We start from the raw sequence: 43,199 nt of genomic DNA, 5'->3' as shown, positions 1-43,199 counted from the left end.
TCGTACAGCCCGGTGGCCGCGAGCGGGGAAAGCTTGCCGATCGGCTTCGCCGGGGACGGGGCTGGGCCGTTCTTGGGTGAGGTGGAGGCGGGGTTGCCCGGGGCCAGCTTGGCGGCGGGCTTCGCGCTGATGGCCGGGTTCGGGGAGGTTTTGGGGCTCGGCGTCGGCGACGAGGCAGCGCCGGAATTGACAACCGTGGCTGGGTTGGTGGGCGCACTCGGCGTTGAAGCGGGCTTGGCGGGCGGCTTCGAGGTGGAATCCGCGGCTGGGTCCGCGGCCGGATGCGCAGCCCGGTTCGGGCTGGGGTTGCCAGCAGCGTTCGGGCTGGTGCCGGTTCCAGTAGCGGGGTTCGGGCCCGGCTTCGGACTCTGACTGTCGGCTGGGTTCGTGCTCGGGTCGCGTCCCGTGGCGGGCTTCGGAGCCTCACTGTCGGCCGGGTTCGGGTCGGCAGTTCGAGCCGGAACGGTGTCTGGGTCCGGATTGGCGGCGGGGTGCGAGTCCGGGCTGGCGGCCGGATCCGGATTGGCCGGGTTCGGGCTGGCTTTGGTGTCTGTGGCCGGCTTCGGAGCGGTGTTCGTGATCGGATCGGTGGGGTGGTGGGGATTCCCGGTCGTCGGGCCGGGGGAGGCGTGTTCCGGGGTGACCGGTATGTGGTTCGGGTCGTTGACGGTCGTCTTCGGGGCGGGGCTCGGGGTCGAATCGATGCCTTTGACGCTGGCTGACGTCGGCGGCGGTACCGGCTTGGGCTGCGGGGTGGTGGCCGGGTCGGCGGAAGCCGGGGAGTCCGGCTTTGTGCTCGGGTTCGGGCTGGTGCTGGGGTTGGCCGAGCCAGTGGTGGTGGCGGTCGAACCCGGGGCACGGACGGAGTCGGCGGAGGGGTTCGCCGCAGTGATGTTCGGGTTGGGGGAATCGGTCCCGTTCGGGCCATGCGCCGGCGTGGGGGAAGCGGTGCCGTTCAAGCCGGGCGACGGGTTCGGGGAAGTGGTGATGCTCGGGCTGGGCGACGGGGTTTGGGAAGTGGTGATGCTCGGGCTGGGCGACGGGGTTTGGGAAGTGGTGATGCTCGGGCTGGGCGACGGGGTTTGGGAAGCGGTGATCCTCGGGCTGGGCGACGGGTTCGGGGAAGGAGTGCCGTTCGAACCATGCGCCGGGGTTGACGGAGCGTTGGTCGCGGGGGCCGGGTTGGTGCGGTCAGGCGAGTTGGGGGCGGTCTCCGGCCCGGAGCGAGTCGTCGGGTTGGAGGAGACGTTCGCCTGGCTCGGGTCAGTGGCGGAGTGCGGGGCCGCGGTCTGGAGACCGCCGAAGCCGGGGAGGCCGGTGTCGTGCTGCGGGGTCGGCGAGTCGCTGCCGCTGGTCGCGGGCGGTGAGACGGTGCGGCCGCCAGATGGGGCATGGCCATTCGTGCTGGCGGGCGGGTTTCCGGTTGTGGACGAGCCCGGAGTCGGTGGTGGGGTCGCGTCTCGAGACCCGGCGTGGTCGGGTGCGGCCGGTGGCGGGGTCGGGGACCCGGTCTTGACTGAGTCCGATGTGGACGGAGGCGGGGCGGCGTGGTGGTCGGTGCCGTTCGCGCCATGGTTGGTCGAGGCGGAGGTCGAACCAAGGGGCGGGTTGGCGCCGGTACTGGGAGACGGGGCGGTGTTGCTTCCCGGATTCGGATGGGGGCTCGCGCCTGGGTTCGTGTTCTGGTTTCCGACGGTCGTGCCGGGGACGATGCTCGGGTTGCTGTTCGGGCTGAGGCTCTGGACGCCCGACGGGCCGGTGGTGCGACCGCCCTGGTTTTCGACGCCGGGATTGGTGCCAGGAGGTGTCGTGCTGTGGTTCATGCCGCCGGGCGAGGTGGTGTCCCCGGTGGGGTTGTTGCCGGGTGAGGTGGTGTCTCCGGTGGGGTTGTTGCCGGGCGTGGCGGTAGGCCCGGTGGAGTTGCTGCCAGGCGAGGCGGTGTCTCCGGTGGGGTTGCTGCTGGGCGAGTGGGGGCTTTGAGCGGAGTTCCCAGCCAGGCCGTTCGTGGGGGCGTTGCTCGTCGTGTTCGGGGTGTTCGCGGGGTTGGAAGTTGAGGTGCCCGTGGGGTTGTGGTTGCCGTCCGGGTTAGGGCTGCTCGATGAGGTCGAGTTGTCCGTGGTGCTGTGGCCTAGGGAGGTGGCGTTGCCGGTTGGCTGCGAGCCGCTGGGGGAGTTGGAGCTGGTTGCCGCGTCCGGGTTGTGGCTGCTCGTAGACGTCGAGTTGGCGCTGTTGGGGGCCGGCGAGTTGTTTGCGGAGCCGGAATCGCTCGCCGAAGGTGAGTTGGCTGCGGAGTTCGGGTCGCCGGTAGATGTGCCGCCGCTCGTCGAATGCGAACCGGTCGCGGAGTCGGGGCCGCCAGTGGAGTTGGTGCTTCCGGCATGCCCGGTGCCGCTGGTCGCGTTGGGACCGCTCGTGGGGTTCGGTCCGGCGGCCGAATTGTGATCGCCGGTCGAGTGGGAGCCGGTCGCGGAGTTTGAGGTGCTGCCGCCCGTCGCGTTGCTGGCGGAGTTCGGGCCGCTGGTCGAGGGCGAGTTGCCGATGGAGCTGTTCGACGGGGCCTGGTTGTTGCCCGCCGAGTGGGAGTTGTTCTGGCCGTCGCCGTGTGCGGCGTTGTTGCCAGCGCCGCCGGAGGTGTTGGAACCGCCGGGAGCGGTGCCGCCGGTGCCGTTGGTGCTGTGTGAACTGCCGGGAGCGACGCCGCCCGGGCTGCTGGTGCTGTGCGAACCGCCGGGACCGACACCGCCGGGGCCGCTGGAGGTGTTGGAGCCGCCGGGACCGACACCGCCGGGGCTGCTGGTGCTGTGTGGACCACCGGGACTCACGCCACCAGGCCCACTGGAGCCGTCCGAACCGCCAGGACCAACACCACCGCGACTACCGGAGCCGGAGGAATCTCCAGGTCCACCCGGATGACCGGAGCCACCAGGCGCACTCGGCCCGTTGACCGGGTCCACCTTGATGTTCCCGGTCCCGCTCTCCCCGCCAGGGTCGTTCGGTCCCTTCCCCTGCCCTCCGTCACCGCCGCCGGTGAGTTTGTTGTGCAGGTTCTCTCCGGCGTGGTGGGCGCCGTGGGTGGCGGCGCCGGTCAGGCCGCCGTTGAGGGCGCCCCAGCCCAGGCTATCCAGGTCTCCGCCGAACAGGCCCGCGCCCGCCAGGCCGACAACCACCTCGGTCGCCGCTTCAACTCCGGCCGCGCCGAAGACGTTGTGGCCCCATTTGCCGAGACCGCTGTGCGCGCCGGCGGCGAACGCTCCGCCGATCCCGCCCAGTGCGGCGTTCTGGCCGATCTGTTTCCAGTCGAAGCCGTCCCGGTTTCCCTGCGCGATCTGGATGAACTCGGCCAGCATCTCCTCGGCCGCTTCTTCCGCGGCTTCCTGCGCGGCCTCTCGCGCGACCCTCGACAGCAAACTCATCAAACGCGACATCAGCGAGCGTTCGATTTGCATCACCGCGGTCCGCCCGGCTGCCCAGATTCCCGGGATCAACGGGGCGGTGAACGGGTTCGTCATCGCCCAGATCAAGTCCGCGGCGGTGACCGCGATGGAAATGAGGATGCCGTATTTCGCGTTCTCGACATTCAACGCGTATTCGCGCAGAGCCGCGGCTTGCTGCTGGGCCCGGTAGGAGAAACCGGCCCCCATGGTGCTGAGTTTGTTGGCGTAGTCGGCGAAATTGGTCGCCACGTCGCCGCCTACATTGGCGACGACTTGTTCCGCCAGTTGGCTGAACCCGGTGCCCGCGGCGGAAATCTCCTGCGCGACCTGGTCCCATTCGGCAGCCAGTTCGCGTGCTTTGTCCTCGTCGCCCTGCGGCCAGGCGTCACCCGCGATGATGTAGAACACCCAGTTCAGGCTGGGGTCCACCATGAGGCTCATCGCGGGTTCACCTCCTCAACGGGCGCGGAAAGTCAGGATTCTGCCGGGGGGATCGGCGGCTCGGCGGGGACCGACTTGGCCAGCCACACCTCCCTCGGCCGCGTCCGAGCGGTGACTTCGCCCTCGGGCGTCTCCTCCTTGTCCTCGACCGCGTGAACCGGTTTTTCCGACCGGACGAAGACTCTCGACTCGGTCGGTTGCAGCGGGGTCGCCGCGGGGTGCCCGACCGTCAGATGCCGCACGCGCTCGCCAGGCTCCGCCGGCACGCGGTCCGCGATCCGGGCCCGGACCTGCTTGGCCGGAGCCCAGCCGCCGCCGTCCTCGGCTTCCGGCTCTTTGCGCAGCAGCTTGCCCTGGATCCGCACCCCGCGCTGGTACTCGGTCGGAGGTGCGTCGGAGGAGCCGCCGGGGTCGGCCTTGCGGACCTTGTCGTGCAGGTCGGTGAAGTTCTTGAACAGGGAGTTCGCCCCGTCGTAGGCGCCCTGGTCGGCCTCGCGGAACGACGTGGCCATGTCGCCGATCGCGTCGCGGGTCGCTTCCACCGCCAGTGCCCAGGCGTTGATGCCGTTGTAGATCTCGGCCGCCGACTGGATGTTCGTCGCGGAGAATTGATTCCCGTTCTTGTCGTTCCCGGCCGCGTCCCTGATCCGGCTGGGGTTCGCCAGGCTCTGCACCCGCTGGGCGAGCGTGCGCAGTTCGGCGCTCTTGCCGTCGAATCCGTCGCGGCCGCCGTCCAGCCCGTCGGCGTCGACGAAAAACTGGTCTGTCACGGCAGGTTCCCTTCGTCGAATCCCGGCACTCGCGCCGAGAACAGAGCGTTGACATCCACTTTTCCGCTCATCAGGTCCTGCGCGGAAATCCCCGGCGGCAGCATGGGAGCCATCATTTCCGCGGCCGCGGCGACGGATTTCTGCCGGGCGGCGGAGACGGTTTGCACGATCACCGAGGCCAGCTCCGCGGGGGCCATGCGTTTATAAGCGCTGGTGGGGAAGGAAAGTTCGGTCAGCTCACCGGTGCGGCCGACGGTCGCGGTCACCTCGCGGCGGGCGGAAGTGACCGTGCTGGTGGCGGTTTCGACGTCCTGGCGGGCTTGGTCGAAATGGTCGCGCTGGTGCTGGTAGGCCGCCATCGCGTCCTCGAGCATCTTTTCGTAGTGCGAACTCATCGGTCTCCTCCCGGGGTCAGCCGACCGAGGCCAGGCCGGGCCCGAGGGCCATGGCGCCGGTGTCGGGCGGGCGGATGCCGCGCAGGTCGGCGGCGGCGAGCGTGCGGGACGCGGCGGCGGCCGACAGCGTGCGGGCGAGTTCGTGCGCGGCGTACGCGGTGTGGTCGGACGCGGCGGACAGTTCGTGGGCGAGCGCGTCGCGGACGTCGTCGGGAACCTCGTGGCCGCGCCGGACCAGCAACCGTACGGCGATCTCGGCAAGCTCGTCCACTGTGTACTCGCCGAGTTGCCAGCCGTACGGGAAGGCGTCGCGCAAGGTGGGCAGCTGGGCGAGCAGTTCGCCGACGCGGTCGCTTTCGCCGGTGAACACCACGACCGGATCGGCGGGTCGGCGGGCGATCATTTCGGACAGTGCTTCCAAGGCTTCGATGCCGGGCGTGTGGGGCGAGGTGTCCCAGTCGCCGTCCAGGTCGACCACCAGGGTGCCGCCGGACGCGTCCTCCACCGCGGCTCGGACCAGGTGCTCGGCTTGGCCGGGCCATTGCGGCGACAGTTCTTCGGCGAGGTTGCGGTGAACCAGCTGCCCCATCGGGGCCATGCCGAATTCGGAGAGGATTTGTGCGTACAGTTTCGCGTACTCCGACCGCCCGGTGCCGCGTTTTCCGCTGATCACCAGGTTCGCCTGGTGGCCGAGTGGTTGGCGTTCGTGGGTGAGCCTGCCGAGTTTGAGCAGCAGCCGTTCGGCGTTCTCCCGCACCGCTTTCTGGCCGACCAAACCGCTGAGGCGCTTCCACCCCGCGCTGGTCTTGACCGCGGCGGCCGGATCGGCGGTGACCGAAACCGCCGACTTCGCCGCGGAAGGCAACTGCGCCAGTTCGGCCTGAAGATCGTCGGCGGTGAGGCGGTTCAGCTCGATGTCTTTGGACGGCGGATTCAGCGCGAGGCGCGAGGCCTGGTTGTTCACCATCGCCTCGAACAGCTTGCGCGCGACACGACCGTTGCCGAACGTCGAGTTCTTCGGCACCCGCTCGAAATACTCGCGCAGCGCGGCCAGCGCGTCGTCGGTCATTTCGTAGTAGTGCTTGCGCGTGAGGCCGGTCGTGATGGTGACCAGTTCGTCGACGCTGTAGTTCGGGAATTCGATGGTGCGGGTGAACCGCGACGCGAGGCCGGGGTTCGACTGCAGGAACTGCTCCATCTGCTCGGAATAGCCCGCGACGATCACCACCAGCGAATCGCGCTGGTCCTCCATGATCTTCATCAGCGCGTCGATGGCTTCCTGCCCGAAGTCCGGGCCGGAACCGCCGGTCGGCGCGCTCAGCGTGTACGCCTCGTCGATGAACAGCACCCCGCCGATGGCCTTCTCGACGACCTCGGTCGTCTTGATCGCGGTGGACCCGATGTACTGGCCGACCAGGTCCTGCCGGGCCACCTCGATCATGTGCCCCTTCGACAGGATGCCGAGTTCGGCGAGCACCGTGCCGTACAGCCGGGCGACGGTCGTCTTGCCGGTGCCGGGCGGGCCCGCGAACACCAGATGCCGCGACATCGGCGGCATCGGCAGCCCCATCCGCTCGCGCATCTGCGACATCTTGATCAGGTTGATCAGGCTGGTGACTTCCTTCTTCACCCCGGCCAGCCCGACCAGCGCTTCCAAATCTCCCAGCGGGCCTTCGAGCACCTCTCCGGCGGCCTCGCTCACGCTCTGCTCGGGGGTCGCGAAGTCGCTCGGCGGGCCGGCGGGCACCGGCGCGGCGGGCCGGGCGGAATCGGTGCTCAGGTTGGCCACGTCCGCGTGCTCGCCGCTCACGGGTTCGCCCGAGACGTCGTTGACCACGCAATCGCGAACGCTGACCGGCTCGGTGGTTTCCACGTGGAAGCCGTCCTCGCCCGCACCGAGGATTTCGCATTCGGTGAACGACGCCTGAGCGGAGACGTACACGCCGTTCCCTCGGGCATTGCGCACCCGGCAGCGGGAAGCGGTCAGCGCCGAGCCCGCGGCGACTGTGATTCCGTCCACTGTGGAATCGATGATCTCGCAGTCCTGCAGGGAGATTTCCGCCGTTCCGGAAACGTGCAGTCCTCCGCCGCGCACCTGCACCGACTTCGCTGATGAGGGCGCGCTGGCGGCAAATGAGACTGCCTTGTCCGCCGTCGAATCAACCCGGAGGTCGGTCGCGGTCAACCGGGCGTCCTCGGTGACCTGCACGCCGATTTCCCGGCCGGTGTCGATGGAGGCGTCCGCGAGGTCCAAGGTGGACTGTCCGGAGAGGACGATCCCGGCACCGCTGTCCGGCGTCATCCGCAGCCCGCCGACGGTCACGGAGGATTCCCCGCCGACCGACATCGCGGTGTGCGTCGAACCCCGCACGGTCGCGCGCTCGAACCGCGGTCGCGCCTGGTCGTCGACCAGGATTGTGACCGGCGAGCCGTCGAAGGTGCAGTCCACGAACTGCGGCGCGGCGGTTCCGGTGGCCTGCACCGCGTTCGCGCCCGCCCCGACGAACACGCACTCGCGCAGCAGCGGCTCGGCGGACGCGGCGATGTGCGCGGCCTGCATCGGCGCCGAACGGAACTGCGACGACGCCACGGAAACCCGGCCGTTGCTGGTCACGTACAGGTCGACGTTCGCGCTGTCCCGCACAGTCAGCCCGGTGATCGTCGCGCGACCCTGCTGTTCCACGACCATCGCAGGTTTCTGCGCGCCGACGATCTCGCACTGCTCGACGATCGCGCCCGCTTCGCCGTTGACGCACACCCCGTTGCCCGCAGCGCCCTGCACCGTGCAGCGGCGCAGCACGACCGAACCGGTCTCGGCCACCACAACGCCGGACGACGCGGCATCGACGATCTCAGTGTCCTCAATGGCCGATTGCACCGGCGAGGCGATCACGACCCCGGCACCGCCGGTGCTGGTCACCGTGCAGCCCCGCAGCGCGAGCGAACCCTCCAGCCGGGCCAGCAGGGTCGCCCACGATGTCCCGGACAACCGGCAGCTGTCGAGCGCCGCCTCGCCGCGGACGACGTCCACAGTGACCAGCTGGTCGTCGGCACCGGTCAGGACGAACCCGCTGAGCTGCACCGCCTCGGCGTTCGCGACGAGCACGCTTCCGGTGTTCGCCACGATTTCCACGGTGCCCGCGCCCTGTTCGGCCACCAGCGACACCATGCGGTCCACCACGAGGTTTTCCTCGTACCGGCCCGGGTGCACGCTGATCGTCGCCCCCGGCTGCGCCTGCGCCAGCGCCGCGCCGATGGTGCCGAAGGCGCCCGCCCGGTCGCCGCCGACCACGAGCAGCTGTCGGTTCATCGTCTCCGCCTCTCCCTGCTCACGCCAGGCCCGGGAGCGCCCCGAACCGCTCCGCGGCCTGCTCGTCCATCACGGTCCGGACCAGGTCCTCGCCCGCTTCCGCCCACGTCTGCACCGTCTGCCGGAGCGAGTTCATGGCCAGCTCGTCGAGCGACGCCCGGTCGTTCGCGACCCGGCCGGTCTCGTCGATCTCGCTCGCGGTCAGCTCGCGCAGCAGCACCGCGCCGCGCGCGCCCGCGGCCGGTTCGCGAGTCTCCAGCACCTTGAAACTGGTCCCCGGCACGAACAGCACCCGGTTCTCGACGCCGCCCTCGCTCGGTTCCAGCAATTTGGTGCGCCGTCCGGTGATCGACCACACCAGCACGTCGGTGTCGCCGTCCACAGTGGACGACGGTTGCGTCAGCGCGTTGAGGAAACCCCATTCGGTCAGCACTTTCCGCCCGTCCAGCAGCGGCCACGCGGACGGCGGCAGCTCGGTGGCGAACGTCGCCGGACCGCGGTGCGAGGGCAGGCGGCTCAACCCGGCCACGACGCACCGGGCGACCGGAACGTGCGGGCCGTTCGCGCCCCGCCGCAGTCCCGCGTCGATGGTCGAGCCCTTGGGGGACAGGTAAAGCTGCACGGCCACCGCGTCGGTCAGCACCTCGGCCGAGGACGAGGTCGACAGCACGCCCTGGAATCCCGGGTGCTCGGACAGGATTCGCGCGACGGTGTTCGACATCAGGCCGTATTCCGCGCCGAGCGATTTGCGCAGCCACTGGCGTTCCTTGTCGACGCCGCGTTTGGGCAGCAGCGCGGTCGATTCCGCACCGGGGGTTTCCTGGAAACGCAGCTCTGCCGGTGGTTTCGGCGCGGGCTCCGGCTTGTCCGAAGTGGACACTGGTTCCGGCTTCTCCGCAGGACCGGACACCGTCGGCAGCTTTTCCGGAGCCGGGATCGCGGGCTTGGCGACCGGCGGTTCGACCGGTTTGGCCGGGGTGACGTCGGCCGGAGCGAGGTGCGTGAGCGGCTTCGCTGCGGGAGGCGCGGCGGAGACCTTCGCCGGGGGAACGGCCGCCCTGGTTTCGGCGGGAGCGGCGGCTGCCCCGGGGAGGTCGGCCGGGGCGGGAACTTCAGCGGGTGCGGCCGGAGGTTCCGGCTTCGCAGGCGTGGCGACCGGGCTGGGAGCAGCGATCGCCCCCGGAACCTCCGTCGGCGCGGCGATGCCCAACGCCGCCGGAGCCGCGGGCCGATACGCCGCCGGCGGAACAGGCGAGGCCACGACCGGCACCGGATGCCCGGACTCGATCGCGTCCAACGCCCGAGCCGCCACCCGCGGCCGGGCACGTTCCGCCAGCAGCGCGGCAGCGGGCAGCACCCGGCTCATCCGGCGCGTCTGCTCGTCCAGCCGCGCCAGCAGATCCTCCGCCAGCAACCGCATCCGCGACGCCGACCCCTCGTCAGCGGCGTCAAAGGTGAGGTTGTGCACCGCGGCGTCGAGAGTGATCTCGCGGACCGCGGCCGACGAAGGACCGTCCTGCGGCGGACGCACCAGCAGGCCCGACTGCACGACCTCGACCACCGCATCCGGCGAGTACCAGTAGACCGCGGGGGCTACCTGGTCGAGCCCGTGGATCGGCGGGCGGTGCGAAAGCAGTTCCGGCAATGGCGTTTCGTCGGCCGAGCGCGGTTCATAGCCGAGTTCGGTGGTGAACGGACGCCAGCCGAGCTGTCCGTCGTACAACACCGTCCGGAGAGTCGGCAGCTGCGGCGAACCGACCGGCACGCCCGCGTAGAACGCGACCGGCTTGCCGAGCAGGTCCGCCAGCGCCTGGCCGATCGTGGCCTCGCCGGGCACCGCCATCGGGCCGTAGTGCACGAACCGAGCCTTGGCCCGCACCTTCTCCGGAAGCTGCACCCACAGCCGGGCCGCGTCGTCCAGCGCGAGCGGCGGGCAGCCGGGGCAGCCGAGCACGATCGTCATGGTGTCGTGCTGCGCGGGCATCCGGGAGATCAGCGCCCTGCGGTGGTGGCGCTGGGGAGCGTCGAAGCCGACCGGACGGACCCACAGCCCGCCCGGCAGCGGCTCCGCGACGCCGCGCGAACTCGTCGGGGTGAGCTCGGCGGCGATCCCGGAATCCCAAGCCGGGCGCGGGAACCGTTTCGCCTCCCAGGACGGCGGGCGGCCCGGCCGGAAGCGGACCCAGCCGCCGCCGCGTCCGGCGTGGACGAACAACGCGCCGCCCGCGCTCGGGATCACCGAACCGTCCGGCGCGAGCACCGGGCGGTTGATCCGCTCGGCCAGCCACTGCCCGGCCAGCGCGGTCGTCTCGCGCGAGCGCCCGCCGATCACCAGCCGCACCCCGCGCCGGCGCCGCGGCAGCGCCTTGGCCACCGATTCCCACATCGAGATCGGCGAATCCACCGGCAGGTCGACGACCACCAGGTCGTGCTCGGGATCGGCCGCGACGCCGAGCGCGAGCGACTGAGCCTGCACGGTCATGCCCTCCGCGAGGTGCACCACCAGCGCGTTGCCCACGGTCTTCTTCTCCAAAGCGCCGTCGCCGCGCCGGATCAGCGAGAGTTCCATGGCTGCCCTCCTTCCGCTCAGGCCCGGCGTCCGACGGCGGGCGCCGCCCCGCCGGTGTGGTGCGCGATCAGCCCGTACACGAAGAACCCGACCGCGATCAGCAGGCCGAGGACGAGCCCGACCAGCAGGCCGACCCAGGCCCGCCGGGCGGGCACGTCGAGGTGGCTCGCGTCGCCGAGCACCAGTGCCGAGGTCATCCGCCCGATCAGGAACGAGTACGCCTCGACGTGGTCCTTCTGCGTCTGCACCAGGTCACCTCTCCTTCGCTCATGCGGTGAGCCCGACGGCCCACGCGTAGACGCCGAACAGCTGCAGCAGGATCGGGATGATCGCCACCGCGCTCAGCGTTTCCAGCCAGTTCGCCAGATGTCCCCAGATCGGCAGCAGCCGCCGCGGCGGCGGGCGCAGCATCGCCAGCAGGAGCAGGAAGAACACCAGGCACAGCCCGGCGAGGCAGGCGCCCCGCCACGGCGTGGGCAGCGGCTGGATCAGCGCCAGCGCGAGCAGCACCAGGCCGATCGCGCCGGCGACGGCGAGCGGAACCCGCTGCCACACGCCGAGCAGCGCCCGAGAACGCATCAGCACCGCCGCGGACACCAGCCCGCCGAGGATCGACGGGAACAGCCCGTGGCCGACCAGGAACGGGAAGCAGCCGACGAACACCGCGGTGGCGGCGAGGCAGGCGATGGTGAGGTAGCCGTCGGCGTACCCGGTCTGGTGCACCATCTGCGCGGCCGGCATCGGCTCGATGTCGTACTGCAGTTCGCCGGCCGACCGCGGCAGCTGCGGACCGCGGATGCGGGCGAACCGGATGCCGATCCGCGGCGCGAACACCATCAGCCCGACCAGCACGAAGGACACCAGTCCGGCGGCCTGTTCGGCGGTGAACCCGGCGCCGAGGTGCAGCCACAGCGAGATCGCCCCGGCCAGCCCGGTCGCGACCACCGCGCCGAACGGCACGAACGGAATGGCGTGCGACCACGCGGCCCGGCCGCCGAGCACCAGGCCGCCGGCCAGCGCGAAGGCCAGGCAGCCGGTCAAGATCGGGGTGCCCTGGAGGTCGAACGCCGGAGCGAGCCCGGCGACCGCGACCGCGCCCGCCAGGAACGCGAACCCGCAGCCGCCGAGTCCGAGCAACGTCAGCAGGGCCTTGTCGTCGGAACGCACCCCGGTCGCCACGGCCGCGACGACCAGCCCGAGCGACACCACGCCGCCGCCGATCGCGGTCAGCCCGGCCGAACCCGGGTAGAGCAGCACCCGGGCGAGGACGACGAGGGAGAAGATCGCGAACCCGAGGAACAGGCCGCGGTTGAACTCCGGGCGCCAGCGGCCGGGACGGCGGCTCACCGCGGTGGCCATGCCGTCCGCGATGTCGTCGAAATCCAGTTCCGGCAGCGGATCCGCGCGAGGGCGCAGGTGGAATTCCTCGCCCTCCTTCCAGTCCAGCGACTCCGGCGTGCCCGACGCGTCGAGCGGCTCCTCGCCGAGCCGCTGCAGCACCCAGGCCTCGCCGAGGTCCTCGCGGCCGCCGGTGTGCTCCAGCAGCACCGGAAGCAGGCTGGTCAGCGGGACGGACATCGGCACCGCCAGGTCCGCCCGGCCCTGCGGCCCGTACACGGTGATCCGGCACAGCTCGCCGGTCGACGCGGTCATCGCACGCCCCTTTCGGTCATCGCGAGCGGCGACCAGCCCTCGCCGGTCCGCTCTTCTTCCGCGATCGCGGTCTGCACGAGCTTCACGCCGCGGCGGGTGACGAGCTGCGCGCGTCCGGCGGGCAGCTGCCGCGGAGCCGCCTCGCCGAGGAATTTGCCCTCCTCCTTGGGGTAGGAGAACACCACGCCCGGGCTGCCGAGCTCCCAGATCCGGCGGACCACCGAATCGCTCAGCGCGCGCATCGCACCGGAGGTGCTGCGGCTGAGGATCAGGTGGAACCCGATGTAGGAACCCTGCGACAGCAACGACAGCAGCGGTTCCAGCGGCGAGCCCATGCCGCTGGTCAGCAGCTGGTAGTCGTCGACCACGAAGAACAGCCGCGGGCCGGTCCACCAGTCGCGGCGTTTGAGGCGGTCCGCGGTGATGGTCTGGTCCGGCACCCGCGGGGTGAGCGACACGCTGGCCTGCTGCGCCAGTTCCTGCAGTGCCTCGGTCGTCGTCGCGTAGCCGACGCGGTACGCCTCGGGCACCTCGGCGTCCAGCTGGCGGCTCGGGTCGGCGAGCACGATCTTCGCCTCGCTCGGCGAGTAGCGCGTCAGCACCGAACGCAGGACCACCCGCAGCAGGTTGGTCTTGCCCGTTTCGTTGTCCCCGAAGGCCAGCAGGTGCGGGGTGGCCGCGAAGTCGTGCCACACCGGCAGCAGCCGCTGCTCGTCCTGGCCGAGGGCGATCCGCAGGTCGCCGTCCGGCGCGGGCAGCTGGGCCATCGGCAGTTTCGCGGGCAGCAGCCGCACCGCCGGGGCCGGTGCGCCCGGCCAGAACAGGTGCACCTCTTCGGCGACCGCCTTGGCCGCCGCCGCGAGGTCGTCGGTGTTCCCGCTGCCGTCCATCCGCGGCAGGCCGGCGAGGAAGTGCAGGCCGTCCGGGGTCAGGCCGCGGCCCGGCTGGTTCGGCACCGTTTTCGCTTTGCGCGAGCCGATTTCCGACTCCATCGGATCGCCGAGGCGGAGCTCGAACCGCGTCTGCAGCAGGTCGCGCAGATACGGCCGGATCTCCGACCAGCGGGTCGCGCCGATCACCACGTGCACCCCGAAGGACAGCCCGCGCGAGGCCAGCTCGCCGATCTTCTGTTCCAGGTCGCCGTAGTCGTTCTTGAGGCTGTACCAGCCGTCGACCACCAGGAACACGTCGCCGAACGGATCCTCGATCTGGCCGCTGCGGCGCAACGCGCGGTAGGCGTCCATGGATTCGATGCCGTGCTCGGAGAACAGCGTTTCGCGGCCTTCCATGACCTGCGAGATTTCCTCGATGGTCCGCACGACGCGGTCGCGCTCGAGCCGGGTCGCGACCGAACCGACGTGCGGCAGCCCGGACAGCGACATGATCCCGCCGCCGCCGAAGTCCAGCCCGTAGAACTGGACCTCCTTCGGGGTGTGCGTCATCGCCAGCGCCAGGACGAGCGTGCGCAGCAGGGTCGACTTGCCGGTCTTCGGCCCGCCGACCACCGCGACGTGCCCGGCCGCCGACGACAGGTCCGCCGTCAGCAGCTCGCGGACCTGCTCGAACGGCCGGTCGATCATGCCCATCGGCACCCGGAGCTTGCCCCAGTGCGCCGGATCCTGCACCGACATCCCGCGCACCGGATCCGGCGTCACGCTCGGCAGCAGCGAGTCCAGGCTCGGCGATTCGGCCAGCGGCGGCAGCCACACCTGGCGCGCCGCCGGACCCGCGCCGGCCAGCCGGTCGATGAACGCGTCGGCGAGCGTCGGGCCGCCCGGCACGGCGGCTTCCAGGGCGTCCACATCGGACTGTTTCTCGGCCGGTTCCGGTTCGTCGTCGCGGATGATCAGCTTGGCCGGCCGGGCCTCGGTGCGGAAGGGGACGACCTCCCGGCTGGCGCGCGCCGCCGTCATCGCGGAGTTCTCGCCGTTGCCCGCGGGGACCGGACCGGAAACGTAAGCGGCCTTGAACCGCACCAGGTTCGTCGTGTCGATCTTCAGGTAGCCGTTGCCCGGCTCCGGCGGCAGCTCGTAGGCGCTGCCCGCGCCGATCACGCTGCGGGACTCCATCGAGGAGAAGGTGCGCAGCGCGATCCGGTACGACAGATGGCCTTCGACGCGGTGGATGCGGCCCTCGTCCAGCCGCTGCGAGGCCAGCAGGAGGTGCACGCCGAGGCTGCGGCCCAGCCGTCCGACGGAGACGAACAGCTCCATGAACTCCGGCTTGGCGCTCAGCAGTTCGGAGAACTCGTCCACGACCAGGAACAGCGTCGGCATCGGGGCCAGCTGCTCGCCGGCCGCGCGCGCCTTTTCGTATTCGTACAGCGACGGGTAGCCGCTGGCGCGCAGTTGTTCCTGCCGCCGCACCATTTCGCCGTTGAGGGAGTCCTGCATGCGGTCGACCAGCGGCAGTTCGTCGGCGAGGTTGGTGATCGTCGCCGAGGTGTGCGGCAGCCGGTCCATGCCGAGGAACGTCGCGCCGCCCTTGAAGTCGACGAGCACGAAGTTGAGGATCTCCGACGAATGCGTCGCCGCCAGGCCGAGCACGAGCGTGCGCAGCAGCTCCGATTTGCCCGAACCGGTCGCGCCGATCAGCATCCCGTGCGGGCCCATGCCGCCCTGCGCCGATTCCTTCAGGTCCAGCTCGACGATCTCGCCGTCCTCGGTCACGCCGATCGGCACCGACATCCGGGCCCGCTGCGCCGTCCGCGGCCGCCACTGGGCCGGGATGTCGAAGGTGTGCACGTCCTTGATGCCCAGCAGCGCGGTCAGCCCGAAGTCGCTTTCCAGCGGCTGGTCGGCGATTTCCAGGGTGCCGCTGGTCCGTTTCGGCGCGAGCAGCCGCGCGAGCCCCTCGACCTGGGTCACCGAAAGCTCGTCCCGGGTCGCCGAACCGACTCCGCTGCCGGCCGGGAACTCGACCAGATCGTCCTTCGTGGTCAGTCGCAGCACCTTGGGACCGCCGGGGAGCGCGCCGGTCACGTCGAGCAGCACCACGTTGCGCAGGCCCGCGCCGACCAGCCGCGAGGACTCCGGGATCGTCGCCAGATGCGCCACGATCACCACGAACGGCTCGGTCGTCGTCGGCCCGACGGTCTTGTCGTGGTCGTCGCGATCGGCCACGTCCGGGCCGAGGAGGTCCATCAGCTCGTCGTGGTCGGCGGCGAGCAGCCGCAGCGGGCCCGCCGCGTCGCGCAGGGTCGGATGGTTGTTGTGCGGCAACCACTTCACCCAGTCCCACTGCGCCTGCGCGGCTTCGGTGGTGAGCACCGCGAGCCGCAGCTCGTCCGGCGAATGGAAGGCGACCAGCTGCGCGAGCATCGCCCGGACCAGCGCGACCGCCGCGTCCGGGTCGCCGTCGAACTCGACGCTCGTGAAGCTTCGCAGCCCCACCGCGGTCGGGATCCCGGACAGCGTGCGGTAGGTCTCGGTGAACCGGCGCAGCGAGATCGCCGACAGCGGTTCGAGGTCCTCGATCGGCTTGGTCACCGGCGGCACCAGCTCGAGCGCCGACTGCTGCGTGCCCAGCCCGATCCGCACCCGCGCGAAGTCCTCGTGGCTGATCCGGCGCTCCCACAACCGCGGGCCCATCGCGAGCGACCACAGCGAATCCGGGGCCGGGTTGTTCCAGGCCACCGCGAGCCGCTGCTCCTCGGCGGTCGACCGGGCCCGCTCGCGGACCTGGCCGATGTAGCGCAGGTAATCCCGCCGCTCGGCCTGCATCTTGCGCTTGCGCTCGGCGGCGGCGCGGGACAGCTGCCCGAGGCTCATCGCGATCATCGACACGCCCATGCCGCCGCCGATCACGTAGGTGAACGGCGAGCTGCCCGCGACTCCCGAGAACGCCAGCACCATCACCAGCGACCCGATGGCCATCGGCAGCATCATCAGCAGCGAGTTGAAATCGCGTGCCGCCGGTTCCGCCATGACTGGCGGTTCCTGCAGTTCCTCTTGCCCCTCGGGCATTTCCGGACCCGCCGCGCGCGGGCCCCGCTTCACGGTTTCCGTGCTCATTCGAGGACCCCCGGGACAGTGCGGCGAGCGGGCTTGCCCCAGGCCGAATCGTCCTGCCGGAGCAGGTCGGCCATCGTGCGTTCCTCTTCTTCCTCGGTCTCTTCTTCGGCGGTGTCCTCCTCGGGCTCCAGCGGTTCCGGAGCGTCGCCGCAGGTAGGCAGCTCGTCGGGAACGATCTCGGCCGGGCCGCCTCGAACCCGCTGGTAGGTGCCGAACGCGGGGGTCTCGTCGGGTCGCCACGGTTCGTCGCTGCGCTGGACGAAATCGGTGGTGATTTCCTGGGCCCGGTCGTCTGCGGGGGCGGTGACCGGCAGAAGGGCGGGCAGGAAGTCGGCGGTGCCGACGTCCCAGGCTGAGGTGTCCTCGGTGTCGACGGGTTGCACTACGGGAATCCTTAAGAGGTCGGTCTCCTCGGGGCTCGCAGCGGTGCCCCAGCCGGTGTTCGCCGGAGTGGACCGCGGTTCGGTGCCGTCCGGGCGGTCGTCGGCACGCTTGGGCGGCACGAGGGAGTCCACAGTGGACGACCAGGGGGCGGGGTCGGCCGGTGGAGTTTCGCCTTGTGCGCTGGGGTTTCCGACGCCGATGGGGGTGTTCGGTGCCCAGGGTTGCTGGATGTTGCCGAGCAACCCCGCCGAGTCGGGCCGTTCGGCGGTGGGTGTGGTCGTCCCGCCGCCGGTGCCACCCGGCGGGACCATCGGCATGCCGGGTCCTTGCGCCACGGAACCGTTGCCTTGCGCGGGGGTCCAGCTGGCCGGTGTGCTCGGGGAAGTTTCTTCCCGCGCGCTGGGGTCCCCGACGCCGATTGGCGGGTTGATCCCGTCGTTCGGTCCTTCCGCCTGCTGGTTCTTGGCCCAGTCGATTGCGATGCTCGGGGGTGTTTCGCCTTGGGCGATGGGGTTTCCGACACCGATGGGAGTGTTCGGTGCCCAGGGTTGCTGGATGTTGCCGAGCAGTCCTGCGGAGTCGGGCCGTTCGGCGGCGGGTGTGGTTGTCCCGCCGCCGGTGCCACCCGGCGGGACCATCGGCATGCCCGGGCCTTGAGTCCCCTTCGCCGAAGGCGCCCAGTCCGCTGATTCGCTCGGCGGCGTCTCACCGGACGCGCTCGGGTCGCCGATGCCACCCGGCAGGTCGGCCGTCCACGGCTCCTGCACGTTGCCGAGAAGTCCAGCCGAATCCGGTCGTTCCGCGGCGGGTGTGTTGAGTCCGCTGCCGCCGCCCATGCCGCCTGGCGGGACCATGGGTGGTGTTCCCGAGGCCGGGAGTTGCTGCTCGTGGTTGCCGATGGGTTCGGGCTGTTTGGGCAGGTTGCTTTCGTCGAGGCCCTTCACGCCTGGCCCGGCCGGTTCGCCTCCTGGAGCGTTAACCGCTGCTGGTGGCGGTGCCCATTCGGCGGAGTGGAGCGGTGGTGTGTCGCCGTGCGAGTCGGGGTTGCCGATGCCGTCCGGAGGATTGGTGATCCACGGCTTTTTGATGTTGCCGAGCAGCCCCGAGGAGTCGGGTCGTTCGGCAGCTGGTGTGTTGAGTCCGCTGCCACCGCCCATGCCGCCTGGCGGGACCATCGGCGGTGTTCCCGAGCCCGGGAGCTGTGGTTGTTCATGGTTGCTGATGGGCTCCGGGAGTTTGGGCAGGGTGCTTTCGTCGAGGCCTTTCACCCCCGGGCCGCTCGGTTCTCCGCCGCCTGGAGCGTTGACCGTTGCTGGCGGCGGTGCCCATTCGGCGGAGTGCAGCGGTGGCGTGTCGCCGTGCGAGTCGGGGTTGCCGATGCCGTCCGGTGGGTTGCTGATCCACGGTTTCTTGATATTGCCGAGCAGTCCGGAGGAGTCGGGTCGTTCGGCAGCTGGTGTGTTGAGTCCGCTGCCGCCGCCCATGCCGCCGGGCGGGACCATGGGCGGGGTCCCGGCACCTGGGATCTGCTGTTGTTCGTGGTTGCCGACGGGGTCCGGCAGTTTCGGCAGATCGCTCTCGCCGAGGCCCTTGATCGCGCCCGGACCGCTGTCTCCGGGGCTGCCCACACCGTCGCCGGTCCCGCCGCTCGCGCCGGGCGGGGGAGCCCACTTGGCGGAGTGCAGCGGCGGTGTGTCGCCCTGTGCGTCGGGGTTGCCGATGCCGTCCGGCGGGTTGCTGATCCACGGCTCTTTGATGTTGCCGAGCAGCCCGGAGGAGTCCGGTCGTTCGGCGGACGGCGTGTTCAGTCCACCGCCGCCGCCCATGCCGCCTGGCGGCATCATCGGGATGCCGCTGCCGCCGGGCGTCTGGTTGCCCGGCGGGGTGTTCAGGCCCGGTGGCAGATGCGCCGGGTTGAGCGCGTTGTTCGCCAGGTGGCCGCCGGAATCGCCCGGAGGCGGCGGAATCGAAGGCGGGTTCACGTGCCCGCCCGAACTGCCCGGCGGGGCCGGGATGGAAGGCGGGTTGACGTGCCCTGATCCGCCCGAGCCGCCCGGCGGGGCCGGGATCGACGGCGGGTCGACGTGCCCGGACCCGCCCAGGTTGTTGCCCACGGCTCCGGGCGGAGGCGGGATCGACGGCGACTTGAGGTTGTTCCCTCCCGCCGAATCACCGGGAGGCGGGGAGACCTTCGGCGACTTGACGTTGCCGTCCCCGCCTGCGCTGTCGCCCGGCGGCGGAGGAATAACCGGCGGCGGAACCTGCGAGCCCGGCGGCTTCTGCAGGTTCGGCGATTTCACGGTGTTCCCTCCGACCCCGTTGGGCGGCGGCGGAATGGACGCAGGAGGCGGCGTGCCGTTGCCTCCGGGACCGTTGACGTCACCCGGTGGCGGTTGCACGACGGCGTTCTTCAACGGCGGCGGCACGTTGTTGCCGCCAGGACCGTTGACGTCACCCGGAGGCGGCGGAAGCACCGCCTTGTTCACCGGCGGCGGCGTGCCATTGCCGCCGCCATCGCCACCTCCGCCCGGAGGCGGGGACACAGGCGGCGGATTCGGCGCAGGCGGCGGCTGCGTCACCGGGGGCGGCGGCGGAGCCGTCGGCGGCGGAGGGGGAGGCGTCACCGGCGGAGGAGGCGGCGGTGTGGGCGGCGGCGGAGGCGGCGGTGGTGGTGGAGGAGGCGGGGGAACGTTGCCGTCCCCGCCGCCGGGCGTCGGAGGCGGGGTCGTCTGGCCCGAGTTGACGTGCACGGTGTTGTACTTCTGCGCGAGCTGGCCGGCCACCTTGCGCATGTCGTTGGTCATCATCTCGACGGCTTCGGGGAACTGCGAGATGTACGCGCGCCCGTCGCTGAGATGGTATTTGCTGCCCTGGGCGAGAACCTGGCTGGCGTAATAGCTGTCGATGTAGCGGATCGTGTCCTGCGCCCATTTGAGGTACGCCGCGGAATTGACGAGGTTGTTCGGCACGTTGTTGGCCCCGCCGCCGTCTCCGATCCGGTCCGCCAGATCGGAGAACTTGTTGGCCAGCGCGGTCATCATGTCCTTGAACTTCGTCGCGGCGTCGCCCTTCCACGGACCGTCGGGTCCGGCGAGGGCGGCGGTCTGGTCCTGAATGGACTGAGCGACCATCGCGAGGTTCTGCTGCGTCTCCTGAAACACCCCGGCCGCGTCCTGAAGCGACTGCCAGTTGACGTTGCCGTAGGCCTTGTCAAGGTTGTCCTGGCCGCCCGACAGCGAACCGCCGCCGAGGATCGCCGCTTCGATCTGCTTCCACGTCAGGCCGTCGAAATCCTTCGACGGGTCACCAGTGGTGTTCTGGTTGCCGGACTGCGTGGTGTCCGGCCAGACCCCGTTGTCATCCGAGGTGAACCCGTGGGTGTTGTTGTCGTCCGACATCTTCCCTCGATCGCTTGGAAACCGGAAAGACCGCCGCCCGTCCGGTCAGGGTTTCTGACCGGCGCCGGTGATGTGGCCGCTGACTGTGTTGAAGTACTGGTTGTAGTCGTCGGCCGACATCTTGTTGACCTCGTCGGCGTTGTCGTACGCCTTGGAGGCCTTGGTCACCGCGTCCGCCACCTCGTCGAGCGCCTTGCAGAGGTCGTGGATCGCGGTGCGGGTGGCGTCCCGCAGCTGGTTCGTGCCCTGGATCGGCGTGGCGATCTTGCTCTGCGCCGTGAGGAACACGCCCGGTTTGAGCTGGATCCCGTCGAGCTTCGCCGGAAGATCCTTCAGCGGCCCGTCCGCGAGCGTCTGCATGTTCTTCGCGAACGTGCGCATCGCCTCGGTGTTGACCGCCGTGACGCCCTTGCCCGGATGCTCGGCGCCGCCCGGCACCGGCGGCGGCTTGCCGACGTCGCCCGGCGGGATCCACTCGTTGTTCACGTCCGGCGGGGCCTGGTCGCCGGGACTGTGGAACTTGCCGTCCGACGAGGTCTGCTGATGCTTGTTCGACGTGTCGTTGTTCATCCCGTAATTGGTGTCGCCGAGAGCCACCATCGTCGTTCGCCCTCCTTTCCGTCTCCGCGGGGGAACGGCCTCAGTTCGCGGCGAACCGCTTGGCGTTGTTGCCCTCGGTGTTGGAGGTGCCCTCGTTGATCTGCGCGAGGGTCTGCGAAGCGGCGTCCAGCGCCTGCGGCAGGGTGAGCGCCGCCTGGTGGCAGTAGGTGTAGGTCTCGTGGAACATGTCCGCCGCGACACCGGTCCAGTTTTCGCGCTGGCCCTCGATGACGGCCTTCATCTGGTCCAGCAGCTCGGTGATCTGGTTGGACTGCTGCTTCGCCTGCCCGACGGTGTCCTGCATGGTCGCGAAGCTGATCTGGAACTGGCCCAAAGCCATGAGAAGTGTCCTTTCGTGGGAAGGAAGGGGATCAGAAGCCCTGCAGACCGCCGCCGCCGATGACCGCGGCCGCGTTGTGGGCGGTGGAGGTGTTGTCCGAGTCCCGGCTGTCGTACTCGCTCGCCGAGGTCTGCACGTTCTGCGCGAGCTCGTCCAGCTTCTGCACGATCTTGCGGACCGTCTGATCGAACTGGCCCATGGCCTGGTTGAACACGTTCGCCGAGTCCGACCGCCAGGTGCCGAACAGCGTCTGCATGGTGCCGTCGACCTTCTGGTTCACGCCGGTGATGTTCTGCCCGGTGTCGCTGATCGTCTGCGCGCCCTTGCGCATGACGTTGGTGTCGACGCGGGCGCCGTCCTGCGAAGCCATGCTTTCTCCTCTGATCGGGTTCTCCGGATATGACGGCCTGGCATGCCAGACCGCCGACGTCGCCGCGGTTGCCCTTCGTTCGGCCGATACGGAGAGCAGGGGGAGACTGCGGACTTACGGTAAGCGCCGGTCTACGGGTTGTCGCCGCGTTGTTCCCTTCTGAACACCAGTGCACGGACGGCGGGGCAAGCGCCGCCTCCGCCCCGGGGCGCGGGCCCTCGGCAACGCCTTTCGCCGCACCGGGTTACGCACGATTGCCCGTTCAGGCACCGCTGTTGCCCGGGTTCGCGGTTCGCGCTCATGCGAGCGGAAGCCGGGCGCGGTCCCCGCCCAGTCCGCTGTGGACAGACGGTGCCGGTTGTCCGTGCGGGGAACCCCGAGGGATGCCCCAGGGTTCCCGCACGGCTTTTCGGTGCGGCTCAGTACTTGAGCGTGAAGGCGAAGTCGCCGGAGAGCTTGCCGCCCAGCCGGACCGCCGACACGACCTTCCCCTCGGCGAGCAGCCGCTCGACCTCGGCTCGGGAAAGACCGCAGCCCTCGGCGATCAGCCGCACCGGCCGGACCGGGATCCGGGCCGCGAAGCCGACCGCGACGTCGATCGCGTCCTGGTCCACACGGTCTGGACCACCGGTCTCGAGCCGCCAGGCGCCGTCCCAGTCGAGCGCGATGCGGTTGCGCCGTTGCAGGACCGGATCCTGGAGCAACTCGGCGGCGAGGCCGGGATCGTTGTGGTGCAAGCGATCCAGCAGCTCCGGCCGGACCGAGCGCAACCTCGCCCGTTCGAACACGGTGAGTTTCGCCGTTTCCCCGCAGCCGGTGCAGAGCACGAGAAGCCAGGCGTCGATGAGTTTGTGGTTGGCATTGACACGGAACTTGCCGTCTGCCCGGAAGCGTCCGGACGTGCAGGCATGGCAGCGCCGCCGGACGAGCGGCAGGCAAGTGGGCAGGACTGTCCAGTGATAGAGCACAGGAGTACACCGATTCCAGTGAGAATTCCGCAGCACGAAGAAGCGCGGCGCGCAAACGCGGCGCGCGACGAGATCAGAGCTTGGGATGCCTCACGCGATGGACAACGGCACGTCCTTGCCTAGCCGACACGGGTCGGGCGAGGGTAGCCGCGGACCCGGGCACTGCTCCACTGGTTTTCCGGCTGGGCGTTGACACCGGCGAGCGCGGTCAGTCCGGCTCCGGAGCGCTCGTGAACTCGACATACAACGAGCTCGCGACCACGACCCGGGCAAGCGGCGTGATTTCTGGCTGGACGTAGGAGAACGGCGTGTCCGCGACGGTCAGATCGGCTGTCCCACGCGCGTAGCCCGCCATCCAGCCCGCCAGTTCCGGCGGCGACCGGCGGTCCAGGTCGCCGAGCAGGAAGTGCAGCGCCTGCGAGAACGACTTCCCGGTCAGCTGGTCGAGGAAATCCGCCATGCCGACGCTGTGGGAGATCGGCAGCCCGATCGTTTCGGCCGGGGCGGACTCGCCCGCGCCGACCAGGTACTCCGGCGAACCGTGCGGCAGCCGCGGCGCGTCGGCGGGCTCCCAGAAGATCAGCGCGGCCGACTTGCCGCCGTGCACGGCGCGGTAGTTCAGCCGCCGCAAGACGCCGTTGCCCCGGCGCTGGAACTGGCGCACGCGGTCAACGTCAGCCGACCGCCGCGAGTTCTCCCGGCTCCTCGGCGGCCGCCTGCCGGGCGTACCGGCGCGCCAGTGCCGCGCACACGATCAGCTGAATCTGGTGGAAGAGCATCAGCGGCAGCACGATCAGCCCGACCTCGGCGTGCCCGAACAGCACCGTCGCCATCGGCAGGCCGCTCGCGAGGCTCTTCTTCGACCCGCAGAACATGATCGTGATCCGGTCCGCGCGGGCGAACCCGAGCAGCCTCGCGCCGCCGCTCGTCGCGCCGAGCACCGCCGCCAGCAGGACGCAGCAGACCGCGACGAGCGCCAGCAGCGGGCCGAGGTCCAGCTGATGCCAGATGCCCTCGGTCATCCCCTCGCTGAACGCGGTGTACACCACCAGCAGGATCGAACCGCGGTCGACGATCTTCAGCGGCGCGGAATGCCGCTGCACCCAGCCGCCGATCCAGCGGCGCGCCAGCTGCCCGGCCACGAACGGCACCAGCAACTGCAGCACGATGTCCAGCACCGCCGAACCGCTCACACCCGGGCCGTCGGTCGACAGCACCAGCGCGACGAGCAGCGGCGTCAGCACGATGCCGAGCAGGTTGGACAGCGACGCGCTGCAGATCGCCGCCGCGACGTTGCCCTTCGCGATCGAGGTGAACGCGATCGACGACTGCACGGTCGACGGCAGCAGGCAGAGGAACAGCACGCCGGTGTACAGCGGCGACGTCAGCAGCCCGGGGGAGAGGACCGACGCGGCCAGTCCCAGCAGCGGGAAGAGCACAAAAGTGGCGCAGAGCACCGTGACGTGCAACCGCCAGTGCCGCATCCCCTCGACCGCTTCCTGACTGGAAAGCCGTGCGCCGTAAAGGAAGAACAGCAGCCCGACCGCGATCTTCGTCACGACGCCGAACCCGGTCGCGACCGCGCCGGACGCCGGCAGCAGCGAGGCGATGCCTACGGTGACGAGGATCAGGGCGATGAACGGGTCGATCCGCAGCTTGGCGAGCACAGCCGAGACGGGGCGGGCGAGCGAGGCGAGCACGGTGGTCATGGAACTCCTTTCCCCGCCATTCTCTCGTCGCCGACGGTCATTCGGAACCCCGATTACTGTACTGACTGTCATTGTGAAAGCAGATAAGATGTGACGCATGCTGGATCCGCGGTTGTGCCGGTCTTTCCTTGCGGTGGCGGAAACTCGCAGCTTCACGGCGGCAGCGCGGCGGTTGGGTGTGGGGCAGCCCACAATCAGCCAGCACATCCGGCGGCTCGAGTCCGAGGCCGGCGGGCTGCTGTTCGCCCGGGACACGCACGCGGTCGACCTGACCGCGCGCGGGCAGGCGATGCTCGGTTTCGCACAGACCATTGTGGACACCGAGGAGCGCGCGGCGCGGCATTTCCGCGGCGCGCAGGTGCGCGGCCGGGTCCGGTTCGGAGTGTCGGAGGATTTCGCGCTCGGCGAGCTGCCGGAAATCCTGCGTCGGCTGCGGGAAAGCCATCCGCTGGTGGACGTCGAGCTGCACGTCGAACTGTCCGATGTGCTCGCTCGCCGGATCGCCGAAGGACGCCTCGACCTGGTGCTCGGCAAACGCCGCCCGGGTGCGCCCGGCCCGGGACGGCTGCTGCGCCGCGAACCGCTGGTGTGGATCGGCTCGGCGGCGACGGAACTCACCCCCGGCGACCCGGTGCCGCTGGTGCAGTACCCGATGCCGTCGGTCACCCGGCAGCTGGCGGTCGAAACGCTGGAGCGCGCCGGGCTGGAATGGCGCGCGGCCTGCCTGACGTCCAGCCTGACCGGCCTGCGCGCCGCGGCGGCCGCGGGGCTCGGGATCACGGTGCACGCCCGGAGCCTGGTGCCGTCCGACCTGGTCGAACTGCCCGCCGAGCTCGGCCTCCCGGACCCGGGCGACGTGGATTTCATCCTGCTCTCCCGGGACGCCAGCGAGGGGCCGGTCGCGGCGCTGGCGGAGTTCGTGGTGGCGCGGATCGGGTCAGCGTCGTCGTTCGAGAGCTGAGCGGAGCCGCAGCAGGGCGCGGTATTGCGCGACCCGGACCGCGCCCGGGGTGGAGCCGACCGCTTCAGCCGTTTCCTCGGCGGACAGTCCGACTACGACGCGCAGCAGCACGATCTCCCGCTGTCGCTCCGGCAACAACCGCAGCAGCTGAGCCAGCTGCCGGTTCAGCTCAGCGCGCAGTGCCCGTTCCTCCGGTCGGTCGGCGAGATCCGGCACCTCCGGCAATTCGGCCACCGTCTCGGTCCGGTTGCGCGCGTGCGCCCGGTGCGCGTCAGCCACCTTGTGCTGCGCGATCCCGTAAACGAAAGCGAGAAACGGCCGCCCCTGCTGCCGATAGCCGGGCAGCGCCGTCAGCAACGCCAGGCAGACTTCCTGCGCCACGTCGTCGGCCGAGGAGTACGCGTCGGCTCCGCCCAGTCGGGCCCGGCAGTAGCGCACGATCAGCGGCTGCACGGCGGCGAGCAGCTCCTGCGCCGCCTCCGGATCTCCCTCGATCGCGGCGCGCGCCGGGCCGTCCAAACTGAACCGGCCGGCCGGAACCCGCGGTGCGGCCACGACGGTCGCCTCGGTTTTCACCCGGGTCAACGCGTCCTCGACGTCGAGCGCCGAGCGCAACGCGTTGACCAGTGCGGCAGCGGCTTCGCGCAGTGCGGTCATCAGGGCCTCCTCGCGCCCGGCCAGGCCGAGCCGGTGTTTCAGCCGTTCCCGCGCGTGTCGCAGGTTCGAGCGGACTGTGGTGCCCGCCATGTCGAGCGCGGACGCGATCGCGGCGGGCGAGAACCCGTCGAGCGACCAGGTCAGCACCGTGCGCTGGGTCTCCGGCAGCGTCGAAAGCAGTTCGACCGCGCGCGCGTTCCGCTCCACGACCGACGCCAGCCGGTCGCCCGGCGGATCCGCCGGCGGGGCGCCGCCGTCGAACCACGTCTGCTCGGCGGCGAGCCGGACGGCGGTCAGCCGCACCGCCACGCGCGGGTCTCCCGGCGGCGGCCACGTCCCGGTTTCCTCGACGAACGCCTCCACCGCCACCTCGCGCGCGGTGCGCGGCCCGAGCCCGCCCGCGCACAGGAACGCCACGAGGCGAGGGAAATCGCCGCGGAAAAAGCCGTCGAACCCCGCCACGCGCACCCCCTCCCGATCCCGCACTTGTCGAACAGGTGCGGTGACGCGCCCGTGAGATGTAACGATCGGGTCACGGAACGAGGGTTAGGGTCGGGGCTGGCGGGTACCTGGGCCGGACGGGCAGTTCGCCCGGGCGCGCGGCGGAAGGGGGAAATGGCGCGCGGAAAAAGGAAAACCCGGGACCGGCGAGCGGCCGTGCGGAGGCGGTAGCACGTCCGGCGGCAACCGCGTCCGCGATGTGAGCTGAATCGAAATTTCGCGCGCGGGCGGTGATCGGTGGTAAGTTGGAAAGCCGGTCGTCCGCCGGGTCCTTCGCGGCCCGGGGCGGTTCGGCCGGAAAAGCCCACCGAACACCCTCCGAAGGCATGGCGCGTCCGTGCGCGCGGAGAAGTCGGTTGACCACGCTTCGACAATGAGGACAGGAGGTGAAAAGCAACAATGGAACTCACGGCCACCAGCTGGCTCGCCCGCGCGGCGTGCCAGGACGAGGACCCGGAACTGTTCTTCCCGATTTCCGACATGGGTCCCGGGGCGCAGCAGGTCGCGAAGGCCAAGGCGGTCTGCGCGCGATGCCCGGTCCGCGCGGAATGCCTTTCCTATGCTCTGGACAACGGTCTCGGCAACGGGATCTTCGGGGGAACCACCGAGCTGGAGCGCCGGAAGCTGGTGCGAACCGGCTCCGCCGCCGCACGGCATCGAGTCGCCTGACCGCGAGCCGGTGACCATTTCCCGGCGGCGAGGGCGCTAGCAGTTTCCCCCACCACGACCGGCACGAAGCCCGGAACTCGGTGGTTGCGCCCGGGCGGCGATCGCACACCAGCGATCGCCGCCCGGGCGTTCTTTATTCTTCGAACGTTTCGGCGAGTCCGTACGGCGCCAATGCCGCCGTTTCGAACGCGGCCATCGCCGTGACCAGTCCGTTTCGGACGGTGAGGACGCACACGCCGAAAGCGCGATAAACCGATTCGCCGGGCCCGCGCAGATATCCGGCGACGGCCGGCTGCCGGTTCGCGCGCACCGGCACCATCCGGAAACTGCCCCGGTAGTACGGCGACCGCGGATCGAAACTCGGCCCGAGCGCGGCGAGAATCCGGTCGCGGCTGTCGAACCACAACGAATACGGCGGCATCACCGCACGCGCGTCCTCGCTCAGCAGCGCGGCGACCGCTTGCACGTCCGCCGATTCGTAGGCGGCGATGAACTTCCGCAGCAGCGCCGTTTCCTCCGCGGTCGTGGTGTCCGGAGCGGACCACTCGGCGCGCCGGGCGGGCAGCTTGGTGCGCAACGTCTCCCGGCCCCGCTGCAGCGCGCTGTTCGCCGAGGCCACTGAAGTGCCCAGCAGTTCGGCAGTGTCCTTTGCGGACCAATCGAGCACGTCGCGCAGGATCAGCGCGGCACGCTGCCGAGGCGGGAGCAACTGGATGGTGGCGAGGAACGCCAGCTCGATGGTTTCCCGTTCGACGATGGCTGCGCCGGTGTCGTCCGGCGCCGCGGGGTCGAGCAGCAGATCGGGGAACGGCCCGAGCCACGGCACGTCCAGCGCGGAGATCTCGCCGGTCGGGTCGGCCGCCGGGCCTAGTTCGTCCGGCAGCGCCCGCCGCGGCCGCCGGGCGAGTGCGTCGAGGCACACGTTCGTGGCGATCCGGTACAACCACGTCCGCACGCTCGCGCGCCCGGCGAAGCCGCGGCGGCCTTTCCAGGCCCGGAGAAACGCCTCCTGCGTGAGGTCCTCGGCCTCCTCGAACGAACCGCTCATCCGGTAGCAGTGCACGCGGATCTCGCGCCGGTGCCGTTCGAGCAGGGTGCCGAACTCGTCGTCGCTGGTCACCCGGGCAACGGTAGCCCGCGAGCGGCAATTCCGGTTCTCGCCGACGCGAACACGCGCGACACCTCGTCCGCCCGCCCCGGGAACGGGCTGGCAGACTCACCCACCGTGAGCGGAACGGTGCTGGTGCTAGGCGGACGCAGCGAAATCGGGACGGCGGTGGCCGTCCGGCTGGCGCGCGGGGGCGCGCGGCGGTTCGTGCTCGCCGCGAGGCCGGGCGCGGACCTCGAAGAACAGACAGCTGCCCTGCGCGAGGCAGGCGCGGAGACCGTCGCGACCGAGGACTTCGACGCCGACGACCTCTCCGCGCACCGCCCGCTGCTCGATCGCGTCATCAAGGAGCACGGACCGCTCGAGACCGTCGTGCTGGCGTTCGGCATCCTCGGCGATCAGGCGCGCGCGGAGAGCGACGCGGCGCATGCCACCGCGATCGTGCACACCGATTACGTCGCTCAGGTATCGGTGCTCACTCACACGGCGGAACTGTTGCGTGCTCAGGGTTCCGGAAACCTGGTCGTCTTCTCGTCGGTCGCCGGGATCCGCGTGCGCCGGGCGAACTACGTGTACGGCTCGGCGAAAGCTGGCCTCGACGGGTTCGCTTCGGGACTTTCGGACGCTCTGCACGGCAGCGGCGTGCACCTGCTGCTCGTGCGCCCTGGCTTCGTGATCGGCCGGATGACCGAAGGAATGTCGCCCGCGCCGTTCTCCAGCACCGCCGACCAGGTCGCCGACGCGACAGTCGCCGCGTTGCGCCGTCGCCGGGAAGTGGTGTGGGTACCGGGCGTGTTGCGCTTGGTGTTCGCGGCGATGCGGTTCGTGCCGCGCGCGGTGTGGCGGCGGATGCCGCGCTGAACTCCCTGTGCCCGCAAGGACACCGGCTGTCGCCGCGCGCTCCGCCGAACGGGCAGCATCACATCTTCGCGACAGGTTTCTCAGGCTATTCCCAGCTAACGCGGCGATCCTCGAAAGGGAGGGTCGAAATCCGTCCCCGGGGAAGCGAGGAGCCGGCCGTGCTGATCACGTCCCGGGGCCGCCGGATCGGCGGCCGTGCGGTGCTGGGAGTGGTGTCCACCCTGGTGCTGGGCGCCACCGGATTCGCGTGGTCGCAACTGCACCGGCTGGACAACGGCCTCGTCACCGCCGACGTCATCGCGCCCTCGGCGCAGGTTCCGGACGCCTCGGCCGGGGAACCGCTCGCCGTCGCGCAGAACATCCTGCTGGTCGGTCTCGATTCGCGCACCAAACCGGACGGGACGCCGCTGCCGCAGAACGTGCTCGACGCGTTGCACGCGGGCGGGGGAGACGACGGCGGCAACACCACCGACACGATGATCGTGGTGCACATCCCGGCAGGCGGGGCGGCCGCCACCGCGATCTCGATCCCGCGAGACTCCTATGTGGACATTCCGGGATACGGCAAGCACAAGATCAATTCTGCGTACAGCCGGGCCCGCACCGATCAGCGGGGAAAGCTTGCCCAGCAAGGAATGAGCGGTCCGGCGCTGGAGGTGGCCGCGGACGCCGCCGGGGCGAAGTCGGCGATCGCCGCGGTGCAGGAGCTCACCGGGCTCCCCATCAACCACTACGCGGCGGTCAATCTCGCCGGGTTCGCCGCCCTGAGCCAGGCGGTCGGCGGAGTGCAGGTGTGCCTGAAAGCACCGGTGCACGATTCCTTCTCCGGCGCGGATTTCCCCGCCGGAGTGCAGACCATTTCGGGCACGCAGGCGCTGGCGTTCGTCCGGCAGCGGCACGGTCTTCCCAACGGCGACTTGGACCGGATCGCGCGGCAGCAGGCCTTCCTGTCGGCAATGGCGAAAACCGTCCTCGGCTCTGGCACCCTCACCGATCCGTCGCGGCTGTCGTCCCTTGTGGACGCTTTGGAAGCTTCGGTCACCCTCGACCAGGGCTGGAATCTGCTGAGCTTCGCCCAGCAATTGCACGGCCTCAGCTCGGGCGCGATCGCGTTCGGCACGATCCCGGTGCAGAGCCTGTCGCTGCCCACGCCGTCCGACGGGGACGCGGTGAAGGTGGACCCGGCGCAGGTGCGGCAATTCGTCCAGGCCCAGATCAGCTCGCCGGACGTCTCGGCTTCGGGAGGAACGCCCGACTCGGGCACGGTCCACCCGTCGTCGGGCGGCGGCGCGGTGCGCCCGATCGCGCAGACCACGACGCCGGCCCCGCCGTCGGGAACTCCGGCGCAGCCGAAGATGACGACCGCCAGCGGATGCGTGAACTAGGGCCCGAGCAGGTGGTCCCCGGCCGGATAAGCCCAGGCAGCCGGGCCGGGGGCGGATCTTGGTCGTTGCCCGGGCGGTAACGTCGGACCCCGACCGAGTCCTGCGGGGCAGGGCTCGTGCTCAGCGCGCAACGGCACGCTCGCCGGGCTGTTCCGCGCACGGAGTGGGCTGCGGCGCTGCTGCTCGCTTAGCCGGGCTGGGCCAGCGGGAGCGTGATCGTGAACGCCGCCCCGCCTTCCGGCGCCGATCCAGCGCTCAGCGTCCCGCCCATCCGCGTCACCAGCCCGTGCGCCAGTGCCAGCCCGATGCCGGACCCGACCGGGCGGCTGTCGCGGTACCGGGCGTTGAGCACGCCGCGTTCGAATGCCACCGGATAGTCCTCCGGCGCCAGGCCCGGGCCGCCGTCCCGGACCGACAGGTGTGCGCGGCCGTCCGCGACCACCAGGGCGAACACCATCGGCGCACCCGCGGGCGTGACGCGCAGGGCGTTCTCCGCCAGTCCGTCCACGACCTGGTGCAGCCGCCGGGCGTCGGCGGTGACCATGGCGGGTCCCGGGGGAGACTGCACGGTCAGCGGGACGTTCGAGCGGGCGCACCGCAGCTGCCACACCTCCGCGCAGTCCTTGACCAGCGCGGTCAGATCGAGGACGCCCAGGTCGAGCTGGAATTCGTCGGCGCCGAGGCGGGCGAGTTCCAGCAGATCGGACACGAGCCGTTCCAAGCGCTGAGCCTCGCGGTGGATCGTTTCCCCGGCGCGGCGGGCGTCCGGGCCTTCGGCGACCCCGTCGGCGATCGCCTCGGCGAAACCGGTCACCGCGGTCAGCGGGGTGCGAAGTTCGTGAGACACCGACAGCAAGAACTCTCGCTGCCGGGCTTCGCTGCGGGCCAGCGCGTCGGCGAGTTCGTTCAGCGAGCCCGCGACCTGCGCGACCTCGGCGGGGCCTTCGACCGGCACGCGGACGTCCCGGCGGCCCGCGCGGAGGCTGCCCGCGGCGGCGGCCGCACGGCGGAGCGGCCGGCCGAGCAGCCGTCCGGAAACGTATCCGGCGATCGCCGCGACCACGAGTCCGATGCCGAGAGCCAGAAGGATGTTGCGCACCAGCGCGTGCTGGGTCGCTTCGGCGCTGCGCACCGGCTGGACGAGCGCGAACGCGGCTTGCGGGCCGACCGGGCGCACTTCCACGAGGTAGTCGACATCGCCGATCGCGACCCTCGCCGAACGGTCCTGTCCGGACGTGAGCCCGGCCTGTTCCGCCGCGCGCACCGCGGTCGCCTGGCCGGAATTCTGGCCGCTGACCCGGTGCACGACGACCTCGATGCCCTGTCCGCGCACGACCGCCGCCACCTTGCCGATCGCGAGCCGGTTGCCGATGCCGGTGCCGTCGAGCTGCCCGGCGACGACGTCGGCCTGATCCCGCAACGACTGCTGCAGCACCGAATCCGCGGTGTTGCGCACCAGTTTGGAAGCGACCAGCCCGGCCACGAGCACCGCGATCCCGGCGACCGCCAGGCACACCACGGTGATCCGGAGCGCGAGCGTGCCTTTCATCCCGCGTCCGCCGCGTAGCCGATGCCCCGGACTGTCCGGATTGGACTGTCGTCGCCGAGTTTCGCCCGCAGCTGCGCGACATGCACGTCCACCGTGCGCGTCCCGGCCGCGGCGGCGTACCCCCAGACGGCGCTGAGCAGCTGATCGCGCGACAGCACCTGGCCGGGGTGGCGCAGCAGGTAAGCGAGCAGGTCGAACTCGGTGGACGTGAGCGTGACCTCCATCTCGCCCGCCCACGCGCGGCGGCCGGGCACGTCGATGCGCACGCCGCCGCAAGCGAGTGTCGTGGCCGGGCTGCCGGACGCGCGACGCAGCACAGTCCGTACGCGGGCGGCGAGTTCGCGGGGGCTGAACGGTTTGGTGAGGTAGTCGTCCGCGCCGATTTCGAGGCCCAGCAAGCGATCCAGCTCGTCGTCGCGGGCGGTCACGAACAGCACCGGCGTCCAGTCGCCCGCCGCGCGCAGCGCCCGGCAGATCTCGATGCCGTCCATTCCGGACAGTCCGATGTCGAGCACCACGGCGACCGGGCGCAACCGGCGGATCGCCGCGAGCGCCTTCGCGCCGTCGGGCTCGACCTCCACCCCGAACCCGTCGCGCCGCAGGTACAGCGCGGCGAGTTCGGCGATCGCGGCCTCGTCCTCCACGACGAGGACGAGGCCGCGGCCAGCTGACCCCATGCGGGCTCCCGTTCCTCCGGCCGGCTACGTCGGGGGAAACGGTACGCGGCTCACCGCTGCCCGTCGCCCGCCATGTCCGACTGGATCGAGTCCAGCGTGGACTGGATGCTGCTCAGATCGCCGTTCGACGCCGCCCCCGACGACGGCGTCGAACCGTTGTCGCACGCCGCGCAGCCGAGCCCCACGACGGCAGCCGCGGCAGCGACCGCGATCAGCCGCTTCACTTCGGCGCCTGACAGTGCGCCGCGGTGAACGCGTCGAGCTGCTTGGTCGCGTTCGCCAGCTCGCCGATCTGGCTCTGCCGCTTGTCCGCCCGCTTCTGCAGCCGGTCGGCCTGCGCGGTGCGGCCCTTCGTCCGGGCGTCGTTCGCGCGCGCCTTGAGATTCGCGACCGACCCGGAAACCTCCGGCCCGCCGTTGATCCGGTTGGTGAGGTTCTGGGCCTGCTTGCGCAGTTTCGGCACCCAGGCCGTGCACATCTGCTGCACTTCCTGCGGGCTCAGCGTGACCGGGGCCGGAGCCGGGGCCGGGGTCTGCGTGTCGGCGCTGGCGATCGGCGCGGCCACGAGCAGTCCGGCCGCGATCCCGCAACCCGCCAGTGCCAGCCGCTTCGTTCCTCGCATCGTTGTCGTCCTCCCGTGTCGGTGTCTCTGGGACCACGGTCGCGCGCCGGTGTACGAGCGGTGTGGGACGAATGTTCGGGTTCGGTAAAGCCCTCCAGTGCGGGAGAGTGTTACTCTCTTGCGGAGAGTGAGGAGGCCGCCGGTGCTGGGAAACCCATACGACCGCGACTGCCCGACCCGCCAGCTGCTCGACCGGATCGGCGACCAGTGGACGGTGCTGATCGTCGGAGCCCTGGTGGACGGCCCGCTGCGGTTCACCGAGATCGGCAAGCGCGTCGACGGGATCTCGCAGAAGGTCCTGACGCAAACGCTGCGCAGCCTGGTCCGCGACGGCATCCTGACCCGCACCGCGTACCCGGTGATCCCGCCGAAGGTCGAGTACGAGCTGACCCAGCTGGGCCGCAACCTCGCCGAACCGCTGGAACTGCTGGACCGGTGGGCACGCCAGAACATGGACCAGGTGAAGGCGGCACGAGCGGCTTACGACGCGGAGAACGCTGCCACCGCGTCGTGAGCGGCCGCTGTCGAGAACAGTTCGAATCTGCCGAGCGGGGCGGTTCGACGACCTGATCCGGCGGAGACCGGACGAACTGCTGGATAACCTGCTCGGCGTGAGCAACTGGCTGAGTGTGGTTGTCAGCGCTCTCGCGGCTCTTGCCGGAGCGTGGGGCGGGCAATGGATCGCGGCACGCCGCGACGATCGGAGATGGGAACGCGAACTGCGCAGGGAAGACCTGCGATGGAGACGGGAGCTCGATCGGGAGCAGCTCGAACGGAGAGCCCACGCCTGCTTGGAATTCTTGACAGTGTCGCGGCGGCAACTCCGGGTGGCGAAAAAGATGCGGGTGGCACTAGAGAGATCCACGAGCAAGGTGAAGTCGTGATCAAGAAGATCAGCGAGTTGTGGTCGGCTCTCTGGACGGCGTGGGCCGCTACTGAAGGCTCATCGCAAGACAACGTGCACGACGCTCTCGCCGACGCCGAGAAGGCAGAGTGGCGAGCCCGGAAGGCGCGCGGGGCTCTCGTCGAACTCGTGCGGGAGCACCTAGCCCGTTAACTCGCAGGCAGGCCCTGATTCTCAAACCGGACGAAGGGACCCCACGGCGCTCACGAGGGCTGCCGAAGCAGGTTCGTCAACGTATGCGCCTCCTTGAGCAGCAACGCCCCCAGCTCAACCCGCCGCTCCGCCCGGAACCGTGACTCGACCCCCGTCAGCGTCAACGCCCACGCGGGCTCTCCGGCCGGGGTGAACACCGCCGCTGCCATTCCCCAGCTTCCTTCGACCACCAGTCCGGGATTGGTGGAGTACCCGTCCTCCCGCGTCCGCGCGACCCGGGCCCGCACCTCCTCCGCCCGGTGCGCCGGACCCCATTCCGCCGTCAGGTCCACTGTGGACAGATACTCCTCGACCTCCCGGTCCGGCAGCATCGCCAGCACCACCAGCCCGGCGGACACGACGCCCAGCGGGAACCTCGCGCCCTCGTACAGCACGAACGACCGGATCGGGAAGTCGCCGTCCTCGCGCAGCAGGCAGACCGTCTCGTTGCCGCGGCGGGCGGAGAAGAACGCGCTTTCCCCGGTGACCGTCGCCAGCCGGTGGACGCTCGCGCGCGCCTGGTGCGTCACGTCGTAGCGCGGGGCGGCCGCTTCGCCCAGCAGGTACAGCTCCGGGCCCAGGTACCAGCGGCCGCTCTGCCGGTCGCGGTCGACATAGCCCTCGGCGGCCAGCGACGCGAGCAGGCGGTGCACCGTCGGCCGGGCCAGGCCGCACTGGCGCGCCAGTTGCGAGGTCGACGCTCCGTCGCGGTAGGTGGACAATGCGCGCAGGACCGCGGACACCCGTCCGACGACGTGGTCCGGAGGCGAGGTGGGCACGGGAACGAGGGTACGTCCGCTCAGTGGACGCATCGGGCGCGGGTGTTCGGTGCGCGAGAGGTTTGCCGGGGATCCCGGCGTGTCGGTTGACCCGTTTCGGCTGCGCTGGGTTGTATGCGGGAGCTGACCACTCACCGAACGAAGTGGAGAGGATGCCGTGCCGACGAAGTACCGCAGCGCCGCGGAGGCCCTCGACGGGCTGCTCGAGGACGGGCTGACGATCGCGGTCGGGGGCTTCGGCCTCACCGGGAACCCGAACGACCTCATCGAGGCGGTCCGGGACTCGGGCGTGCGCGATCTGACGATCGTCTCGAACAACATGGGAGTCGACGGGGCCGGGCTCGGCATTCTGCTCGAGAACCAGCAGGTGCGCCGCGTCATCGCGTCGTACGTGGGCGAGAACAAGCTGTTCGCGCAGCAGTACCTGGACGGGACCGTCGAGGTCGAGTTCACGCCGCAGGGGACGCTCGCCGAGCGGATGCGGGCCGGCGGCGCGGGGATCCCGGCCTTCTACACCAAGTCCGGGGTCGGGACGCCGATCGCCGAGGGCAAGCCGCACGCCGAGTTCGACGGGGTCACCTACGTGCAGGAACGGGCGATCGTCGCCGATCTGTCCCTGGTGCACGCGTACGTCGCGGACCCGGCGGGCAACCTGATCTACCGCTACGCCTCGCGGAACTTCAACCCGCTCGTCGCGACCTGCGGGAAGGTGACCGTCGCCGAGGCCGAGCGGGTTTCGGACGAATACCTCGATCCGGAGCGGATCATCACGCCGGGGATTTACGTCCAGCGGCTGATTCAGGCGGCTGAGCGGGAAAAGCAGATCGAGAAGCGGACGGTCCGCGTGCGTGAGGAGGCGCCGGCGTGAGCTGGAGTCGGGACGAAATGGCCACGCTCGGGGCGCGTGAGCTGCGGGACGGCGACTACGTGAACCTCGGCATCGGGATTCCCACTCAGGTGGCGAACCACATTCCGGACGGCGTGCAGGTGACCTTGCACAGCGAGAACGGAATTCTCGGGCTCGGGCCGTTCCCGTGGGAAGGCGAGGAAGACCCGGACCTGGTGAACGCGGGCAAGCAGACGGTCACCCTGCAGCCCGGGGCCAGTCTGTTCGATTCCGCGGAGTCGTTCGCGATGATTCGCGGCGGGCACATCGATCTGGCGTTGCTCGGGGCGTTGCAGGTGGGGGCCAACGGGGATCTGGCCAACTGGACCGTGCCCGGGGCTTTGGTCAAGGGGATGGGCGGGGCGATGGATCTCGTCGCCGGGGCTCGTCGGGTCGTGATCATTACCGATCACACCGCCAAGGACGGGACGCCCAAGATCGTCGAGAAATGCACTCTGCCGTTGACCGGGGCCGGAGTGGTGAACCGGATCATCACCAATCTGGCGGTGCTCGACGTGACTGAGGACGGGCTGAAGCTGGTGGAGCTCGCGCCTGGGGTGTCTCTGGAAGAGGTGCGGGAGAAGACTGGGGCGCCGATCGCGGGGTAGCTGCGGTGGGGTGCTCCGGAGGTGCGGTGGGCATCCCGAAGCTTGATGGTGACGACGGCGCGGGGGTGCTTGTCAAGGCGGGAAAGATGCCTTGACAAGCACCCCCGCGCCGCGTTGGGGCTTCGTATCGGGGTGCGGGGGTGGTGTGGGTGCCTCCGTGGGTCGGGTGCACTGGTCGCTGTGGCGTTGGGGGCACGGTGCACCCACCCGAACGCGCCGGTGAGACTCGGGTCGTGAAGGGCTCCTTGAGGGAATCTGATTCCCTCAAGGAGCCCTTCACGGACGTTGAGCGGCCTACTGCGCGGGAAGGATGCGGCCCCGGACCTCGCCGAAGCCCAGTTTCGCGCCGCTGCTGGTCGTGGCTGTGCCGGTGATGGCGACCTCGTCGCCGTCCTGCAGGAAGGTGCGTTGCTCGCCGTTGACGGTCAGCGGGTCGCGGCCGCCCCAGGAGAGTTCCAGGAACGAGCCTCGTTCGGACGGTTCCTTGCCGGAGACCGTGCCGGAGCCGTAGAGGTCGCCGGTGCGGGCGGAGGCTCCGTTGACGGTCAGGTGGGCCAGCATCTGCGCCGGGGACCAGTACATCTCGCGGTACGGCGGGCGGGCCACCTCCTGGCCGTTCCATTCCACGGCCAGGGTGATGTCCAGGCCCCACGGCGACGTTTCCCGCAGGTAGGGCAGCGGTTCCGGCGACGTCTGGCCGGGCAGCGGCACCCGCGCTTCGGCCAGCGCCAGGACCGGCACCACCCACGGCGAGATCGACGTCGCGAAGCTCTTGCCCAGGTTCGGGCCCAGCGGCACGTATTCCCAGGCCTGGATGTCGCGCGCGGACCAGTCGTTCAGCAGGACCGCGCCGAAAACGTGGCGAGGGAAGTCGTCCGGCGAGATGGGACTGTTGGGCGGGGTGCCCGCGCCGACGATGAAGCCCAGCTCCGCCTCGATGTCCAGGCGGGTGCTCGGGCCGAAGACCGGACCGTTCTCGCCCTTGCGCTGGCCGCTCGGGCGGACGACGTCGGTGCCGGACACGTACACCGTGCCGGAGCGGCCGTGGTAGCCGACCGGGAGGTGTTTCCAGTTGGGCAGCAACGGTTCCGCGTCCGGACGGAACAGCCGGCCGACGTTGGACGCGTGGTGTTCCGAGGCGTAGAAGTCCACGTAATCGGCGACTTCGACGGGCAGGTGCAGCTTGACGTCGGCGACCGCGTGCACGGCTTCGGCGGCCACGTCGCCGGTCACCAGTGTCTGCAGTCGCGTGCGGACCTCGACCCAGCGGTCGTAACCCTGCGCCATGAAGGCGTTCAGCGTCGGCTCGGCGAAAACTGCGTCGCCGAGCGCGATCGACAGGTCCAGCACGTGCTCGCCCACGCGCACGCCCACTCGGGGGCTGCCGTCGCCTGCCGAGAAGACGCCGTACGGCAGGTTTTCGACGCCGAAGGGCGAGCCGGCGGGGATGTCGAGCACGGTCATGCGGGGGCTCCGATCAGGCCTAGGTCTGTCAGTTCGGTGAGCGGGTCGGTGATGCTGCAGGTGCCGAACGAGGTGAACCGGGCACGGGCCGCGGCCAGCCGTTCCGGCGTCAGCGCACGGATCCGGTCGGCCACCGCGGCGGCATCGCGTTCGGCAAGCAGCGCAACGACTTCTTCGTCCGCGGCACCGCGGTCGACCGCCTCGGCGGCCAGCAAGAGATTGAGGAATCCGTGCTGTTCAAAGCCCGTCGCGGGATCGGTGTTGCGGATCGCGTGGTGCAGGCCCGCGGTCGCCTTGAACGGCACGCCCGCCTCGACGGTCGCACGGATCGCGGCCGCCAGTTCGGCTTCGTCCGGGTAATACTCGGCGGACGTGCCGCCGGTGCGGAACTTCGCCTTGTGCGGGGTGCCGGAAAGGGCTTGGAGCAACGGAACCCGGCGTTCGTCGCGCGGGATCTCCACGGCGACCGGAACCGGGCAACCGTCGACCGCGGACAGAAACTCGGCGACGCTCATTCCTTGCGGCACCGCGATTTCCAGCGATTCGACCGACACCGGCAGGCCGTCGACGGCCTTGAGCACGTCGGCGATCCCGCCCGGGCCGGCGGGCAGAGTCACGGTGAGCGGCAGCGGGGTTTCCCGACCGGCAACGACTTCGGCGAGTTCCGCGAGTCCGGACGCGGCGACCACCAGCGGGCCGACCATCGCGGCATAGGACGACGTGGTGTGCCGGTCGTGGGCCGCGACGGCGTCCGGCAGCGGCGCGAGGCCGGGCGGGAAGACCGCCGCGTCGTCGAGCAGGCCGCGGGTGAGTGCGTCGGTCACGACTGCGGTCCCCGTCCTGCCCAGGTCCAGGCGTAGCCGGGATCGTCGCTCGCGTGGCCGCCCTCGCCGATCTCCAGCGGGCGGAACGTGTCGACCATGACGGCCAGCTCGTCGAAGAACTCCGCGCCGAGCGAGCGTTCCACTGCGCCCGGCTGCGGCCCGTGGCTGTGCCCGCCGGGGTGCAGGCTGATCGAACCCTGGCCGATGCCGGAGCCCTTGCGCGCCTCGTAGTTCCCGCCGCAGTAGAACATCACCTCGTCGGAGTCCACATTGGAGTGGTAGTACGGCACCGGGATCGCCAGCGGGTGGTAATCGACCTTGCGCGGGACGAAGTTGCAGATGACGAAGTTGTTGCCCTCGAACACCTGGTGCACGGGCGGCGGCTGGTGCACGCGGCCGGTGATGGGCTCGAAGTCGGAGATGTTGAACGTGTACGGGTAGAGGCAGCCGTCCCAGCCGACCACGTCGAACGGGTGCGTCGGGTAGACGTAGCGCGTGCCGACGACGCCGCGCGAGCCGCGGTGCTTCACCAGCACCTCGACATCGGTGCCCTCCGCGAGCAGCGGTTCGGCTGGACCGTGCAGATCGCGCTCGCAGTACGGCGCGTGCTCCAGCAACTGGCCGTAACGCGAGAGGTAGCGCTTCGGCGGCGCGATGTGCGAGTTCGCCTCGATCACATACGCGCGCAACGGTTCCGGGCCCTTCGGCACCCAGCGGTGCGTGGTGGAACGGGGGAGGATCACGTAGTCGCCGGTGCGGGCGGGCAGCGCGCCGAACACCGTCTCTACGACCGCTTCGCCGGACTCGACGTACACGCATTCGTCGCCGATCGCGTTGCGGTACAACGGAGAAGCCTCGCCGGCGGCGACGTAGGAAATCCGCACGTCGCCGTTGCCGAGCACGAGCCGGCGGTTGTTCACGACATCCGCGCTCTTCCATTCCTGGCCCGGGAACAGCGTGTGCAGCTTGAGGTGCAGCGGCTTGAGCGGCCGGTTCTCGGTGAGCGTCTGGTCCGGCAGCTCCCACGGCGTCGCGTCGACGATCGCGGACGGGATGCCGCGGTGGTAGAGCAGCGACGAGTCGGAGGAGAAGCCCTCCTCGCCCATCAGTTCCTCGGAGTAGAGCCCGCCTTCGGGTGTGCGGTGCTGGGTGTGCCGCTTAGGCGGGATGCTGCCCGCGCTGCGGTAGTAGGCCATGGGTCGCCTCCTCGGCGCGAAGTAATCAAAGTATGTACTACTTTCCGGTCAGCCTAGTCCCCCAGCCAAGCCGTGGGAAGGGCTGACGGGTTGTCCGTGAAGGGCTCCTTGAAGGAATCTGATTCCCTCAAGGAGCCCTTCACGGACAGTGGCGGCGGGTCAGCGCCGGGTCGCGAACCCGGCCCGGCCGGAGATGAGCTTGTCCAGCAGCATCACCAGCACGCGCTGTTCGGCTTCGGTGAGCACCTCGACCCACCCGGCCTCGCGCTCGTTCTGCGCCTCGAAGACCTCGAGCATCTCGGCGTGCCCGGCCTCGGTGAGCGACAGCCGCACCGAACGGCCGTCCGTCTCGCCCGGCGTCCGCGTCAGCAAACCCTCGCTGACCAGGGTTTTCGCCAGATTTGACACGGCTGCCCGGCTCATCCCGGTCAGTCGCGCGGCGGCGGACGGTTCGAGCGGTCCGGCCAGCCACACGACGAACAGCACCCGGAACGCCGACCACGACCGCCCGCGCGGCCGGTGCACGGCGGATTCGAGGTCGTAGGTGACCAGGTTCGACGCGCGGTTCAGCGTCAGCAGCACCTCGGTCGCGAGCTGGTGGCGGAATCCGAATTCTTCCGACAGCCTGCGGTTGGCCAGCGCGATGAACGACCAGAAGTCGAGCGAGTCCGGGTCCGGCGGCGCGGCGGGGTCCTGCATGACCAGCACTGTAGCCGCGCCGCCGGGATAGTCAAACTTGAAACTACTTCTTGGTGCGGGCGCCCGCGTCGCGCGGGACCTTCAGGAACGCCAGCATCACCGCCGCGACGACGAGACAGCCGATCGGGAAGTACAGCCCGACCGTCACGTCGGTCTCGGTGGCCGCGAGCCCGATCGCGTACGGCCCGAAGAACCCGCCGAGCGCGGCGATCGAGTTGATCGCGGCCAGGCCGACCGCCGTGTGCTCCTTCGACAGCACGCGCGCGGCCATCGCCCAGTACGGCGCGAGGTAGCCGAGCACGCCGATCGCCGCCAGCGAGAGGCTGATCAGCGACAACGCCGGTACGGTCTTGAACAGCATCGCGCCGAAGAACCCGATCGCCGCCACCAGCACGGTGCCGATCACGTGCCCCTTGCGCTCTCCGGTGCGGTCGGAGTTACGGGCGAGCAGCAGCATGCCTATCGCGCCGACCACGTACGGGATCGCGCCGAGCAGGCCGATGTTGGTCGAGGAGTACTTCGGGTCGAGCTGCTTGACGATCAGCGGCAGGAAGAACGTCAGCCCGTACAGCCCGCAGGCGATGAAGAGGTTGGAAATCGCCAGCAGCAGGACCTTGCCGTCGCGCATCGCGCGCAGCTGGCCGAGGAACGACTCCTTCTCCTCCGGCACGTACTCGCGGTCGATCTCGGCCTGAAGCCAGGAGCTTTCCTCGGCGGTCAGGAACTTCGCGTCGGCGGGCTTGTTCGGCAGGCAGAAGAAGGTCAGCAGGCCGATCAGCACGGCGGGCGCGCCCTGCAGGATGAACACCCACTGCCAGCTGCTCATGCCGAACCAGTGCACGTGGTCGAGGATCCAGCCGCCGAACAGGCTGCCGAGGATCAGCGCGATCGGCTGCGCGAGCGCGAGCGTCGCGATGGCCCGGCCGCGTTCCTTGCCGCGGAACCAGAAGGTCAAGTACAGCAGCAGCCCGGGGAACAGGCCTGCTTCGGCGATGCCGAGCAGGATCCGCGCGATCATCAGGTGCGTGACGCTCGCGACGAACCCGGTCAGTACGGTCACGATGCCCCAGCTGACCGCGATCCGGCTGAGCCACAGCCGGGCCCCGACCTTCTTCATGATCATGTTGCTGGGGACCTCGAACACCACGTAGGCGAGGAAGAAGATCGCCGACGCGACGCCGAAGGTCGCGGCCGTGATGGTGAGCTCCTTGGCCATGCCGAGCTGGGCGTAGCCGATGTTCGCCCGGTCCATGTAGTTGAAGATGTAGAGCAGCAGGACGATCGGCATGACGCGGACGCCGACCTTGCGGACGGTTCGTCTGGCCAGCGGGGAATCCGCCGTGGTGGCGGCTGCGGCGGGGACGGACATGAGGTTCTCCTCGACGGTGAGCAGTAACTCTGAGGGGGTCAGGCGGCGGAGCGGCCGGCGATGCGGCCCATGGTGACGGCGTTGGCGACCGCGTTGCCGCCGCCGACGTAGCGGAAGCCGAGCACTCCGGCTCCGGCCTCGCCCGCGGCGAACAGGCCGGGCACGCGATCGCCGCGGACATCGAGCACCGCGGCGCTGGAGTCGATCTCCAGCCCGGCGTGCGTGCAGACCAGCTCGGCGGGCAGCGTGCGCGCGGCGAAAAACGGTCCGGTGGCGATTTTCGCGGGCGGTTCGGCGGCACCCTTCGCGGACAGTGTTTCGTGTCGCAGGAACTCCGGGTCCTCGCCGGTGGGGAGCTGGGCGTTCCATCTGTCCACAGTGGCCTGGAGAGTGTCGGCGGACACGTTCATCTTGCCCGCGAGTTCTTCCAGGGTGCCGGCGCGCAGGGTGCGGCCGGCGTCCGCTTCGGACAGGACGTGGTCGGCGTTCCAGTGCGCGTAGCCCGGCGGGAGGTCGCGGCGCGCTCGGTCGTCGAAGACCATCCACACTGGACCGTCCTGTGCGGAAATGATGCCGCTGGACACCGCGTACGACGCGTCCTCGTCCATGAACCGGCGGCCGTGCGCGTTGACCAGCACACGCGAGCGAGGCGGGAAACCGGACTGCCAGTGGTGCAGGCGCTGGAAATACGCGGTCGGCAGCAGCAGTCCCCAGCCTTCGCCGGTGATCGACGCGGACACTTGCTCGCCGAACGCGAAGTGGTCGCCTCGGGAACCGGGCGCGGCGACGACGAACAGGTCCTCGCCGGCCGCGTCCGCGTCCGGGTAGTACCGCGAGCGCAGAGCGGGATCCTAAGCGAATCCGCCGCTGGTCACGATCACCGAGTTCGCCCGCACCTCGATGCCGTCGGCGACCACGCCGGCGACCCGGCCGT

At 70.2% G+C, this 43,199-nt stretch carries 37 protein-coding genes and 3 pseudogenes; 11 read left to right on the top strand and 29 right to left on the bottom strand.

The window, feature by feature from the left end; all coding sequences use genetic code 11:
• The 3 genes from H5411_RS47160 to H5411_RS47150 form a co-directional block, all read left to right on the top strand.
• The coding region (locus tag H5411_RS47160; protein WP_220817963.1) for a hypothetical protein at positions 1-372 on the top strand (372 nt) is incomplete at its 5' end.
• Positions 373-465: 93 nt separating this feature from the next.
• Entirely contained in the window at positions 466-1,980 is a 1,515-nt protein-coding gene (locus H5411_RS47155; RefSeq protein WP_220817962.1) for a hypothetical protein, read from the top strand.
• A gap of 24 nt (positions 1,981-2,004) precedes the next feature.
• Positions 2,005-2,442 carry a hypothetical protein gene (locus H5411_RS47150; protein WP_220817961.1) on the top strand — a complete coding sequence of 146 codons (438 nt, stop codon included), beginning with the start codon at positions 2,005-2,007 and terminating at the stop codon, positions 2,440-2,442.
• Between the two features lie 1,106 nt (positions 2,443-3,548).
• Here the strand turns inward: H5411_RS47150 and H5411_RS49880 are convergent.
• From H5411_RS49880 to H5411_RS36490, 15 genes and pseudogenes are all read right to left on the bottom strand, one after another.
• Positions 3,549-3,866: pseudogene (locus H5411_RS49880) on the bottom strand (WXG100-like domain-containing protein); the annotation flags it as partial.
• Between the two features lie 41 nt (positions 3,867-3,907).
• Positions 3,908-4,645, bottom strand: coding sequence for a hypothetical protein (locus H5411_RS36555; RefSeq protein WP_101440594.1), 738 nt, complete (start codon positions 4,643-4,645; stop codon positions 3,908-3,910).
• Positions 4,642-5,040 (bottom strand): YbaB/EbfC family nucleoid-associated protein, encoded by a 399-nt coding sequence (locus H5411_RS36550; RefSeq protein ID WP_183126438.1) that lies wholly within the window; start codon positions 5,038-5,040, stop codon positions 4,642-4,644. The genes H5411_RS36555 and H5411_RS36550 overlap by 4 nt, the downstream gene beginning before the upstream one ends.
• A gap of 16 nt (positions 5,041-5,056) precedes the next feature.
• Entirely contained in the window at positions 5,057-8,350 is a 3,294-nt protein-coding gene (locus tag H5411_RS36545) for a right-handed parallel beta-helix repeat-containing protein (protein WP_183126437.1), read from the bottom strand.
• A gap of 19 nt (positions 8,351-8,369) precedes the next feature.
• Positions 8,370-10,919 (bottom strand): hypothetical protein, encoded by a 2,550-nt coding sequence (locus H5411_RS36540; protein ID WP_208637588.1) that lies wholly within the window; start codon positions 10,917-10,919, stop codon positions 8,370-8,372.
• 17 nt (positions 10,920-10,936) lie between these two features.
• Entirely contained in the window at positions 10,937-11,167 is a 231-nt protein-coding gene (locus tag H5411_RS36535) for a type VII secretion protein EccB (RefSeq protein WP_101440591.1), read from the bottom strand.
• A 19-nt stretch (positions 11,168-11,186) separates the two neighbouring features.
• Entirely contained in the window at positions 11,187-12,572 is a 1,386-nt protein-coding gene (gene eccD / locus H5411_RS36530) for a type VII secretion integral membrane protein EccD (protein ID WP_101440590.1), read from the bottom strand.
• A complete protein-coding gene (gene eccCa / locus H5411_RS36525; RefSeq protein ID WP_101440589.1) occupies positions 12,569-16,585 on the bottom strand; it encodes a type VII secretion protein EccCa in 4,017 nt (1,338 codons plus the stop codon). The genes eccD and eccCa overlap by 4 nt, the downstream gene beginning before the upstream one ends.
• Entirely contained in the window at positions 16,582-20,367 is a 3,786-nt protein-coding gene (locus tag H5411_RS36520) for a hypothetical protein (RefSeq protein ID WP_183126436.1), read from the bottom strand. The genes eccCa and H5411_RS36520 overlap by 4 nt, the downstream gene beginning before the upstream one ends.
• A 45-nt stretch (positions 20,368-20,412) precedes the next feature.
• Positions 20,413-20,967, bottom strand: a complete 555-nt coding sequence (locus H5411_RS36515) for a hypothetical protein (protein WP_101440585.1) — start codon at positions 20,965-20,967, stop codon at positions 20,413-20,415.
• Between the two features lie 40 nt (positions 20,968-21,007).
• Entirely contained in the window at positions 21,008-21,307 is a 300-nt protein-coding gene (locus H5411_RS36510; RefSeq protein ID WP_101440584.1) for a WXG100 family type VII secretion target, read from the bottom strand.
• A gap of 31 nt (positions 21,308-21,338) precedes the next feature.
• Positions 21,339-21,677, bottom strand: coding sequence for a WXG100 family type VII secretion target (locus H5411_RS36505; protein ID WP_101440583.1), 339 nt, complete (start codon positions 21,675-21,677; stop codon positions 21,339-21,341).
• A gap of 419 nt (positions 21,678-22,096) precedes the next feature.
• Positions 22,097-22,645 carry a DUF1062 domain-containing protein gene (locus tag H5411_RS36500; RefSeq protein WP_101440582.1) on the bottom strand — a complete coding sequence of 183 codons (549 nt, stop codon included), beginning with the start codon at positions 22,643-22,645 and terminating at the stop codon, positions 22,097-22,099.
• A 208-nt stretch (positions 22,646-22,853) separates the two neighbouring features.
• Entirely contained in the window at positions 22,854-23,309 is a 456-nt protein-coding gene (locus H5411_RS36495; RefSeq protein WP_101440581.1) for a hypothetical protein, read from the bottom strand.
• A gap of 10 nt (positions 23,310-23,319) precedes the next feature.
• On the bottom strand, positions 23,320-24,354 hold the full coding sequence (locus H5411_RS36490; RefSeq protein WP_101440580.1) for a bile acid:sodium symporter family protein: 1,035 nt from the start codon (positions 24,352-24,354) through the stop codon (positions 23,320-23,322).
• Between the two features lie 97 nt (positions 24,355-24,451).
• Here H5411_RS36490 and H5411_RS36485 point away from each other — a divergent pair, with 97 nt between their 5' ends.
• A complete protein-coding gene (locus tag H5411_RS36485; RefSeq protein WP_101440579.1) occupies positions 24,452-25,315 on the top strand; it encodes a LysR substrate-binding domain-containing protein in 864 nt (287 codons plus the stop codon).
• On the opposite strand, the gene shbA is transcribed toward H5411_RS36485, so the two are convergent.
• Both shbA and H5411_RS48640 read right to left on the bottom strand, forming a co-directional pair.
• A complete protein-coding gene (gene shbA, locus H5411_RS48025) occupies positions 25,292-25,972 on the bottom strand; it encodes an RNA polymerase sigma factor ShbA (RefSeq protein ID WP_244194986.1) in 681 nt (226 codons plus the stop codon). The two genes, H5411_RS36485 and shbA, sit on opposite strands and share 24 nt — an antisense overlap.
• Positions 25,973-26,023: 51 nt before the next feature.
• Positions 26,024-26,179 (bottom strand): annotated as a pseudogene (locus tag H5411_RS48640) (sigma factor-like helix-turn-helix DNA-binding protein); the annotation flags it as partial.
• Positions 26,180-26,872: 693 nt separating this feature from the next.
• Between H5411_RS48640 and H5411_RS36475 the strand changes: the two are divergent.
• Complete coding sequence (locus H5411_RS36475; RefSeq protein WP_037812602.1) at positions 26,873-27,142, top strand: WhiB family transcriptional regulator; 270 nt, start codon at positions 26,873-26,875, stop codon at positions 27,140-27,142.
• Positions 27,143-27,275: 133 nt separating this feature from the next.
• Here the strand turns inward: H5411_RS36475 and H5411_RS36470 are convergent.
• Positions 27,276-28,268: pseudogene (locus tag H5411_RS36470) on the bottom strand (RNA polymerase subunit sigma-70); the annotation flags it as partial.
• 99 nt (positions 28,269-28,367) lie between these two features.
• On the opposite strand from H5411_RS36470, the gene H5411_RS36465 reads away from it, so the two are divergent.
• Both H5411_RS36465 and H5411_RS36460 read left to right on the top strand, forming a co-directional pair.
• Positions 28,368-29,111: an SDR family NAD(P)-dependent oxidoreductase gene (locus H5411_RS36465; RefSeq protein ID WP_101440576.1), complete on the top strand. Its 744-nt coding sequence runs from the start codon at positions 28,368-28,370 to the stop codon at positions 29,109-29,111.
• Positions 29,112-29,269: 158 nt separating this feature from the next.
• Positions 29,270-30,496: an LCP family protein gene (locus tag H5411_RS36460; protein ID WP_101440575.1), complete on the top strand. Its 1,227-nt coding sequence runs from the start codon at positions 29,270-29,272 to the stop codon at positions 30,494-30,496.
• Positions 30,497-30,683: 187 nt separating this feature from the next.
• Here H5411_RS36460 and H5411_RS36455 read toward each other — a convergent pair whose 3' ends face one another.
• From H5411_RS36455 to H5411_RS36440, 4 genes are read right to left on the bottom strand one after another with little or no spacing between them, the layout of a single operon-like run.
• Positions 30,684-32,045 carry a sensor histidine kinase gene (locus H5411_RS36455; protein WP_101440574.1) on the bottom strand — a complete coding sequence of 454 codons (1,362 nt, stop codon included), beginning with the start codon at positions 32,043-32,045 and terminating at the stop codon, positions 30,684-30,686.
• Entirely contained in the window at positions 32,042-32,722 is a 681-nt protein-coding gene (locus H5411_RS36450) for a response regulator transcription factor (protein ID WP_101440573.1), read from the bottom strand. The genes H5411_RS36455 and H5411_RS36450 overlap by 4 nt, the downstream gene beginning before the upstream one ends.
• Positions 32,723-32,772: 50 nt before the next feature.
• The gene (locus H5411_RS36445) at positions 32,773-32,946 is read right to left on the bottom strand and encodes a hypothetical protein (RefSeq protein WP_167442115.1); all 174 of its coding nucleotides are present in this window, start codon (positions 32,944-32,946) and stop codon (positions 32,773-32,775) included.
• Positions 32,943-33,344 carry a hypothetical protein gene (locus H5411_RS36440; RefSeq protein WP_101440572.1) on the bottom strand — a complete coding sequence of 134 codons (402 nt, stop codon included), beginning with the start codon at positions 33,342-33,344 and terminating at the stop codon, positions 32,943-32,945. Before H5411_RS36440 ends, H5411_RS36445 begins: the two co-directional genes overlap by 4 nt.
• A 142-nt stretch (positions 33,345-33,486) precedes the next feature.
• Between H5411_RS36440 and H5411_RS36435 the strand changes: the two genes are divergently transcribed.
• Entirely contained in the window at positions 33,487-33,858 is a 372-nt protein-coding gene (locus tag H5411_RS36435; RefSeq protein ID WP_101440571.1) for a winged helix-turn-helix transcriptional regulator, read from the top strand.
• Between the two features lie 366 nt (positions 33,859-34,224).
• Positions 34,225-34,401 (top strand): hypothetical protein, encoded by a 177-nt coding sequence (locus tag H5411_RS36430; RefSeq protein ID WP_183126435.1) that lies wholly within the window; start codon positions 34,225-34,227, stop codon positions 34,399-34,401.
• A gap of 50 nt (positions 34,402-34,451) precedes the next feature.
• Here the strand turns inward: H5411_RS36430 and H5411_RS36425 are convergent, their stop codons facing one another.
• Positions 34,452-35,219 carry an IclR family transcriptional regulator gene (locus H5411_RS36425; RefSeq protein WP_312878685.1) on the bottom strand — a complete coding sequence of 256 codons (768 nt, stop codon included), beginning with the start codon at positions 35,217-35,219 and terminating at the stop codon, positions 34,452-34,454.
• A gap of 157 nt (positions 35,220-35,376) precedes the next feature.
• On the opposite strand from H5411_RS36425, the gene H5411_RS36420 reads away from it, so the two are divergent.
• Positions 35,377-36,087, top strand: a complete 711-nt coding sequence (locus H5411_RS36420) for a CoA transferase subunit A (RefSeq protein ID WP_183126433.1) — start codon at positions 35,377-35,379, stop codon at positions 36,085-36,087.
• Entirely contained in the window at positions 36,084-36,713 is a 630-nt protein-coding gene (locus H5411_RS36415) for a CoA transferase subunit B (RefSeq protein ID WP_101440567.1), read from the top strand. The genes H5411_RS36420 and H5411_RS36415 overlap by 4 nt, the downstream gene beginning before the upstream one ends.
• Before the next feature lie 294 nt (positions 36,714-37,007).
• Here H5411_RS36415 and fahA read toward each other — a convergent pair whose 3' ends face one another.
• The 6 genes from fahA to H5411_RS36385 form a co-directional block, all read right to left on the bottom strand.
• Positions 37,008-38,177 carry a fumarylacetoacetase gene (gene fahA, locus H5411_RS36410; protein WP_183126432.1) on the bottom strand — a complete coding sequence of 390 codons (1,170 nt, stop codon included), beginning with the start codon at positions 38,175-38,177 and terminating at the stop codon, positions 37,008-37,010.
• On the bottom strand, positions 38,174-39,031 hold the full coding sequence (locus H5411_RS36405; protein WP_183126440.1) for a hypothetical protein: 858 nt from the start codon (positions 39,029-39,031) through the stop codon (positions 38,174-38,176). Before H5411_RS36405 ends, fahA begins: the two co-directional genes overlap by 4 nt.
• The gene (locus H5411_RS36400; RefSeq protein WP_183126431.1) at positions 38,998-40,197 is read right to left on the bottom strand and encodes a homogentisate 1,2-dioxygenase; all 1,200 of its coding nucleotides are present in this window, start codon (positions 40,195-40,197) and stop codon (positions 38,998-39,000) included. The genes H5411_RS36405 and H5411_RS36400 overlap by 34 nt, the downstream gene beginning before the upstream one ends.
• A gap of 159 nt (positions 40,198-40,356) precedes the next feature.
• Positions 40,357-40,896: a MarR family winged helix-turn-helix transcriptional regulator gene (locus H5411_RS36395; protein ID WP_101441399.1), complete on the bottom strand. Its 540-nt coding sequence runs from the start codon at positions 40,894-40,896 to the stop codon at positions 40,357-40,359.
• Positions 40,897-40,939: 43 nt separating this feature from the next.
• On the bottom strand, positions 40,940-42,265 hold the full coding sequence (locus tag H5411_RS36390) for an MFS transporter (RefSeq protein ID WP_183126430.1): 1,326 nt from the start codon (positions 42,263-42,265) through the stop codon (positions 40,940-40,942).
• A 38-nt stretch (positions 42,266-42,303) separates the two neighbouring features.
• Positions 42,304-43,062: an FAD-binding protein gene (locus tag H5411_RS36385; RefSeq protein ID WP_246369735.1), complete on the bottom strand. Its 759-nt coding sequence runs from the start codon at positions 43,060-43,062 to the stop codon at positions 42,304-42,306.
• Positions 43,063-43,199: the final 137 nt, after the last annotated feature.

The sequence above is a fragment of the Amycolatopsis echigonensis genome, from assembly GCF_014174495.1.
Taxonomy (GTDB): domain Bacteria; phylum Actinomycetota; class Actinomycetes; order Mycobacteriales; family Pseudonocardiaceae; genus Amycolatopsis; species Amycolatopsis echigonensis.
The sequence above is the reverse complement of the archived record's forward strand: the minus strand, read 5'-3'. Positions and strand labels throughout refer to the sequence as shown.

What these genes read in the sequence shown, in the direction of transcription:
- H5411_RS36550 (WP_183126438.1), bottom strand. Translation starts at nt 5,040, where the DNA reads ATGAGTTCGCACTACGAAAAGATGCTCGAGGACGCGATGGCGGCCTAC.
- H5411_RS36545 (WP_183126437.1), bottom strand. Translation starts at nt 8,350, where the DNA reads ATGAACCGACAGCTGCTCGTGGTCGGCGGCGACCGGGCGGGCGCCTTC.
- H5411_RS36540 (WP_208637588.1), bottom strand. Translation starts at nt 10,919, where the DNA reads ATGGAACTCTCGCTGATCCGGCGCGGCGACGGCGCTTTGGAGAAGAAG.
- eccD (WP_101440590.1), bottom strand. Translation starts at nt 12,572, where the DNA reads ATGACCGCGTCGACCGGCGAGCTGTGCCGGATCACCGTGTACGGGCCG.
- eccCa (WP_101440589.1), bottom strand. Translation starts at nt 16,585, where the DNA reads ATGAGCACGGAAACCGTGAAGCGGGGCCCGCGCGCGGCGGGTCCGGAA.
- H5411_RS36520 (WP_183126436.1), bottom strand. Translation starts at nt 20,367, where the DNA reads ATGTCGGACGACAACAACACCCACGGGTTCACCTCGGATGACAACGGG.
- H5411_RS36515 (WP_101440585.1), bottom strand. Translation starts at nt 20,967, where the DNA reads ATGGTGGCTCTCGGCGACACCAATTACGGGATGAACAACGACACGTCG.
- H5411_RS36510 (WP_101440584.1), bottom strand. Translation starts at nt 21,307, where the DNA reads ATGGCTTTGGGCCAGTTCCAGATCAGCTTCGCGACCATGCAGGACACC.
- H5411_RS36505 (WP_101440583.1), bottom strand. Translation starts at nt 21,677, where the DNA reads ATGGCTTCGCAGGACGGCGCCCGCGTCGACACCAACGTCATGCGCAAG.
- H5411_RS36490 (WP_101440580.1), bottom strand. Translation starts at nt 24,354, where the DNA reads ATGACCACCGTGCTCGCCTCGCTCGCCCGCCCCGTCTCGGCTGTGCTC.
- H5411_RS36485 (WP_101440579.1), top strand. Translation starts at nt 24,452, where the DNA reads ATGCTGGATCCGCGGTTGTGCCGGTCTTTCCTTGCGGTGGCGGAAACT.
- shbA (WP_244194986.1), bottom strand. Translation starts at nt 25,972, where the DNA reads ATGACCGCACTGCGCGAAGCCGCTGCCGCACTGGTCAACGCGTTGCGC.
- H5411_RS36475 (WP_037812602.1), top strand. Translation starts at nt 26,873, where the DNA reads ATGGAACTCACGGCCACCAGCTGGCTCGCCCGCGCGGCGTGCCAGGAC.
- H5411_RS36455 (WP_101440574.1), bottom strand. Translation starts at nt 32,045, where the DNA reads ATGAAAGGCACGCTCGCGCTCCGGATCACCGTGGTGTGCCTGGCGGTC.
- H5411_RS36450 (WP_101440573.1), bottom strand. Translation starts at nt 32,722, where the DNA reads ATGGGGTCAGCTGGCCGCGGCCTCGTCCTCGTCGTGGAGGACGAGGCC.
- H5411_RS36440 (WP_101440572.1), bottom strand. Translation starts at nt 33,344, where the DNA reads ATGCGAGGAACGAAGCGGCTGGCACTGGCGGGTTGCGGGATCGCGGCC.
- fahA (WP_183126432.1), bottom strand. Translation starts at nt 38,177, where the DNA reads ATGACCGTGCTCGACATCCCCGCCGGCTCGCCCTTCGGCGTCGAAAAC.
- H5411_RS36400 (WP_183126431.1), bottom strand. Translation starts at nt 40,197, where the DNA reads ATGGCCTACTACCGCAGCGCGGGCAGCATCCCGCCTAAGCGGCACACC.
- H5411_RS36395 (WP_101441399.1), bottom strand. Translation starts at nt 40,896, where the DNA reads ATGCAGGACCCCGCCGCGCCGCCGGACCCGGACTCGCTCGACTTCTGG.
- H5411_RS36390 (WP_183126430.1), bottom strand. Translation starts at nt 42,265, where the DNA reads ATGTCCGTCCCCGCCGCAGCCGCCACCACGGCGGATTCCCCGCTGGCC.